Consider the following 56,013-nt stretch of genomic DNA (forward strand, 5'->3'; position numbering starts at 1 on the left):
CCTCACACCTCCGCCCCGCACCACCCCGCGCCCCACACCCCCGCCGCGCCTCCCCGAGCCGCTCCGGCCGTCCCGCCCCGAGGTGGGTGGGCAACCACCGGCCCGGAGGGCGGGGCCGCGGGGGTGGGGGCGCCGCCCGACGGGACCCCCGTACACACCCGCGCCCCGCGCCCCCGCGCCGCCGCAGGCCGCTTCGGTTCAGCCCGCTTCGGGCTTCGGCGCCTTCAGGACCTTGCTGACCCACTCCAGGGAGCCTTCCTTCATGCCCCGGACGTAGTGCCAGCCGTTGTGCTCACCGTTCTGGATGTCGCGGATGGTCGTCTTGATCGGCCCCTTGCCGTACTGCTGCTGGAACTTCGTCATCCGCTCCTTGCCGGACTCCTTGGTGCCGATCTGGAAGTTGATGTAGACCTCGGGGCCCTTGGTGTCGATCAGCTTCTGGGCGAGCTTCTCGGGGTTGTTCGCGTCCATCTCCGCCTGGTGGCCCTTCCACAGCGGGGAGTCGGGGACGATCTCGCCACCGCTGGCGATGACCGCCTTGAACTTGTCCGGGTGCTGGAGGACCGTCTTCATGCCGACGAACGCGCCCGAGGAGGAGCCCATGAAGGCCCAGCCGTCACGGGACTTGTAGGTACGGAAGTTGGCCTTGGCGAAGGCCGGGACGTCCTCGGCGATCCAGGTGCCCATCTTGGCCTGGCCGGGGATGTCGGAGCCGTCGTAGTAGTACTTGGCGTCCGGGTTGAGCACCGGCATGACCACGATGTACGGGAGGCTGGTGCCCGCCTTGACGCCCTCGTTGATGGCCTTCTGCAGGCCGAGGCTGGTGTCGGCCCAGTAGTTGTTCGGGAAGCCGTTGCCGCCCGGGAGCGCGATGAGCACCGGGAAGCCGCTCTTGGCGTACTTCGGGTCGTCGTACTGCTTGGGGGCCCACACCCACACGTCGCCTTCGAAGCCCGACTTCGCGCCCGCGACGCGGGTCTTGGCGATGATCGTGCCGTCGTCGAGCTTGGCGGTCTGCTTGAAGTCCGACTTCGGGCCGGTCGGCATGAGCACGTCCGGGTCGCCGGAGGGCTTGGCCGCGGCCGACGGCGCGCCCGCGTCCGACTTGCCCTCGGCCGGCGGCGGGTTCTTGCCGAAGGTCACGGCCTCGCCGTTGCCCGAGAACCAGTCGAGTTTCCAGGCGGTGAATCCACCGCCGCCGAGGAGCAGCGCGAGGGCGACCACGGCGCCGATCCATATTCGGCGCCGGGACCGCTTGGGCTGCGGGGGCTCGGCATCGTGCGGGTGGCCGGCCGGGGCGGGCGGGTAGCCGTACGGCGCCTCGTACGGCTGGTGCTGCGGCTGCTCCGCGTGCTGCGGGTGCTGGTACTGCTGGTGGCCGCCCTGCCCCTGGGGCGGGTAGTCCTGGTACGACGGCTGGTCGTCAGGCCGCGGGCGCTGCGGGTACTGGTGCACGAACTTCGCTCCGAACGGTCTTGACTGCCCTCGAGGGCAGAACGGCTGGTCTCCCCTAAGTCCTGATGAGCAAACCACCCGCACAGTTCCAAATTCGAGCAAAAAACATACGGTGTACGCGGACGAGCGGGATCTCACCGCTGGGCGTCGAGCACCTCCGCGCACCGCCCGAGCAGTTCGATGAGCAACTCCCGTTCCCCCTCGGTGAATGCGGCGGCGAGCGCCCGTTCCACGCGCACCGCGCCCGCGTCCGCGAGTTCCATGACCGCGCGCCCCTCATCGGTGAGCCGGGTCTCCAGCACGTTGCGGTGCCACTCGTGCGGGGTCCGCTCGATGAGCCCGCGCTCCTGAAGGTTCTTCAGCACGGTGTTCATGGTCGGCGGCGTCACCCCGCACAGGCGCGCGAGCGCGGCGGCCGAGATGCCGGGCTTCTCGGCCAGCCAGAGCAGCGCGGCGTACTGCGGAACCGTTACGGCGGCCGGCTTGCAGGCCGCGTTCTTCGCCGCCAGGAGCGCCTGCTCGGCGCGCTTCACATGAGAGCCGATGCGCTCCTCGGGGGCCATGGAGGTCATGACGGCATCCTATGACCCTTGCATACATTAGAGCTCTAACATAGATTCGCCCTCACTCGGTCAGTAGAGGACGTCCAGTGGGGGATGCGATGACGCTTCAGACGACGCAGGCAGAGATGACGCAGGCAGAGATGCCGCGGGCAGAGACGACGCGGGCACAGATGACACGGGCAGAGATGAAGGCGGCCGCACCGAAGAAGCTGACGGAGGTGAAGAAGCAGAAGAGGGCCGCGAGGCCGTTCCTGGTCGCGGCCGTGGCCGGGGTGCTCGCCCTCGGGGCGGCGGGGCCGGCTCCGGCCGCCACCCGGGCCGCGGGCCCGTCGGGCGACCCCCGGATATCCACCGCCTTCTCGCTGCCCGGGGCGAAGGTCTACCCGGAGGGCATAGCCGCGGACCCGCGCACGCACACGGTCTACGTCGGCTCGTACGCGGACGGCACGGTCTACCGGGCCCGGCCCGGCCGGTCCGAGGCCGAGGTGTTCCTGCCCTCCGGTACCGACGGCCGCCGCACGGCCAACGGCCTGCGGGTCGACGCCCGCGGCCGCCTGTGGGTCACCGACTCGACCACGGGCGTGGCCGTCTACGACACCGCGACCGGGACCCGGCTGGCCCACTTCGAAGTGGCCGCGGAAGCCTCCGCACGCTTCGTGAACGACCTGACCATCACCCCGGACGGCACGGCGTACCTGACGGACAGCATCCGTGGCATGATCTACCGCGTGACCCCGCGGCAACTGGCCGCCGGCAGCGGTGTCCTGACCGAGGCCCACGACCTCACCCCGGCCCTGCGCCCCCGCCCGGCCGGCGGCTTCAGCCTCAACGGGATCACCTCCGACCGCGCGGGCCGTTATCTCCTCACTGTCGACATGCCGACCGGTGACCTCTACCGCGTGGACCTGCGTACGGGGGCCATCAGCCGGGTCGCCCTCACCGGCGGGGACATGAAGGCCGCCGACGGCCTCGACCTGGCCCCCGACGGCACCCTGCGCGTGGCGCACAACACCACCAACACGCTGACCCGCTGGCAGCTCGGCGCGGACGGCACCTGCGCCCGGCTGACGCGTACGATCACGGACCCGTCCCTGCAGATCCCCACGACCCTGGCACGCGTCCCGGGACGCACCCTGGTGGTCCGCTCCCAGTTCGACAAGGGCGGCCCGATGAACCCCGGCTCGGGCACCCCGACCACCTTCACGGTGGCCTCGGTGCGCGGCCTCTGACGGCCCCGACCCGCGCCCGCGCTCCGTACCCGCGCCCGCACCCGTGCCCGCGCCCCGCGCCCGCCCCCGACGTCAGGCCCCGCCGTCGGGGCGGCGTTCCTACGGGCCCGCGCATCGGCGACGGCGTAGGGCAGTCCCGGCAGCAGCAGGAGCGGCGCCGCCCACAGCGGCGCCGTGAACACCGGGGCGTCGCCGGCCAGCCGGCCGGCACTATCTCGTGCCGCAAGGCAATGAGGGGGCGGGGCCGGGGGCCGCCTACCTGGGCGCGGCGACCCGGCGGGTGGCGGAGCGCAGCGCGAGGGCCATCACCACTTCGAACACGCCGAGCAGGACGAGCCACAGCCCCAGCAGCCGGGTCAGGGCGACCGCGGAGTCCACCGGGAAGCAGAGCACGACGATTCCGGCGACGGTGCCGAGCGCCCCCAGGCCGAAGAGCATGCCGCGGTGGACGAGGAGGCGGTCGGCGATGGCGACGTAGGCCGTGAGCAGCCCTGTGATCAGCCAGAACACTCCGACGATCAGGGACAGTGCGCCGATCGTCTGCATCGGATGGCGCAGCACGAGGACGCCGGCCAGGAAGGCCAGGATCGCGATCAGCACGCTCGCCAGCCTGCTGCCGCCGGCGTCGTTGCTGTGCGAGAAGGCCGCAACGAAGCGGAACCCGCCCACCACGAGCAGCTGCAGGCCGATGAGCACGGCCAGGATGTGCAACGTCTCATCGGGCCAGACGAGCACCAGGATGCCCGGGATCAGGGTCGCGAGGGCGATGCCGAGCGCCCAGTGCCACGAGCTACCGAGCCGCTTGAGCGCGTCCTCGGGGTCATGCTGCGCGCGTTGCGGTCCCGCGTCGGGATGTACGGTCATCACGCCTCCCGGGCCGTCGGCCGGTTCCCGGCCTGCCTCAGCCATTTACACCCACTTTATGCCGCTATGCGCCTACTCGCGGCTCCGGCGGGAGGGTGCGCCCGGCCGCGAAGGCGGCCGTACCTCCAGTACCGTCCCCGTCCCGCCGGGCACCGCCGTCTCGTGGAGGGCGATCCGGTCGCCGGGAGCGAGGTGCCGCCACCGCTCGGGGGTCAGCGGAAGCAGCCGTACGACGGCGCGCTCGCCCGGCGCGAGTTCGTGGGCGTACTCGACCCACATGCACGCGACGTGCAGGTCGGGCGCCCCGTCGGGCCGGCGGCTGCCGATGTCCCACAGCGGCCGCATCACCCCGGCGCCGGGCATCGGCGTCCGCCGGAACGAGGACCCGCCGACGGGTTCGAGCGTCAGCTGGGCCCGGACGACCCCCGCCCGGTCCTCGTACTCCCGCCACCGGCACCAGGCCTCGCTCCGCGCCAGTCCCAACATCGCGGCGGCCCGCCCCAGCTCCTCCCAGAACCCGGCCGGCGCCGTCCAGCCCTGCCCCAGCTCCTCCAGCAGACCGAGGGCGACCTCCCACTCGTCGTGTGCCAGGCAGTCCCACACGTCGGCCACGGTCACGTCGCCCTCGCCCGCCGCGCCTTGGGGCACGAGCAGCGCGGCGGCCTCCAGCATCGCGACGACATCCATCCGCCGAGTATGGATCACCCCGCATCTCTGCCGGTGAGTCACTCATGGCCGGACGCCAGGCGTGACCGGTCGTGACGCGGAATGTTGGCGAGAGCCGTCGGACGGGGCTCGTTGGCTCTCCGGCTCGAGCCGCGGGCCACTACCGTGAAGCCATGACCGCACTGCCCGACTGGATGCGCCCGCCGCGCGCGGAAGGCTGGTTCGCGGAGGACCTCGGCCGCCTCCCCGAGGCACCCCGCCACACTGAGCTGATCGACGGCGCCCTCGTCTTCATGATGTCGCCCCAGCGGTCCTGGCACGGCCGGCTCGTCACCGCCCTGACCACCACTCTCATGGCGCAGGCGCCGGCCGGCTTCGAGGTCTAGCGCGAGATGACGATCCGCCTCGATGACCGGAACCGCCCCGAGCCGGACCTCTTGCTGACGAATCTGCCCTATGACCCCGACCGCACCTGGTACGCCCCGGAGGACGTGCAGCTCGTCGTGGAGGCGGTCTCCCCCGAGTCGGCCCATCGCGACCGCACAGTAAAACTCCGCAAGTATGCGGAGGCCGGCATCCCGCACTACTGGTGCATCGAGGACGAGGACGGGGCACCCGTCGTACACGTCTACGAGCTGGACAGACCCACGGGTGCCTACGCGCCCGCCGGGATCTTCCGGGGCACCCTCCAGCGTCCGGTGCCCTTCGAGGTCAGTCTGGACCTCGACAAGCTCACACCGCCCCGCAGCAGCTGAGAAGGCGGCACCAGGGCGGCACGGGAATGCAGAAGGGGGCGGACTCACCGGAGTCCGCCCCCTTCCGGCCTGCACTCTTGACGAAGCCACCTGACGTGCAGTGCCGCAGCGGCTACACGTTGAAGCGGATGCCTGCCAGCCGATCCTGACCTGCGGCGGAGCCGCACGCACCGCCCTGAACAGGCATTTCCCGTTGGCGTGCGTGGGGTCCCGACGGTCCTTAGGGGTGTCGTGCGGACCGTCTGCGGACTGGCTACGGGGTCTCGACAGAGTCGAGGTACCTGCGCAGGTCCGCGGCGATGCCTTCGCGCCACCGTCGGCAGCGGCCACGGGTCCTGGTCGCCATTTGCCACAGCGAGGCTGCTCGCGAGCCAGACGACGAGGTGCCGGCACGAAGGAGGCCCGGAGCATGCATGCTGGCGAAATTGGCCACCCAATCGGCGGCTCATCCCAACGAGTTCCTGCAAACCCAGATTGTGTACACATGGCACACTCGGTACCCTTGATGCATGACTCAGCCGCTGCCCATAGAGTCCATCCGCGACGTACGCGCTCACTTGGCCGAAGTCGTCGAACGGGCCGACCGCGACGACACGCCCACCGTCATCACCCGTCGCGGCAAGCAGGTCGCCGCTGTGGTCTCGATCGAGGTGCTGCGCAAGTATCAGGAGTGGGAAGAGCGCGAGATCAACCGCATCATCGACGAGCGCATGGCGAGCCCGGCCGCCGGCGTCCCGATCGAGGACGTGATGAGGGAGACGCTGGCACGCAGTGAGTGACTACCGCACGGTGTTCCGGCCCGAGGCCCAGGCCGAGCTGCGCAAGATCCCGCGCGACATGGCGCTTCGCATCCTGGCCAAACTGACAGAGCTGGAGAGCGACCCTTTCGGCTTCAACACCACCGCACTCGTATCCCAGCCTGAGCGCCGCCGCCTACGGGTCGGCGACTACCGTGTCGTCTACACGATCGACAACGGGGAGCTGGTGGTGTGGGTCGTGCACGTCGGGCACCGCTCCACGGTCTACAACACGTAGCCGCTCCCGGTTTGCGGACTGTTGCGGACAGCAGAACGGCCTGACCTGCATCCTCCCAGGTCAGGCCGCCTCTCGATACGCGATCAGACGTTGAAGCGGAATGTCTGCGGCCCGATCCTGACCTGCGGCGGAGCCCCGCACAGCGCCCTGACCTGGGTTTTCCTCGTTGGCCTGCGTTGGGTCCCGACGGCCATTTACGGATGTCCTGCGGACTGGCTGCGGACTGGCCGGGCCTGCGGAGGCCGAGAAATCCATGGCGCACCGGCCGGACCTGCAACGAGACTGCGCAGGTGAGCGACCGCTACCCCTGTCCCTGCTGCGGGCACCGCGTGCTCGACGCCATGCCCGGCTCCTACGAGATCTGCCCCGTCTGCTTCTGGGAGGACGACGGGGTCCAGTTCCGCTGGCCGACCATGGACGGCGGAGCGAACAAGGTCTCCCTGATCGAGGCGCAGCGGAACTACCAGGACTTCGGCGCCTGCGACCAGCATGGCCGCCAGTACGTCCGCCCGCCGGCCGCGGACGAGCCGATCGACCCCGCCTGGCGCCCCATCGACCTGACGCGCGACTCCTTCGAGGACTGGGACGCGGACGAACGCGACCCGTGGCCCGACGACCGCTCGGTGCTCTGCTGGTGGCTCCCCACTTTCTGGCGCCGGGAGCATCCATGACCACCCACATCGAGAGACTCATCCAGCAGCTCGATGACTCGACCGGACCGTCGTACGACGCCCGCGCAGAACTGATCGACATCGGCTCCGACGCCATCCCCGCCATCATCGACGGACTGCCCTTCCTTGGCGGCTTCGGTCAGCTGACCGCCATCGAGGTCTTCGAAGAGGTGGCGGACCCACGCTGCGGCCCCGCCCTGATCGCGCTCCTGAGCAGCAACGACCCCACCGTCCGCGAATGGGCGGCGATGGCCCTGGCGAGCCTGAAGATCGACGGCGCGGTCGAGCCCGTGCGCCACGCCTACCGCGCCTGCCTGGAACGGGCGACGCCACCGGACTGGAGCGAGCCGGACGGCATCCGCTGGGCCCTGACGGAACTCGGTGCCCGCAGCCCTGTCGTCCCGCCGCTCACCGTGCGCCTACGCGCCATCGCTGCGGACGACGCCCCTGGCTGGCCCTCGGCCCACTTCACCGAGATCATCAACGACCTGGCCGACCACGCCCAGGTGATCCTCTACTCCCAGTTCTGGCAGGTGGACGCCGGCCGCACGTACGGCGTCTCCGGCCCCAGCCTGGACTGGGAACTCGACTGGACCGCGCCCTGGGAGCACTTGGTCGAAGAGTCCCGCACCTGGTCTCTGCTGGAAGCCTCCGAAGCCCCCGCCGGCGACAACATCTTCGTCGCCCCCACCTGGATCGACCGTACCGACCTGTACCCAGAGAGGTGACCGATGCCGTTCCAGCACCCCGAGGAGATCGGCTACGGCTACGTGATCGAGCGCTACGCGGCGAGGAAGGACTCAGGCCACGCGCGCTACCTCGTCCTGAAAAGTGGTCGATTCCTGCGGCCCGAGTGGCCTCACGCCGAACATTTCGCCCGTCACCTCATCGACGACTCGGCCACGATCACCGATGCCGAGCTGGAGGCCCTTCTCGGCTACGAGTGGCGCTCACGCCTCACCGCCGCCTGGCTGATCGGCGTAGGCCGACGCGCCGCGTTCCGTGAACGCATCGGCGACCTGCTCCTGGCCAGCGAGTTCTGCTTCTCCGGCAGCGCCTACTGCTTCGCCCTGGCCCGCTTCGGCACCCACGCGGACGCCGAGATCCTCACCGCCTACCTCGACCGCTACCTCCCCCGCACCGACCTCCGCTACGACCAACCCGCCGCCCTCGGCGCCCTCCTCCGCCTCGACGCCCACCTCGGCACCCACCATGCGGACCGCTTCACCCAGCCTGACGGTCTCTGGGACCAGTGGGTCAATGCTCTGGCCCACCTCCGCGACCACCCCGCCTACACCCCCGTCGAGCGTCGCCGCTGGACGGACCTCCAATGCGACTTCGCCAACGACTGGACCCAACCACCGACTGCGGCTAAGTGAAGTCCGAGTACGGCATGTACCGGCCACAGGTGCGGCACATGAAGAGCCAGCCGTTGGGCTGATCTCACATGTGACATCTCATCCGATGTACCGAAAGCCGCACCCGCTCCTTCCCTTCGGCCTAGCCTGAGCGGCATGCGAGTCCGTCACACCGGACCCAACCGTGGGGGATGCACATGAGGTTGCTGTCACACGTTGAAGCAAGCCCAGAGCAGATGCGGATCCTGGCCGACACGCGGCCGGGCTTCCATCTCGTCCGTGGCGCCGCCGGGAGCGGCAAGACCACCACTGCCCTGTTGCGTCTGCGGCAGCTGTGCGCCACCAGGCTTAGCCGTCGCGAGCGACTGCAACTCGTTGACCCTGTGCGAGTGCTGGTACTCACCTACAACAAGACCCTTCAGGGATACGTCGCAGAGCTGGCCCGTCAGCAAGTCTCCGGTTCGCCCGGACTGGTCCTTCGCGTTGAAACCTTTAGCAAGTGGGCAGTCGGGATGGTCGGCAACGAGGGCCTCGTCGATCGCGAGCGGACACGGCCGGCCATCGGCAGCTTGGCCGCTTCTGTTCCATTGCCAGTCGACTTCGTCATCGACGAGGTCGAATACCTCATGGGACGCTTCCGCCCTGAAGAGATGGAGGACTACCTCGGCGCCCGTCGAGAAGGACGAGGGCAAGCTCCCCGCGTTGAGCGAGCGCTACGCCAGCGCCTACTGACCGAGGTGGTCCTTCCATATGCCGCACACAAGGAGAAGCAGGGCTGGCGCGACTGGAACGACATCGCCGCAGAAGCTGCCTTGGTAGAAGGGCAGCCGACCTGGGATGTTGTGATCGTAGATGAGGCACAGGACTTCAGCGCCAACCAGGTACGTGCAATCGCTGCACATGTTGGTGCCGAACACACCACGACATTCGTCATGGACGCGACTCAGCGTATCTACCCGCGCTTCTTCACCTGGCCCGAGGCTGGTGTCCAGCTCGCGAACTCTCATGTCTTGCGCAGCAACTACCGGAACACCCGGCAGGTTGCTGCCTTCGCGCGCGGACTCGTTGAAGGGCTACCCCACGAGGATGACGGCTCACTTCCTGACTTTCACGCATCCGATCGCGACGGCCCGCTCCCTACTGTTGCAGTTGGCCGATTCAGCGCTCAAGTGCACTACGCGATCCGACGCCTGCGCAACGACATCGACCTGACGAGCGAGTCTGTCGCATTCCTCCACCCCAAGGGCGGCGGATGGTTCGACCACCTCCGACAGGAGCTGAATCGCGAAGGCGTTGCCTGGTGTGACCTGACTCGTGCATCCGGTTGGCCGTCTGGGCCCGAGTCAGTCGCTCTCTGCACCATCCACTCGGCCAAGGGGCTGGAATTCGACCATGTGTTCATGCTTGGCTTGAACCAGCAGGTCACCCCTCACGGCGACGAGGAAGGCGATGCAACGCTGGACATGCTACGCAGGCTGCTGGCTATGGGCGTAGGTCGATCCCGGAGGACCGTGACGCTGGGGTACAAGGCCGACGATCCGTCAACACTCATCGACCTCTTGGCTGCCGGCACGTACGAGGAGGTGCGCCTGTGACGTCTACTCAGGACGCCGCGGAGACCAAGGACACGGTCGAATCGATCATCGCGAGCCGGAAGATCTCCGAGGCCCTCCACTTCACGACCAATCTGGGCCTGCTGGGAATACTCGGCACATCTGCAGTACTCAGCCGCCGCCAACTCCCATCCGAGAAGTACGTAGAGCACATCTATACACCCAATTGCAGCACGCGGAAAGATCACGCTTGGCTTGACTATGTCAATCTCAGCATTTCCCGCATCAACGATTCCATGTTCGATGCCAGCAAGCGGTGGCATGAGGTCGATAAAGTGTGGTGGGCTGCACTAAGTTTCGAAGCCCAGATCCTCAGCGCCCCTGGCGTCTATTTCACCACCACAAACAACATCTACCCATCCGTACGCCGAGGCACTGGAGCGGACGGATTGAACGCCCTGTTCGCCGAAGTGATCAGCGGACGCTACTCTCAGCCGGTGATGCGAAGAGCCGGGCAGCCGACCTCTTGGACCACTGACCGACAGGCGGAGGTACTTTACCCGAGCCGCCTCCCTCTGGCGCAGCTGCAGCGCATATATGTGCGCGAGGAGCACCACGCAGATGACATCAGCGGCTGGTTTGCCAGCTTCCCATCCACCCCCACTGTTCCTGTCATCTGCGCACCCAAGGTCTTCACATGAGCCCGAATGATGCAAGTATGCACATCCAGCAGCGACTGCGCTCGGCGCTATGGGCAGCCTGGGCAGATGCACTCGGATTCATCAGCGAGTTGACAGACGAGGCGGGGCTCCGCCGACGCCTGGCCGGGGGAACCCTTGAACACCCGGTTGAGTGGCAGCGTCGTATTGGTGGAAAATTTGGGGTAACCGTTCCACTTCCCGCCGGAACTTACAGCGACGACACTCAACTTCGCCTGGCAGTCGGACGGGCGATCCGCCCTAGTGGTTTCGATCCAGAAGTCTTCTCGAAGATCGAGCTCCCCGTCTGGACTAGCTACGCCCTTGGTGGCGGGAGAGCATCCAAGGCAGCCGCATCCCACATCGCCGGCGCTAGCGTTCCCTGGTTCGGCAACTTCTACAAAGGGTGGACCGACGCTGGAGGAAATGGTGCCGCAATGCGCGTTCAGCCCCACGTCTGGGCAGCGCAGGACCCGAGTAGGGTTGGATCGCATCTTCTGGATGTCCTGATCGATGCCGTGATCACCCATGGCCACCCACGGGCCCTTGTTGGCGCTCTCTTCCACGCGATGACTTTGGGGTTCACGCTCGATCGCGGCCGAACTCCCAACCCCGCCGAGTGGGCGACCATTGTTGACGAAATGCATCAATTCCCCACAATGATTCGCCAACACACAGAGCTCTCCCTGTGGTGTTCCGCCTGGGAGCGCAGTGCCGAGAAAACGCTGGACGCCGCCTGGGAATCTACGATTCTCGAGGTGACCGATATGTTTAACGCTGCTGAAGAGTTTACATATTCCGGCGACGCGGCACTACAAAAGGAGGATTTCGAGTCCCTCCGTACCGCCTACGAGCTACTCATCGAAAAGCTTAACTTGCGTTCACCTGCCACGAGAGGGAGCGGGACGAATACGGTCGTAGCCGCCCTAGCCTTGGCAGTTGCAGGTTCAAGCCGCCCCATCCCTACCTTGCAAATCGCAGCTCAGGCCGTGGGGACAGACACAGATACAATCGCCACGATGGCAGCTGCCTTGGCAGGAAGCGTTACCGCCGACGAGCCGCCTAGCAATGTCGCCGATTATGAATACATTGCGACTGAAGCCGTCCGCCTCGCAGCGATTTCCGCGGGAAACCGGGAGCGCGTCGAGAATTTCACCTACCCGGATCTTCTCCATTGGGAGGCTCCCAGAACCCAGGCGGGCGCTGTCGGTCTGGTGGAGGGCAAGCCCGCTTTGGCCGGGCTTGGTCTGTGCGATGGCTTGACGCTGGCTGGGACCTCTCAGTCATTCTCCTGGTCCTGGACGACGCTGAATTTTGGTCAGACCGTCCTGGCCAAGCACCGCACAGTGCTGGACGAGCTGCCAGCCACACAATGCCCTGCGCCCCCGCCGAGGGGTACAGTTCATAAAGAGTCAGGCCCAGCCCGGTCGGAACCCACGCACAGCATGGTCCAGCAGGAAATTGAGCTCCTCATGCCCGTGACAACACCACAAGAGCAACGAACACCCTCAGGCCCTAACCGTCGACGACCCAGCGGGGGTCAAGCCCTTGATGTCGATGCCATGTTGGAATGGCTTCGCGCTCAGGGGCACACTGACCAGGCCATCGGGTATGCCGTTCGACGCATCGCCGAACTCGGCACAACGGAACAAATGATCGCCTTCACTGCAACCATCCAAGCTGAGATCCGGCTGCATGCAGGTCAGAAGCACCGTACTTTCTAGCCCGACCCGTCAGATCGCCTCAGACGGCGGACGGCCGAGAGGAACTCGGACCCTGGTTTGAGTTCAGGGGGCGTGATGTTCACGCTGTTGGCCAACCCATGACGGAGACCGCGGCGCCATTGTGCAGATAGTGACGGAGGGCGCTGTCCGTGGTGTCGACGAAGGCTTCGGGGATGGCGTTAGCGTCAACCCAGCGGACTTGGGAGTGCTTGCGGGGTTCGCGGTTTTCGGGTTCGCCGGTCCAGTCGTGGGCGGCGAAGACCACCGTGAGGAAGCCGTTGGGGGCTTCGACGCCCCAGGCTCCGTGGATGATGTGGGCGACCTTGAGGGACTCGGGCTTCACGGTGAGGCCTGTCTCCTCGTAGAGCTCGCGGACTGCGGTCTCCGTGATGGGCTCGCCCGGTTCGCTCTTGCCGACGGGGAGGTCCCACAGGCCCTGGGCGAACTTGGCGTTCTCGCTGCGCTGGAGGAGGACGACGCGGTTGGTGGCCTTGTCGTGGACGATGACGGCGGCGACCAGCAGGGTCATCGATTCGAGCGCCGGCTTGAGGGCTTGGGAGCGGTCGTCGGTCTGCTGGGCCACGGTGTTCCCTTCGTCGGGCGGGTTGTTGGGCATGTTAGGCGAGGGCCTCGCGGGCGCGGCGGGCGAGATCGGCGGCGCCGGGAACGCGGCGGCGCTGGTAGACCGCGAGCGTGGAGCGGATCGAAGTGATCGCCTTACGGGTGCGGTCGGAGGTCATGCCCTCCCTGAGGACCAGGGCCTGGGTCCAGGCGGCGACAGCCTCGTCAGCGCGGGCCTGGGCGGCGAGGCTGTCGCCGAGGTCGGCGTGGGTGAGGGCGTGGACGCGCTTGTACTTCTCGGGGTCCCAGCGGGTGAGGGCGTCGCGGTGCTGCTGTTCGGTGCCGATGTGGTCGGCGAGGTCGGTCAGGGTGCGGGCGGTGTGGCTGGCCACGGTGCCGGCGGCGGGGCCGCTGACGCGGGAGTAGCTGGGCTGGGGGCCATCGTCCCGTAGCAGGGCGTCTTCGGCGGCGAGGAGGGCACGTGCGGCTGAGGGGCTCGCGTCCGTGGCGGCGTAGGCGCGGGCGTGGGTGATGTGGAGGAGGGCCTCGGTCTGGCCGTCGACGTGGCCGAGGCCGCGTCGCAGGGCGCCTTCAACGAGGTCGACGCAGTGGTGGGGCTGCTTGAGGCTCAGGGCCTGGTGGGCGAGGGCGCGCATCATCCAGGCGGCGTGGCCGTGGGGGTCGGCTTCGCAGGCGAGTTGATAGCCGACCTGGTAATAGCGCTGGGCGGCGCCTTCATGGCCCAGGTCGTGGTGCTTCCATCCTGCGAGGTAAGCGAGTTCGGCGACGGCGCCGAAGGCGGCATGACGTAACGGTTCCGAGGGGAAGCGTCCCCGGAGCATCGGGGCGGCGGTGTCGGCGAGGTACGCGGTGACGGTGGTCAGGCCGTGGCCGCCGCCCAGGCGTTCGTCGGCGGCACTGAAGGCCGCGGTGATCTGGCGTACGACGTCGATGTCCTCGCCTCCGACGAGCGAGCGGCCGGTGCGGGCGCGGAGCATCCGGGAGGTGGCTTCGTGGTCGTGGAGCAGCGGCATGGCGACGCCGGCCGTGGTGAAGGCGGCGATGGCGAGGAAGCGGCGGCGTTCGACGTCGGCACGGCCGAGGTCCGTGACGGTCACGACCGGATCGCCGCTCGAGGTGGCTTCCGCGTCGCCAAGCTGGAGGCCGATCTCGGTCGGGGTGACGACGCGGCCCAGGCGGCGCGAGAGGGCTTCGGCGAGGTACTGACCGGCCTGGCCTGAGGGCACGCGGGTGCCCTTGGCCCAGTGGGAAATCGCGGACTTGTTGGTCTGGAGCAGTTCGCCGTTCTCGGCGGCGATGCGGCGGACGTCCTTGGCGAGGGCTTCGTACGTGCATCCGGCGGCGTGGATCGCCTCACGCAGGCGGAAGTTGGCATCGGTCGGCGCTGGCACATTCCTCCGTCCCGGAGCTGTAAACCGCGTATACCGCTTGGGCTCGGTCACACCGTACCCACTCTGCGTAGCGGGCGGTTCACTTATCGACAGCCGCCCCACTCTCGGGCCGGGCGGCCCCCACGTTCCGTACGCCCTACCAGGCTCGGGCATTCCTATGCCCTGGCCCGGACGATCAGAGACGGAGAAACGGTGACCACCATCGACACCGCGACCATCACGGTCGAGCTGCCCGACGCCTTCGACCCGCGCTGGAGCCGCCTGCCCGGCATCCAGGTGGACGGCCGACGCATCACCATCGACCCGGCCGAGTACTTCTTCCGCTTCGAGTCCAACACCTGGCTCGTCGCTGACTGGGAGCTGGTCAAGACCCAGCTCCTCGACGTGGACGAGACGACCGAGAGCGCGGTCGAGCAGCTGGCGCTCGACTTCATCAAGAACCACGGAGAGTCCACCTCCGACGCCGCCCGCGTCCTGGCCACCGCGTACGAGGTGTACGCGTACCTCTTCCGCGACGAACACCTCGCCGGCCTCGGACTCCCGCAGATCACCGCCGACCACCTGCGGATGCTCCGCGAGGCCGCCACGCTCATGGCGCTCAACAAGGTCGAGCTGGACGGTCACATCTCCAACGTCGGCCCGTGCTGGTTCTTCCCCGCCGCCACCTCCGTCGTCTTCGACCTGAACGACGAAACGGGCGGGATGCTCGACGAGGTCTACCACGGCGGCTGGTTCAACGAGCACCGCCGGATCGAGTCCATCAAGGCCCACGTCGCTCTCGGCGGCCGCCTCGTGCACGGCTGCCAGTCCGTGCCGGACCAGTCGGGCGGCGTCGTCGCGCCCTACGGTGCCTCGATGGCCAACTTCCGTGACGACCTGGCCGCGTTCAAGGCGGGCTGGATCAAGCAGGTCTACGCCCACCGCGTGACCGCGGCCGAGTAGCCCCCACCCCCACTACGGCTTCGGGGCGGGCCGACACGTTCGCCCGCCCTGGAGCCCACCAGCCCCTGGAGACACCCCCATGGACCAGAGCCTGATCGCCGCCCTGCTGGACGACCTGTGCGCCCTCATCCGCAAGCCCCTCCCTGAACGCAATGAGATCCGCGTCTGGGGCATGTCCGGAGTCGAGCGCGTCACCTTCTCCGACGGCACCACGGCCGTCTTCAAGTACGCCAAGGAGCCCTTCGACCGCGAGGCCCAGGCCCTGCGGATCGCCCACCACCGCGGGCTGCCGGTCCCCGAGCTCCACGCCACCGCCATGCAGGACAAGTGGCTCGGGATGCTCATGGACGACCTCGGCACCCCCGTACGGGACGCCGACGACCTCGACGGCGTCGCCGCCGCCGTGATGCTCCACGCCGCCCGCCCGGCCAGCGGTCTGCCCTTCCTCGACGGCACGGGCCTCGCGGCCCTGCCCGGCCGGGCCCTCGACCACCTCCAGCGGCTTCGGAAGGCCGGCCGGTGGACGGACTGCGACGACATCGAGACCACGCTGGGGAAGGTCTCCGCAGCATCCGAGGCCCGCGCCCAGGGGGCGACGCTCGACCCCTTCGGCTGGGTGCACTCCGAGTTCCACCCCACGAGCGTCCACATCGGGGAGGAGGGCTGGCACCTCCTCGACTTCGCCCGCGCCTTCACCGGCCCCGGCCTGATCGACCTCGCCTCCTACCACGGCACCACCGAGACGCCCAGCCCCGTCCGACTGCGGGTGTTCCTGGAGCAGTACGTCGCCGCCGGAGGGCACGAGGACGCCCTCGCCGCCCGGGGCGGCCTGACCGCCGAGGCATGGGCCCTGGGTTGGCACCGCATGTGGGCCGTCGAGTGGTTCATGGAGCAGGCGATCCGCTGGATCAACGACCCGACCAGGGACTTCGCGTACATCCCCGTCGTCCGCCGCCACCTGAACGACGTGGTCCTACTCCTGGAGGTCTAGGTGCTCGCCCAGGTCTCCCCCTGGTACGCCCACGCCGCCCAGCGTCTCGCCACCGCACCGGCCCACGCGCTCGTTCCTCCGGCACGGATGGAGTGGAGTACCCACCCCGGTCTGGGCCCCGGCGCGGAGATCCTCGGCCGGGACCTGCGCGGCAAGCGCCTCCTGGAGCTCGGGTGCGGTCCCGGCCACAACGTGGCTCACCTTGCCCGACACCACCAGGCCCGCGTCACCGGAGTCGACCTGGTGGGCCTCCAGGTGCGGCGAGCACGCTCGCACCACGGCCACATCGAGGGCGCCACCTTTACCGCCGGCCATGCACTGCACCACCTCCAGGCCACCGGCCAGACCTTCGACGCGGTCTACTCGGTATTCGGCGCCGTCGGCCTGGTCGCTCCGGAGCTCCTGCTCGCCGCAATCTCCCGCCACCTCGTGCCCGGCGGCGTACTGGCCTTCTCCGTACCCCACCCGGCACGGGCCGGAAGACATCCTTCGACGGACAACCGTCCCCGCGAGGACTACGTCACCATGCCCGACCGCACCCGGCTGCCCATCGCCCGCTGGGAGTACGACGCCCACCGCTGGGCCGCCCATCTCTCCCGGACCGGCCTGCGGATCACCTCGGCCATCGACCTGCAGCACCCGCGCCTCAACCCGTGGCCCACCACCCTCCTGATCACCGCCCGGAAACGCTGACCGACGGAGGCAACGATGCCCCTGCCCTACCTCCTGCTCGACATCGACGGCGTCCTCATACCGTTCCCGGCGTCCGACGGCAGCACCCCACCCACCCACGTCCGCCACACCGTCCTGCCCACGGGCCGCAACCCCGACGACCCAGTACCGATCTGGCTCGACCCCGCCCACGGCCCGTTGCTCGCCGACTTCCTGGCCAGCGGTCTCGTCGCCCCCGTGTGGTGCACGAGCTGGCGCAAGGACGCCACCACCATCGTCGGGCCACTCCTCGGACTGCCGGAGTTCCCGTACCTCGACCTCCCCCGCCCCCGGATCACCACCAGCCACCCCAACGGCTACCTCTGGAAGCGCGACCACGTCGAACCGTGGCTCGGCGGGTCGGCGGTCGCCTGGGTTGACGACGACTTCACCGACCTCGATCACGTCTGGGCGGCGGAGCGGACCGCCAAGGGAACGCCGACTCTCCTCGTTCAGCCCGACTCACACCACGGGCTGCAACCCGGGCATCTGGCCGAGCTCACGACGTGGGTCTCGCAGTTACCCGCAGCCCGCGCCGCCTGACGACTGATGTCCTCGCTGCCACGAGCAGCGAGGACATCAGAGTGCTGCTCGAGCGTGAGCTGTCTGCGGCCTATGGCAGGCATCGGCGCCCCTGATGTCGGAGTCGGCTGGAACACTGCGGTCGTGATCAACGAGATGACCCCAGACCTTCCTGATGCTCCCGACGGCTGCCTGCCACACAGAGCACAGGCAGAGTTCGCAGGCACCGCCTGGGAGAAGCTGCCGCACGTCTGTACGGGCCTGCACGGTGTCCCTGACACACCGGACGTCCTCGGTGCTGTGCTCGCCGCCGACCCAGCCCACCGAGTACGGGCGGTGGGCGATCTGTATCGGCTGCTCCTCAATCAGGAACAGGTCTTTCCAGCGACCGCTCCGGCGGCCTTGGTCCTCGCCTGTCTTCTCGACGATCCGCGCACCCTCGCCGAAGACCGGTGGGAGCGCAGGGCCGGTGTGCGGTCGCTTCGCGCCGAACTGCTGAACTGGCTGGCTTCGTTCGCCGACATCGCCCGCCTGGACGTCAAGGACGGCGTCGGCACGGCGCGGGATCTGGCCGCCGCCCGTGCGGCACGGCCAATACTCCACGACCGCATCGCGGATTTCTGTGACGCCGACGATCCACTGGTGAGGGAGGCCGCGCTCGCGGCCACCGCCCTGCTCCTGGCCGACCCCGCCCTCACCTCGTCCGTACCCCGGTACGCGCCCGCCGTTCGCGAGGTCCTTGCCGTGAGCGCGGACTCTTACTACCGGTGGATCGCCCGGGAACGGCTGGCTGCCTGGGGTGAGGATGTCACCGGCCTCGTCACTGCGGAGGAGGAGCGCCGCGCGGCCCTGGACCGGGCAGGCGCGCTGGCGGAGGACCCGTTCGGCGGCCAGGAGCAGGAGCAGGCGATCCGCTGGCTGGAAGAGCAACCCGAGGACACTGCAGCTCCGGAACAGCTCGGCCGCCGACGTGAGGACCGGGCCGCGCCCATACCGGCCGCCCCGCACGAGCCGGCACCCGAGCCGCCCGTGGCCGCCCTGGGGAGCGAGGCTGGATACCGCGGCCCGTGGCGGATCGCCCGGAAGGAGGAGCGCGCCGAGTGGACGTTCACGCCGTACGTAGGAGTCGGCCCCCTGCACTTCGGGATGACCGTGGAAGAGATCACCCGCGTCCTCGGCGAAGAACCGGCCGTATCGTCCTATTCCCACCACGGCGAAGACCAGAAGCTCAACTATGCCGACTTCGCTGAGAGCGGGATCAGGGCCCTCTTCCATGACGACCGCCTGGGGTGCGTCGCCGCAGACGCCCTCACGGGCCCCCAGGTGAGACTGGACGCAGCCCCGCTGACGGGCTGCGCGCCCTCCCACGTGGAGGACTGGCTCGTCCACCGCACAACACGGCCCGGCAGCCTGGCGTACAGCGTCGCCGGCGATCCGGTCTTCGCCGACCTCGGCCTGGCGATCCGCTCCCAGCGGGCCGGCGACGTCGTCCTGACCCGCCCCCTCTTCCTGCTCCACGACTGGCTCGACCTATGGCACTCCCTGCCCAGCGAAGAGTGGAACTGCTCCTGAACCGTGGTTCGCCGGCCGGCCCCACCCGAGTGCGAGGGTGACCGGAGCGACACACCTGTCCACTGGAGCGGATGGGGAATCAACGCGAGCAGCATTGTGGCTGGCAAGCAGTCGGCCGAAGAACCGACCGGACGCCCCCCGCCACAACGCGTGGAGGGGACATCGGGCCGTGGCGTCAGCGGTGTCGACTGCGCTCTTCGGTCCTCGTGGCCACCGGTGTGACCGGAGAATGCGGCCTGGCAGACCTGGCCGAGGTGCCGCTGATGGTGCTTTGCCTGCGAGCGGCTTGCGCCCGCCGGTTCGGTTGAGCGGTGATGCGCCAGTTGAGGACCTCGGCGGGGTGCTCGGCGCTGTCGAGCTCTCGTTGGGTGCCCACCTCGGTCAGGAGACGACGGGAGCTGTGGCCGGCGGTCTCGGCGTGGGCGAGGGTTGTGGTCAGGGCGGTCCAAGCGGGGTCGGCGAGGATCCGGTCGGCGTGGTCGGGGAGGGTCGCGCGAACGTCCTGCTCGAAGCGACGGACAGTTGCGGCTCGTGGTGCGCGGCGGGTCAGGTCAGCCAAGACGGGTGCGGCGGCCTGCTGGTAGCCCGCCTGGAGGTGGCGGAGGGCTTCTTCGGCCGCAGCGGCCTGTTGTTCGTGGCCGCGCTGCTCGTGCCACTTGGCTGCGGCGCGGGCCAGGTGCACGGTGGCGAAGAGCAGGGCGATGGCGAGTCCGCCCGGCTCGGTGGAGGCGTAGGCGAGTTCCTTGGCGGCCTTGCGCAGGGCGGTGGCGGCCTGGTGGTCGGCGCGGGTGGCGGAGCGGCGGGCGCGGTTGAACGCCGTCGCCGCCGCCCGTAGTTCCGCCCGGTGTGGGCCGGTCGTGGCGCTTGCGATGTTGTACAGGGCGTCGCCGAAGGCGGCCAGGTGGCCCTGGGCGGCGGCATCGTCGCCGGAGTCGAGGACGGTGCGTGCCCCCTGTATGGCGGTGGTGGTGTGACGCCATGGGTCGGCGGGGTCCGCCGCATACCGCGGGCGGTCGGCTACCTCCTGGTCGAGGAGGCGTTCGCGTAGGCGGTTGATGGAGAGGTCGGGGGCGAGTTTCGAGCCGCCGTACCAGACGGGTTCGCCGGTCGCGTTGGTGTCGCCGGGGGCGGCGAGGCTGTAGCCGATCACGTCGCCGGTCTCGGGGCCGAGGCGTGTTTTGACCTTGATGCCGAGGGACTGCAGCACGGTGAAGTAGTCGGCCTCATTGCGTACGGCGGCGGCGACCGCGTACGCCTGCTCGCGCAGCCACTGCCGTGCCGTGGCCGTCTGGCCCTGGCGCTCGGCCTTGGCACGTTCGGCGCCGGTGGGAGTGCGGGGCGCGGTGAGGTCGCCGGACTTCAGGCGGCGCAGACCGAACTCGGCTTCGATCTTGCGGCACTCGGCTTGGGCCCGCTGTCCGTCGTGGTGGGTGCGCGGGCGGCGTCCGTCGGCGCGGACGGTGGTGGCCATGATGTGGATGTGGTCGTCAGCGTGGCGTACGGCGATCCACCGGCATGCCTTCTCGTCACCTTCGGGGGCGATGCCGGCAGCGTGAACGATGCGGCGGGCGACCTCGGCCCACTCGGCGTCGGTGAGGTAGCGGTCGCCGGGCGCGGTACGGACCGGACAGTGCCAGACGTGCCGAGGCGGCTTCTTACCGCCCAGCTCGCGGGTGCGCAGGTCGACGTGGTGGTCGAGGCGCTTGGCGAGGAGGGTGTAGCTGGCCTCGGGGTCGCGGCCAGGGTCGGGGGCGCCGGCCATGTCCCAGGCGGCGACGATGTGCGGGTCGGTGTGTTCGTCGCGGCGGCCGGGGCCGAAGAGGTAGACGATCAGCCCGCGGGTGTCGGAGCCGGTGGAGACGTCAGGAACCATGTGCGGTGCCTTCCGTCAGGAGCTGGTCGATCAGTCGGTAGCTGCTCTCGGCCGCTTGCTCGACGCGGTCCAGCACCGCCTCGGCACGCTCGGGCACTGTTCCTCGGTGGATGGCTGCGGTGATCTGGTTGAGGTTGCCTCCGATGCGGTTCAGCGCGACCGTGTGTGCCTCGACGGCCTCGATCAGCGGGCGGAGAGGATCGTCCTCCGGGCTGCCGACCAGTCCTGCCTTGCCCAGGGCGACGGCCAGGGCGGCGTCCCCGACGAATCCGGCGAACTTCTGACCGCGCTGATGGGCGGCGGCGCTGATCACGCGGACCGCAGTCCGCGTGAAGCGGATGGTCTTCTCCTGGTCGCGCTTCTCCACCGTGCGCTTGCGGTTCATCAACGCGGGCAGGACGGGGGCATCGAGGTCCCGCCAGGACGGCTGCTCGACGGGCGGTTGGACATCGGTCGGCAGCTGAGTGCTCGGGTCGACGGAGTCGGGTGCGGGCGGACAGCTGGTCTCGGCTATGCCCTCCTCCGGCTCGGGCGCCCCCTGGCGCTCGGCCTTCTCCTCCGCCACCCCTGGGGCGGGGGCAAGCGCGGACGAAGCCTCGTTAGAGGCTCGTTCGCTCCAGCTTGCTGCTGATCGGCGGGTCAGGCCGAAGAACGCCTTACGGCGGCGGGTGGGGGCGTTGGCGGTGGTCGATTCGGGCATGGTGATGCTCCGGTAGTCATGTGGGGTGGGGCTTCGTCACATCCGTTGCATCCGTCCCGTAGCTGGTCAGGACAGGTACGGAGACAGTCGCAGGTACGGACTGATCCGTATCGGCAAGGAACTCCGTCCCCGCGCTGACCTGCGCGGGGACGGATGCGACGGATTGATACGGAGCTGGTGTCAGCGAGTGAGCCTGGGGCCGGCAGGCCCGCCAGGCGGACCGATGGGCAGCGTTCCGGATGGAGGGGCCGGTGGCTTGCCCGAGGCTCGACGTGCGGGCACGGCCTCCTCGGCTGTGGGCACCGGTGGGGCGGGGTCGGGGCAGTACCGGGCCCAGGCGTCGAGGAACTGATTACGGGCGTATGCCTTCGCTGCCTGCCGTTCTCGAAACGGTGGTTGGCCGGACTGATGCCGAAGTCGCGGAGCAGGTTGGCCAGGTGGTAGGCGTTCAGGCCCTTCGTCCCGTACTCGGCCCAGGGCGCCTCCGCGTCCTGGACGAGGGCGGCGAGCAGGTCGTGGCTGCGCAGCGCCTCCTTGTCGCCCTGTTGCTCGAAGACGCGGCGGATGTCCCGGAGCAGCCGGGTCTTCAGTGTCGTCTGCTCGTCCTGGACCACCTCGTTCCGGGTCATCGCCAGGCAGGCGGCACGGGCATGGGCGGGCCAGTGGCCGCCGGCCAGGTCGGCGACGATGACCAAGGGCTCCCAGGTGTCTGCGGCCCGGTCTTCGACCGGCATAGGTGGCACCAGCCGGTGCGCTGCCCCGCGCAGTGGGGTCAGCCACGCGGCCAGCCGGTCGCGCAGGGCGTTCAGTTCCGGGACGGAGTGCCGGGAGCGGAAGGGAGCGACCTTCTCGCCGGGCTTGCGTTTCTGCATGCGGAGCACGACGGCGCGGTCCATGATCGTGTCCGGAAGGTCGCCGATGCCTGCCAGCGCGGCCATGGCGAAAGTCGGGAACGCGGTCGGCTTGTGCTCCGGGCCGGAGATCCGCCACGCGGGGCGGTTGCGCTGATGTCCGGCGTTCAGCAGGCCACGGAGGTCCTCCTTCTCGCCTGCCTTCGGGCCGAAGATGGTGTCGGCCTCATCCACCAGCAGTGTCGGCGGATCCTCGCCGATGATCCGGAAGACGACCGCCGGAGAAGTGTTCACCGTCATCATCGGCCGGGACACGGTCTCGTGGAGCACATCCAGGACACGGGACTTGCCGCACCCCTTGGTCGGTCCCACCACCGCCAGCCGTGGGGCGTGCTGGAGGGCGGGCTGGATGTGGGAGGCCGCCACCCACAGGGTGACCGCGATCAGTGCCTCCTCGCTCGGCAGCACGACGTACCGGCCGATCACGGCGCGCAGCTCGTCCAGCACGGCGGCTCCGTCCCCGTCCGCCGTGAGGCCGGCGCGCTCGCGGTCCCCGGTCCCCGGTCCGGGTTCGGGGACCGTCCCCGCAACACCTCGGTCAACCCGGACCGACGGTCCGGGTTCGACAACCGACTGACCGGAACTCTCCGCCCGGTCCCCAGCGTCCGGTCCGGCCCCATCCGGACCGGACGGGTGGTCCGGGTTGTTGGTCCGGTCCAGCAGGCTGCTGAGCTGCGAATTCTCCGTCGGTCCGGGTTCCTGGTCCGGGTTGGCCAGAACTTCGGTCCGGGTTTCGGTCACGGGTCGGTCCGGTTCCGGACCGACCGGACCAACGGCGTGGTCCGGTCGGACGCCGGTCCCCGAAGAGGTGGACCGGACGTTCGCTCGGTCCGGACCGAGCCACGGGATGCCCTGACCGGGGACCGCGACCGGCGGCCAACCGTCTGTGGCGGACGCGGTCGGCGGGGTGAGGGAGATGGTGTCCTCCATAGGCGTTCCTTTCTGGCGAGGGGCGGAGCGGGGCCTGGTCCGCCTTCTCGTCGGTTGGTCGTTCAGACGTGGGTGGAGGGCCCCGGCAGCTTCGGGTCTGTGGCTACGCGGCCAGACCCCACTCGTCCTGGCCATCGATCAGCGCTCGCTCGTACCGCAGCAGTTCGGCCTCGGGGTACAGCACCCGCTTGCCGACCTTGATGCCGCGCGGCCCCTTCTCGATGTGGCGCCAGTAGCGGACGGTGCTCTCGGCCGTGCGGTAGCGCTCGGCGACCTCGGCGGTGGTCAGGTATCGCATGCATTCCCATTCGACTAGGTGACGTTTCGGATCTGAATAATTTTGTACCCGACGATCCCCGGTTACCCAAATCGGGAAGTCCATGTTTCAATCTGCATAGCGAGAATGGTTGCGATGGAGGTGCGATGGCAGGCGACAGGCCCGAGTCCGGCGAGGTGCCGCTGCTCTACAGCGAGGGGAACGTGGCCGCACGCGTCGCCCTGGAGCGCGAGGTCAGGGGATGGAGCACGACGGAACTGGCGGAACGGGTCACGCGGGCCGGGGTGAAGATGAACCAGACCGCTGTCTGGCGCATCGAGAACGGCACCCCCCGCCGGCGCATCAACCTCGACGAGGCCCTCGCCTTCTCCCGTGTCTTCGAGCTTCCCCTCGAAGAGCTGATGTCCCCGCCCCCGGAAGGGCTCGACATCGACAGTCGGCGGCTCGTCCAAGAAGCCGTCGAAGCGTTCTACGAGACCCGCGACGCACGCGACCGTCTCCATCACGCCGTGGTCGCCATCTCCGACCACATCAAGACCCATCCCGACAGCTCGGGAGCCATCCACGAGCAGTGCCTCCGCCTCATGGGCGACGAGCGGGATGCTCGCACGCTCAGCAGCGACATCGAGGACGGTGGCCACTACTGACAACCGACACGAAGGAGAAGCCGCTTGGCCAACATCCAGAAGCGCCCCAACGGCAAATGGCGAGCCCGCTACCGCGACCTCGACGGCAAGGAGCACGCCCGCCACTTCGACCGCAAGGTCGACGCCCAGCGATGGATCGACGAGGTCACGGCCAGCCTGGTCACCGGCCAGTACGTCGACCCGCGGTCGGCGAAGAAGCCATTCAAGGAGTACGCGGAGGAGTGGCGGGGCATCCAGCCGCACCGGCCTTCCACGGCCAAGGCGGTGGCCCAGCACCTGCGCTGTTACGTCTACCCGGCCTGGGAGAAGCGGGCGCTCGGCGCAATCAAGCCCGTCGATGTACAGAGCTGGATCACCAGCCTGACCACCACGCACGGGCTGGCCGCCAGCACCTCACGGACGGTCTTCAACACGGTCAACGCCGTCTTCCGGGCGGCCGTCCCTGACCGGATGATCCCTCACAACCCGTGTGCCGAGGCGAAGCTGCCCTCAGTGCCCCGGAAGAAGGTCGTGCCGCTGGCCGTCGAGCAGGTACGGACGCTGTCCGAGGAGATTCCCGCCCGCTACGAGGGCCTCGTGCTGCTCGGCGCGGCCACCGGGCTCCGCCCAGGCGAGCTCTTCGGTCTCCAGCTCCGGCACGTGGACCTGCTGCACGCGACCGTCTCGGTCGAGCAGCAGATCCAGCAGACCGCCAAGCACGGCGTGTACGTCTGCCCGCCCAAGACCGCTCGCTCGCACCGCACGGTCCCGCTCCCCCGCATGGCGGTGGATGCGATGAAGGCCCACCTGCGGGACTTCCCCGCCGATGGGCCCGAGGGCTGGATCTTCACGGCGCCGCAGGGCGGCCCCGTGGTCTACACGCACTTCATGGACGGGTCCTGGCGGCCCGCCTGCGCGAAGGCCGGCATAGCGAAGGGCACCGGACCCCACGCCCTCCGGCACCACTACGCCAGCCTACTGATCAAGCACGGCGAGTCCGTGAAGACGGTCTCCGAGCGCCTCGGCCACACCAACGCGGCCATGACGCTGAACATCTACACCCACCTGTGGCCCGACTCCGAGGAGCGGACCCGGGCCGCCGTCGACAAGGCGTACGCGGACCGGTCCGCCGATGCCCGGCCACAGGTCGACGAAGCGGCGTAGCCCCCGCGCGCTGACCTAAGTCAGCACGCTGCGGACTCTGCGCGGACCGCAAAGGCCGCCCAACCCGCTCCGCCGCAGGTCAGACGGCCTTCCGCCGAACGTATTAGACGTTGAAGCGGAACTCCACCACGTCGCCGTCCTGCATGACGTAGTCCTTGCCCTCCATGCGGGCCTTGCCCTTGGCGCGGGCTTCGGCCACCGAACCGCAGTCGACCAGGTCCGCGAAGGAGATGACCTCGGCCTTGATGAAGCCGCGCTGGAAGTCGGTGTGGATCACGCCGGCCGCCTCGGGGGCCGTCGCGCCCTGCTTGATGGTCCAGGCGCGGGTTTCCTTCGGGCCGGCCGTCAGGTAGGTCTGCAGGCCCAGCGTGGCGAAGCCGACGCGGCCGAGGGTGGCGAGACCGGGCTCGTCCTGGCCGACCGACTGCAGGAGCTCCAGGGCCTCCTCGTCGTCCAGCTCGGAGAGGTCCTGCTCCAGCTTGGCGTTGAGGAAGATCGCCTCGGCCGGGGCGACCAGCGCCGACTGCTCCGCCTTGAAGGCGTCGTCCGTCAGCTCGTCCTCGTCCACGTTGAAGACGTAGAGGAAGGGCTTCGTGGTGAGCAGGTGGAGCTCGTGGAGGAGGTCGCCCTGCTCCGTGCCCTTCGTGATGCCCTTCGAGAAGAGGGTGTCGCCGGCTTCGAGGATCTTCTTGGCCTCGACGACGGCCGCGAGGACCGCGACCTTGTCCTTCTGGAGGCGGGACTCCTTCGTCAGGCGCGGCTCGGCCTTCTCGATGGACTGGAGGTCGGCGAGGATCAGCTCGGTGTTGATCGTCTCGATGTCGTCCTTCGGCGAGACCTTGCCGTCGACGTGGACGACGTTCTCGTCCTTGAAGGCACGGATGACCTGGCAGATGGCGTCCGACTCGCGGATGTTCGCGAGGAACTTGTTGCCCAGGCCCTCACCCTCCGAGGCGCCGCGCACGATGCCCGCGATGTCGACGAAGTCGACGGTCGCCGGGAGGACCCGCTGGGAGCCGAAGATGCCCGCGAGGACGGCCAGACGGGGGTCAGGCACGCCGACGACGCCGACGTTCGGCTCGATGGTGGCGAACGGGTAGTTGGCCGCCAGCACGTCGTTCTTGGTCAGGGCGTTGAACAGGGTCGACTTGCCGACATTCGGCAGGCCGACGATTCCGATCGTGAGCGACACGTTGGCGACTTCCCGTAGCTGGAGGGGGCGGCGGCCCGGGAGTGGGCCACCGGACAGTTTACTTTCCGATGAGTGGCGGTCGATGTACGCGTGTCCGGGCCCGGTTCCGGCCGCCCTCCCGCCTAATTTGGTGGGGTGGAGCAATACAGGACGCGACCGGCCCCTCACCCGCAGCGACCCCCGGCCCAGCGCCGGGGCCCGCGGCCCACGGGCGTGCCCGCCCAGCACGGCGGCGCCCCCCGGCCGGCGCCCGTACGCCGTGGGCGCATGCCCCGCCCCCGGCTGACCGGCCTCGGCGGCGGGCTCTTCGCGTGCGCCTCCATGGTGCTCGTCGCCGGGATCTGTGCGCTGCTGTTCGGCTCCTCGCTCTTCGTCTACGGGCTGCTCTTCCCGCCCGTCGCGGCCGTCACCGCGCTCTGGGTGCGGCCCGCCGACCTGATCACCGCGCCGATCGGCGTCCCCATCGCCTTCGCCGCCGGAGTGTGGCCCATCTCGGGCGGCTCCGGCGGCTTCGGCGGCCAGCTGATGGGGCTGGTCTCCGCGCTGTCCCTGCACGCCGGCTGGCTGTACGCGGGGACGCTCGTGGCCGCTCTCATCGCGCTGGTGCGCAAGGCGGTGCTCATCGGCCGGCGCCGCCTCCCCCGTCGCGCCGCCTGACGGAGGGCACGGCCAGGACCCGCCTCCCCCGTCAGGCGGCGCGACGGAGGACACGGCCAGGACCCGCCTCCCCCGTCGCGCCGCCCGACGGAGGGCACGGCCAGGACCCGCCTACCTCTTCGCCGCCATCGCCGCTCCGACGATGCCCGCGTTGTTCTGCAGTGCCGCCGGGACGATCTCGGCCCGCACGCCCTCGATCAGGGGCAGGAACTTCTCCGGCTTGCGGCTGACGCCGCCGCCGATGATGAAGAGGTCCGGGGAGAAGAGCATCTCCACGTGCTGCATGTACTTGCTCAGCCGGTGCGCCCAGCGCTCCCAGGTGAGGTCCCCCTCCTCCTTGGCCTTCACCGAGGCCCGCGTCTCCGCGTCGTGCCCCTTCAGCTCCAGGTGGCCCAGCTCCGTGTTCGGGACCAGCCGTCCGTCCGTGAAGAGCGCGCTCCCGATGCCCGTGCCGAGGGTGAGCAGGAGTACCGTGCCGCCGCGCCCGCGTCCGGCCCCGTACGTCATCTCCGCGACGCCCGCCGCGTCGGCGTCGTTCAGCACCGTGACCGGCTGCCCGCCGAGTTCGCGCGAGAGCAGCGCCGCCGTGTCGACGCCGATCCAGGACTTGTCCATGTTGGCCGCCGTGCGGGTGACCCCGCCCGTGACCACGCCGGGGAACGTCACCCCGACCGGGCCGTCCCAGCCGAAGTGGCGCACCACCTCGACGACGCAGCCGGCCACCCCGTCGGGGGTGGCCGGCTGTGGTGTGAGCACTTTGTGGCGCTCCTGCGCCAGGTCGCCTCGCTCCAGGTCCACGGGAGCGCCCTTGATCCCGGATCCGCCGATGTCCACGCCGAAGATCTGCATGGACATACCGTACGAAAGGAGTTACTTGTCGGCGACCAGTTCCGCGGCTTCGGCGCGCAGGTCACGGCGGAGTTCCTTGGGCAGGGAGAAGGTGATGTGCTCCTCCGCCGTCTTGACGATCTCCACGTCGGCGTAGCCGCGCGCGGCCAGCCATTCCAGGACCTCCTCGACCAGGACCTCCGGCACCGAGGCGCCCGAGGTGAGGCCGACGGTGGCGACGCCCTCCAGCCAGGCCTCGTCGATCTCGCTCGCGAAGTCGACGAGGTACGCGGCCTTCGCACCGGCGTCCTTGGCGACCTCGACCAGCCGGATCGAGTTCGAGGAGTTCTTCGAGCCGACGACGATGACCAGGTCGGAGTCCGCGCCCATCACCTTGACGGCGGCCTGCCGGTTCGAGGTGGCGTAGCAGATGTCGTCGCTCGGCGGCGAAACGAGCAGCGGGAACTTGGTCTTCAGCGCGTCGACGGTCTCCATGGTCTCGTCGACCGACAGCGTGGTCTGCGAGAGCCAGACGACCTTCGACTCGTCACGGACGGTGACCTTCTCCACGTCGTGCGGGCCGTCGACGATGGTGATGTGGTCCGGGGCCTCGCCGGAGGTGCCGATGACCTCCTCGTGGCCCTCGTGGCCGATGAGGAGGATGTCGAAGTCCTCGTTCGCGTACCGGATGGCTTCCTTGTGCACCTTGGTGACCAGCGGACAGGTCGCGTCGATCGTCGCGAGCCTGCCGCGCGCCGCCTCCTCGTGCACGACCGGGGCGACGCCGTGGGCGGAGAACATCACGATGTTGCCCTCGGGCACCTCCTCCGTCCGCTCGACGAAGATGGCGCCCTTCCGCTCCAGGGTCTGGACGACGTACTTGTTGTGCACGATCTCGTGACGGACGTACACCGGCGCCCCGTACTGCTCAAGGGCTTTCTCGACGGCGATCACGGCTCGGTCGACGCCCGCGCAGTAGCCGCGGGGCGCGGCGAGCAGGACACGGCGGGAAGCGGGAGCAGGGGCGGGAGCAGTCATGTGCTCCATCGTACGGGGGTCTCCAGCAGGCCGAACGTCGCCCGTTCGGCACAGACTGACCGGGGGGCTCCGCAAGAACGTCCCACCCATCACCCGGAGGACTGATGGCGTCCGCCACGGATTCCAGCAGCGCCCCGGCGTCCGCGGCGCTGCGGCGGAGTCTCGGCTTCCGGGACCTGGTCGTCTACGGGCTGCTGTTCATCGCCCCGATGGCGCCGGTCGGAGTCTTCGGCACGCTCGACGCCGCGTCGCACGGTGCCGTCGCGCTCGTCTACCTCGTCGCGACGGTCGCGATGGCCTTCACGGCGTTCTCCTACGCGCAGATGGTGCGGGTCGCCCCCCAGGCCGGGTCGGTCTTCACCTACGCCCGCAAGGGCCTGGGCGAGGGGCCGGGGCTGATCGCGGGGTGGATGGCGATGCTGGACTACCTGCTGATCCCCGCGGTCGCGTACCTGTTCTCGGGGATCGCGATGAACGCGCTGGTCCCGGAGGTCTCCCGGTGGGTGTGGACGGCCCTGGCCGTGGTGGTGACCACCGGGCTCAACCTGTGGGGCGTACGGGTGGCCGCGCGGGTGGGGTTGGCCGTGCTGGTCCTGGAGGTGCTGGTCCTGCTGGTGTTCGTGGTGGCGGCGGTGGCCGTGCTGGTCCAGGACGGCCCCCGGCGCGGCTGGCTCTCGCCGCTGACCGGTGACGGCTCGCTCGGCTTCAGCACGGGGGCGGTGCTGGGTGCGGTCTCCATCGCGGTCCTGTCCTACCTGGGCTTCGACGCCATCGCCTCCTTCGCCGAGGAGGCGACGGGGGGATCGGAGCGGGTGGCGCGGGCGCTGCTGTGCTGTCTGGCGCTGGCCGGAACGCTGTTCGTCGTGCAGAGCGGTCTGGCGGCGCTGCTGATGCCGGTCTCCTCGGCGGAGCTGCGGGCGGATCCGGTGCAGCAGGGCCCGGCCTTCTACACGGCGGCGGAGTCCTCGGTCGGCTTCTGGCTGCACGACCTGGTGGCGGTGAGCAAGGCGGTCGGGGCCGCGTTCGCCGCCCTGGCGGGGCAGGCGGCGGCCGGCCGGCTGGTGTTCGCGATGGCCCGGGAGCGGCGGCTGCCGCGGGCGCTGGCGCGGACCTCGGACGGCACCCCGCGGGCCGCCCTGCTGGTGGCGGCGACGGTGACGCTGGTCGCCGCGGTGTGGGCGGCGCGGCGCGACGACGGGCTGGACCACCTGGTGTCCGTCGTGGACGTCGGGGCGCTGGTGGCCTTCACCCTGCTGCACGCCTCGGTGGTGGGCTGGTTCGTGGTCCGGCGGCGGGAGGGGCGGCCGAACTGGTGGAAGCACCTGGTGGTGCCGGCGCTCGGGGCGGTGGTGACGGTGGCGGTGATCGTCGGGGCGTCCCGCGCGGCGCAGGTGGTGGGCGCGGTCTGGCTGGCGGCAGGCCTGGCCCTGCTCCTCGCCCAACGCGGCCGTCGCCCCACCGTGGCCGCGGCCGCGGCCGCGGGAACGACCGGGGAGGGCGAGTAGGGCGGGACCCCGAGGGACGTGCCGGAGCCGCGGAGGGCGCCCGGGACGGCACGACCCTGACGACAGGAGCACCTGGGGCCGCGGGGACGTCCGGACCCTCGGGAGGGCACCGACCCGTCGGCCCGAGGGCAGCGGGAGCCGAGGCCGGCGGAAGCCCAGAGCTGCGGCAACGCCCAGGGCCGTAGGAGGCCCGGACCGCGCCGACGCCCGGGAACGCAGGAGGCCCGGACCGCGCCGACGCCCAGGGCGGCACGAGACCCGGACCGCAGGGCGCTCGTGGCCGGGCCCAGGGCGCAGGGTGCCTGAGGGGCTGGGGCGCAGGGTGCCTTAGGTCTGGGGCGCAGGGTGCCTTAGGTCTGGGGCGAAGGGTGCCTGAGGGGCTGGGGCGCAGGGTGCCTGAGGGGCTGGGGTTCGGGAGGTGCGGGGGGTTCGGGTTCCGACACTGGTGCGGGAGCCTGACGTGCTGTCGGCGGGGCCGGATAGCCTGCGCACATGGGTCTGAATACGTCGGCCGAGGCGCCGTTGCCGGTGGGCCAGGTGTCCCGGCTCATCGGGGGCTGGATCGAGCGGCTCGGCCAGGTGTGGGTGGAGGGGCAGATCACGCAGCTCTCGCGGCGGCCGGGGGCGGGGGTGGTCTTCCTGACGCTGCGCGACCCGTCGCACGACATCTCGGTGAGCGTGACCTGCTTCCGCCAGGTCTACGACGAGGTCGCGGACGTCGTCTCCGAGGGCGCGCGGGTCGTCCTGCTGGCCAAGCCCGAGTGGTACGCCCCGCGCGGGCAGCTGTCCTTGCGGGCGACGGAGATACGGCCGGTCGGCATCGGTGAGTTGCTGGCCCGGCTGGAGCGGCTCAAGCGGTCCCTGGCGGCCGAGGGGCTCTTCGCCCTGGAGCGCAAGAAGCCGCTGCCCTTCCTGCCGCAGCTGGTCGGGCTGGTGGTCGGGCGGGCGTCGGCGGCCGAGCGGGACGTCCTGGAGAACGCCCGGCGCCGCTGGCCGGCGGTCCGCTTCGAGGTCCGCAACGTCGCCGTGCAGGGCGTGCACGCCGTGCCGCAGGTGGTCCGGGCGGTCAAGGAGCTCGACGCCATGGACGAGGTCGACGTGATCATCGTGGCGCGCGGCGGCGGCAGCGTCGAGGACCTGCTGCCCTTCTCCGACGAGGAGGTCGTACGGGCCGTCGCCGCGGCCCGTACCCCGGTGGTGTCGGCGATCGGCCACGAGCCGGACTCGCCGCTGCTGGACCTGGTCGCGGACCTGCGGGCGTCCACGCCCACGGACGCGGCGAAGAAGGTGGTCCCGGACGTCGGCGAGGAGCTGGAGCGCGTACGCCAGTTGCAGGGGCGGGGGCTGCGCGCGGTGAGTTCCCTGCTCGACCGGGAGGAGCGGGGGCTCGCGCACGCGCTGGCCCGGCCGGTGTTCGTCCATCCGCAGCGCATGGTGGAGCTGCGGGAGGACGAGCTGGACGCGCTGCTGGCACGCAGCAGGCGCACGCTGGGGCACCTGCTGGACCGGGCCGACTCCGAACTCGCCCACACGCTGGCCCGGGTGGTGGCGCTGTCGCCGGCCGCGACGCTGGAGCGCGGGTACGCCGTACTGCAGCGGGCGGACGGCCACGTGGTGCGCTCGCCGCAGGAGGTGTCGGCGCGGGAGGTGCTGCGCGCACGGGTGGCGGAGGGCACGTTCTCCGTGGAGGTCTGCCCGACGGCCGCGCCGGAGGCGCCGGACACCGCAGACGTGGCCGAGGCGGCCGAGGCGGGCGAACCTTCGCAGTAACGCCACACGGCCGCGATCACGTGGTCGCACAACACACAGAGGATGGACAAGGGAATGGCAGAGGCCGATACGGCGCTGGGGTACGAGCAGGCCCGCGACGAGCTCATCGAGGTGGTCCGCAAGCTGGAGGCCGGGGGGACCTCGCTGGAGGAGTCCCTCGCGCTCTGGGAGCGCGGCGAGGAGCTGGCGAAGGTGTGCCGGCACTGGCTGGAGGGGGCCCGGGCCCGGCTGGACTCGGCGCTGGCGGCGCGCGAGGCCGCCGGGGAGGAGTGAGCCCGGTCACGACCCCACGGGTTTAGTTGAAAGTTAATCTACTTCCGCCGTAGAGTCGTGGACATCGCTCCACCTCTGCATGGAAGAAGGCTTTCCCGATGTCTCTCGTACTTGACTCCGCCGCGCAGGACCTGCTGTTCCGGGAGGCCCGCACCGCCAACTCGTTCTCCGACGAGCCGGTGACCGAGGAGCAGGTCCAGGCGATCTACGACTTGGTGAAGTTCGGCCCGACCGCCTTCAACCAGACCCCCCTGCGCATCACCCTGGTCCGCTCCCCCGAGGCCCGCGAGCGCCTCGTCAAGCACATGGCCCCGGGCAACGACGCCAAGACCGCGACCGCCCCGCTGGTCGCGATCCTCTCGGCGGACAACGAGTTCCACGAGGAGCTCCCGCAGCTGCTGCCGCACTTCCCGCAGGCCAAGGACGCGTTCTTCTCCGAGCGCCCGGTCCGCGAGCAGTCCGCACTGCTGAACTCCGCACTGCAGGCCGCGTACTTCATCATCGGCATCCGCGCCGCCGGCCTGGCCGCGGGCCCGATGACCGGTGCCGACTTCGCCGGCATCCAGAAGGAGTTCCTGGACGCCGACCACACCCCGATCATGGTCGTCAACATCGGCAAGCCGGCCGCCGAGGGTGCCTGGTTCGACCGCTCCCCGCGCCTGGCCTTCGACGAGGTCATCACCACCGTCTGATCGCCTCCGCGGCTACGCGAGGTACGCGAGGTACGCGAGGTACGCGAGGTACGCGACAAGGGCCGTGGCCCCCGGATCACCGGGAGCCACGGCCCTTCGTGCACGTCCGCCTCGTCCGCCCCGCCCGCCCCGCCCGTCTGGGCCGTACCGGCGGATCCGGGGCGGCCACGGGCGTGGGACGGGCCCGGCCGACGGGATTGCTGCCACCCTCGTCATCCATGGACGTCAGCACCTTCTACGCCCTGTTCTCCGCCACCTGCTTCACACTGGTCGGCCTCTGGTGGAACGTCGTCCAGAGCCACCACGACTGGATGCGCGAACCCGCCCTGCGGCGCGTCGTGGGCGGGATCTACCTGTCGTTCCTGCTGCCCGCGCTGATGGGCCTGTTCGCCCAGATCGGCGGCACCGAGCAGCCGCAGGTCTGGCGGGCGGCCTTCATCGTCCTCGCGGTGGTCGGCTGCGTCTGCACGCTGCGGCTGCTGGCCCGGGCGCGCGGTGACCGCTTCCTGATCTGGCAGCAGGCCGCGGCCGCGCTCCTCTACGCCCTGATCGCGGTGGTCGGCGCCTTCCCGGAGCTCGCCGAGCCCTTCGGGCTGCGGCCCATCCAGGCCGAGGCGCTGATGCTGATCGGCCTGATCGTGCTGGGGCACGCCCTGGTCTGGCGGTTCATGGCCGGTGAGGGCCGCGCCGCCGAGGACGCGCCCTGAACCGCCCCGCGGACCGCCCCCGGACCCTTCCGAGGCCGCTCGGAGGCCGCCTCCCAGGCCACCTCCGGGCCCCCTAGCGGCCCTGCTTGAACTCCAGTGCCGACGCCAGCTTGCCGAGCTGCTCGAAGGAGGCCGTGCCGGTCACCACCGTGACGTAGCCCTGCTCCCGCCGCACGAGGGCGTCGTACTTCTCGCCTTCCCAGCGCTCCCAGGACGTGTCGCCGACCTGCTGCGTCCGGCCGGAGGCCGTGGCGCTCCGGGTGACCCGCTCCAGGTACTTCACGGAGGTGTCGGTGGACTGCTCCACCGCCGCGTACTGCCGCTCCGGGTCGAGGAAGCCCAGGTGCCAGGCGTCGGCCTTCTTGCGCTCGTACGTCACCGAGGTCGCCCGCCACTGCTCCGGGAGGCCCACGGGGGCGGCCACCGGGTACGGGGCGGCGCGCCGGGCCGTGATGGTCTCCACCCGGTAGTCGACCGTGCGCGTGGGATCGGCCTTGTCGTCATGCGGGACGAAGAGGTAGATCCCGGCGACGACGACACCGATCACCGCCAGCGACCGGACCATGTCCCAGATCGTCTGCTTGCCTTTCATACCTGCCACGGCACCATCGTCCCGTATCGCCGGGGGGCGATCACCGCCGGGGTCGCGCGGGCGCGCCGCGCGGCGCACTCTTGAGTCGGCCGCCGAGTACGGGCCGGGGACCCGCCGGGGATCCGCGCCTACCCGCCGAGCGCCCCGCCCCGCGCGCTGCCGGGCTCCCCCGCCCGGTCGCCGCACCCGTCGCAAGGCGTCCGCTCAGGACAATCGAATGACCGATATTCCGCTCATACGTGACCCGCCCTGCTCAATATGTCGACGTACCGATAGAGTTCCAGCACCCTCACTTCCGGCCGTCGCCGTACAGAAAGGTGCGCTCCGATGACCGAGCACAACCTGCCGCCCCAGCTCGAAGTCTCCCCGGAGGCCCCCGACCGCAACCTCGCGCTCGAACTCGTACGGGTCACCGAGGCGGCCGCCATGGCCGCCGGCCGGTGGGTCGGCCGCGGTGACAAGATCGGCGCGGACGGCGCCGCGGTCAACGCGATGAGGACCCTGATCTCCACCGTCTCGATGAACGGCGTCGTCGTCATCGGCGAGGGCGAGAAGGACGAAGCCCCGATGCTCTTCAACGGGGAGCAGGTCGGCGACGGCACGGGCGCCGAGGTCGACATCGCCGTCGACCCGATCGACGGCACCACCCTGAACGCCAAGGGCATGCCGAACGCCATCGCCGTCCTGGCGGCCGCCGACCGCGGCACGATGTTCGACCCGTCCGCCGTGTTCTACATGGACAAGCTGGTCACCGGCCCCGAGGCGGCCGACTTCGTCGACATCAACGCCCCGGTCTCGGTCAACATCCGCCGGGTCGCCAAGGCCAAGGGCATGCACGCCGAGGACGTCACGGTCGTCATCCTGGACCGCCCCCGCCACGAGGGCATCGTCCGGGAGATCCGCGAGACCGGTGCGCGCATCAAGTTCATCTCCGACGGAGACGTGGCCGGCTCCATCATGGCCGCCCGCGAGGGCACCGGCGTGGACCTGCTCCTGGGCATCGGCGGCACCCCCGAGGGCATCATCTCGGCCTGTGCCATCAAGTGCCTGGGCGGCGTGATCCAGGGCAAGCTGTGGCCCAAGGACGACGCCGAGCGCCAGAAGGCCATCGACGCCGGGCACGACCTGGACCGGGTGCTCACCACCACCGACCTGGTCTCGGGCGACAACGTCTTCTTCGTCGCCACCGGCATCACCGACGGCGAGCTGCTGCGCGGCGTCCACTACCGCTCCCAGACCGCGACGACGTCCTCGCTGGTCATGCGCTCCAAGTCCGGCACCATCCGGAAGATCGACTCCACGCACCGCCTGTCGAAGCTGCGCGCCTACAGCGCGATCGACTTCGACCGCGCGCAGTAGGAGGCGGGGGCACAACGCGAGAGGGGCGGTCACCGTGTGCGGGGGTGACCGCCCCTCTCGCGTGTCCGCGTGCGAGGTGCGGGGGACGCACGGGGCGCCCGTGAGGTACGTACGCACGTACCTCAGACGCGGACCACGGCCGCCCGGCCACGGCGGTGGCGGGCTCAGCCCGCCGCGGCTATCGACCCCGCGCCGGGGGCCTGCCGCAGCTCGGCGGACCTGCGGCGCATCCGCGCCAGCACCACCCGGCGCTCGGCCGCGGTGAGCCCGCCCCAGACCCCGTACGGCTCGGGCTGAAGCAGCGCGTGCTCGCGGCAGGCGACCATCACCGGGCAGCGGGCGCAGACGCGCTTGGCGGCCTCCTCGCGGGACAGCCGGGCGGCCGTCGGCTCCTTGGACGGGGCGAAGAACAGTCCCGCCTCGTCCCGGCGGCACACCGCCTCCGCGTGCCATGGGCCGTCCTCCGCCGCCCTGGCCGGCACCCGCGGCTTCGGCACGGCCGACGGGCTCGCCCCAGGACCCTGAAGGCTCTTCACGGCGGCTACCTGCAGGGACTGATGCGGCGGATGCGGCACGGTCTACTCCTGACGACGTATACGTGAGCGAGAGACGACGCACCTGTCCCTACCCGCTGTACGCCCCCCTATGCACTGTGTGCCACGGGGCGCCCGGGGTTCGTCCGAAACGAGACCCTCCGCATCCGGATGCGGCGCACCACCGCCCGTACCGGCCGCCGGGGCGGCAACGCGCCGGCGGCCGCGCCGGCCGTCACGTCAGCCCTCGCACCGGCCCTCGCGTCAGCCGTCGAGGTGCTTGCGCGGCTTGTTCGCCAGGTCGACCAGGCGGGCGCCCATCCTGGGCCGGGCCTCGATGTTGCCGAGGAGGGAGAAGCCGCGGACGATCACCACGGGCGCCTGCGGGTCGGTCTCCCCGCGGCTCTCGCCGCGCACGTCGAAGTTGCCGAGGACCCCGCTGCCGTAGCCGCGCAGGGTGACGTTCTCCGGGACCAGGATCTCCACGTTGCCGAGGACGGAGGTCACGTTGATCTCGGTGACCTGCTGCTCGAAGACCGCCTGGGTGAGGTCGATGGTGATGTCGCCCATGACCGAGACCGCGCGGGTGTGCGCGCCCGGCCGCCAGCGGCCCTTGCGGCTGGAACTGCTGCACACGGCGACGATGGTCTCGGCGGCCGGGCCGACGGCCCCTGGGTACGTGGATGCGGACGCCGGCTGTGGCGCGGCATGGGCACCGCCGGGTGCGGGCAGATCCCCTACGAGAACTTCCAGCTCGCCGACCGTCTTGACGGCGTACAGCGTGTCCAGGCGCTCGGAGTGCTCCTCGGCGGTCAGCCTGCCCTCGGCGAGGGCGTCGCCGAGGATCTGTGCGATCCGGTCCCGGTCGGCGTCGGAGGCGCGCAGCCCGGCGGGGGCCGGCGCGGGGGCGGAGGGGTGCTTTTCCAGGTCCACGACGCCAGCATAGCGAGACACGATAGATCGCGATACTACCGAGCGACCCCGAGTGGACCCGGAGCCGACCCGGAGCCGACCCGGACCTGACCCCGAGCGGGCCCCGGTGGACCCCGAGTGAGCCTTACCTCACAAACACAGGCCGGGCGAGAGGTTCTACGCTGGTGGACTGCGCTGCCAATGTGGTCGTCAGTGCTGTCTGCCGAGTGAGGAATGGCCCCAATGCCGGAGTTCGCGTACACCGACCTGCTGCCCCTGGGCGAGGACACCACCCCCTACCGGCTGGTGACCGCCGAGGGCGTCTCCACCTTCGAGGCGGACGGCCGTACGTTCCTCAAGGTCGAGCCTGAGGCGCTGCGCAAGCTCGCCGAAGAGGCCATCCACGACATCCAGCACTTCCTGCGCCCCGCGCACCTCGCGCAGCTGCGCCGCATCATCGACGACCCCGAGGCCTCCTCGAACGACAAGTTCGTCGCCCTGGACCTGCTGAAGAACGCCAACATCGCGGCGGCCGGCGTCCTGCCGATGTGCCAGGACACGGGCACGGCGATCGTCATGGGCAAGCGCGGCCAGAACGTCCTGACCGAGGGCGGCGACGAGGCGGCCCTCTCGCGCGGCATCTACGACGCCTACACCCGCCTGAACCTGCGCTACTCGCAGATGGCGCCCCTCACCATGTGGGAGGAGAAGAACACCGGCTCGAACCTGCCCGCGCAGATCGAGCTGTACGCGACCGACGGCGGCGCGTACAAGTTCCTCTTCATGGCCAAGGGCGGCGGCTCCGCCAACAAGTCCTTCCTCTACCAGGAGACCAAGGCGGTCCTCAACGAGGCCTCCATGATGAAGTTCCTGGAGGAGAAGATCCGCTCGCTCGGCACGGCGGCCTGCCCGCCGTACCACCTGGCGATCGTGGTCGGCGGCACCTCCGCCGAGCACGCGCTGAAGACCGCGAAGTACGCCTCCGCTCACTACCTGGACGAGCTGCCGCGCGAGGGCTCGCCGCTGGGCCACGGCTTCCGCGACGAGGCCCTGGAGCAGCAGGTCTTCGAGCTCACCCAGAAGATCGGCATCGGCGCGCAGTTCGGCGGCAAGTACTTCTGCCACGACGTCCGCGTCGTGCGCCTGCCCCGCCACGGCGCCTCGCTGCCCGTCGCGATCGCCGTCTCCTGCTCGGCGGACCGCCAGGCCACCGCGAAGATCACCGCCGAGGGCGTCTTCCTGGAGCAGCTGGAGCGCGACCCGGCCCGTTTCCTGCCCGACACCACGGACGAGCACCTCTCCGAGTCCTCGGACGTCGTCTCCATCGACCTGAACCAGCCGATGGACGAGATCCTCGCGACTCTGACCGAGCACCCGGTCAAGACCCGCCTGTCGCTGACCGGCCCGCTGGTCGTGGCGCGCGACATCGCGCACGCCAAGATCAAGGAACTGCTGGACTCGGGCGCGGACATGCCGCAGTACCTGAAGGACCACCCGGTCTACTACGCCGGCCCCGCGAAGACCCCCGAGGGCTACGCCTCGGGCTCCTTCGGCCCGACCACGGCCGGCCGCATGGACTCCTACGTCGAGCAGTTCCAGGCGGCGGGCGGCTCCAAGGTCATGCTGGCCAAGGGCAACCGCTCCCAGCAGGTGACGGACGCGTGCGCCGCGCACGGCGGCTTCTACCTGGGCTCGATCGGCGGCCCCGCGGCGCGCCTGGCCCAGGACTGCATCAAGAAGGTCGAGGTCCTGGAGTACGAGGAGCTCGGCATGGAGGCCGTCTGGAAGATCGAGGTCGAGGACTTCCCGGCCTTCATCGTGGTCGACGACAAGGGCAACGACTTCTTCCAGAACCCGGCTCCCGAGCCGACGTTCACCCACATCCCGGTCCGCGGTCCCGGGCTGTAGTACCGCGCCGGCCGTGAGGGGCCCTCTGCCGTTCGGCAGAGGGCCCCTCGGCTGTTTCCGCCGATCGGCAGATGGAGCCGGGGGGCGTGGGCGGCGAGGCTCTTCCCGTAACCGACATGCTTGTGGAACACGGGAGTTGACGATGAAGAACCGTACGCGCGCCCTGGCCGTCGCCGGATCCGCCGCACTGCTGGGCACCTTGATGGCGGCCGCGCCCGCCCCGGCGGCGCCGGCCGCGCCGAAGGTCGCCTCGGTGCACGGGGGCGGCACGGTGCACTACCCGTACGTGCCCGCCTCGCACGACATCCGCTTCACGGTCGACGCCGAGTCGGTGCCCTGGAGCAGGCCCCGGAAGGCCGAGAACATGGAGCAGGGCCTGCCGACGGACGCACGGGGCCGGGTGACCGTCCACCACGCGATGCCGGACCAGGGCTTCACGGCCGTCGCCGAGGCCGAGGTGGACTGCATGGTGACGGGCGGCAGGACCGCCACGCTCACCGCGGTGGTCACGAGCTCGAACGTCGGCTGGGAGGGCAGGCGGATCGGCCTGAGCGTCCAGGACGGCGAGCGCGGCGCGCCCGACCGCGTCGGCTTCTCGTGGGGGATCGTGAACGTCGACGTGAAGCCCGACGGATCGGTCGCCGAGCCGACGGTCGGCACCTGCATGGCCCCGGCGCCCTTCACCGAGGTCACCAAGGGCGGCTTCAAGGTCACCCCGGCCCCGCTCGCCCCGCGGCCGGAGCCCCGGCCGCGGCCGTAGTCACGTCGTCGGCGCCCCCAGGTACCGGGCCTCGACGGGGGTGGCCCGGTACCCGTGCTCCCGCGCGGCCACGACCTCTGCGATGCTCAGCCCGTACACCCGGCGCAGCAGCGCGATCGGCACCCCGCCGGGCCCGCCGACCGGCAGGTGGACGGCGCCCTCCCGGGCGAGGATGCGCTCCCGGATCCACGGCGGGGGTACGCCCGCGCCCCGGTCGCACGCCAGGAAGGGGTAGCGCGTGCAGGACTCGTACGCCTCCCAGCGCAGCTCGCCGCCCTGGACGGACTGCCCTTCCTCCCGGACGCACTCCTCGCAGGGCTCGCAGTGCGCGACCCCGTACCTCTGCTGTTCCGCCATCGGGGCAGCATGCGGTACGGGGGCGCCCCGCGCATGCGGATAACGTCGGGGGCATGACGCACACGCAGCTCCGTACCGACCGCGCCGTCCGGGTCGTCGCCCATCGCGGGGCCTCCCACGAGCACCCCGAGCACACCCTCGCCGCCTACCGGCAGGCCATCACCGACGGTGCCGACGCGCTCGAATGCGACGTACGGCTCACCGCCGACCACAAGCTGGTCTGCGTGCACGACCGGCGCGTGGAGCGGACCTCCGACGGGCGCGGGGTGGTCTCGGAGATGACGTACGAGGAGCTGTCCGCCCTCGACTTCGGCGGCTGGAAGGGCCCGGAGCACCGCGGGGCGCAGGTGCTGCTCTTCGAGGACCTGCTGAAGGAGGCGCTGGCCGCCGACCGGCCCGTCGGGCTCGCCGTGGAGACCAAGCACCCCACCCGTGCGGGCGGCAGGCTGGAGGCCGAGCTGGTGCGGGTCCTGAGGGAGCACGGGCTGGCCGACGGCCGGGCGGGGCTGGTCGAGGTGATGAGTTTCTCGCGCAACGCCCTGACCAGGCTGAACCGGCTCGCGCCGGGCCTGCCGGCCGTCTACCTGATCGAGCGCCGGCTGCGGCCGGTCCGGCCGCCGTTCGCGGGGCATGCCGGCCCGGGCATCGACCTGGTGCGCAGGGACCCGGGGCTGGTGGGGCGGCTGAAGGCGAAGGGGCTGGCGGTACGCGTGTGGACGGTGGACGAGCCGGCGGACGTGGAGCTGTGCGTGCGGCTCGGGGTGGACACCCTGATCACCAACCGGCCGCGCGAGGTGCGCGAGCAGCTGGAGGCGGCCCGCTGAGGCGGGCCTCGGCCCCTGCGCAGGGGCCCTTGTGCCGGGCGTGGGTGCGGCCCAGGACGCGCGACAGCCGCAGGATCGTGGCTGCGGGGGGCTGAAGCCGCGCTGGAAGACACCCGGCCGGGGTGCGCCGGCCGGGCGTGGGGGGTCCGGGTGGGAGAGGGGCGGTCAGTGCGGAGCGCCGGTCATGCGAAGCGCTGGTTCGCGGATCCGTTGCAGGGCTGGAGGCGCAGCGGTTCGTGGGCGGCGGCCACGGTCAGGCACATGCCCGGGGCGGCGGCGGGCCGCAGGGTGGCGCCGTCGCGGAGGAACTGCTGGTTGGCTCCGCCGTGGCAGTTCCAGATGACCAGGCCGGTGCCGGAGCCGTAGTTCGCGCCGGGGGCGTCGAGGCAGCGGTCCTGGGTCAGCTCGATGTGGACGGACTTGCGGGCGGTGTCGTACCACCAGCCCTGGTTGCGGCCGCCGTGACAGTCCCAGCCGACGGTCCTGGTCCCGTTGGCGCTGGAGCCGCCGGAGGAGTCGAGGCAGTTGCCGGTGGCCTCGTTCCTGAGCGGTGCGAACCTGTCGTCCCAGGCCCCGGCCTGGAGGACGGGCCTGCCGGTGCTCGCGGGGTCGGCGCAGGAGGCCTCGCGCAGGCCCGAGTCGTAGAGCTGGGTCAGGCAGGACGCGAAGGCGCCGTGTCCGCGGTAGTTGGGGTGGAAGGACTGGCGGGCGGTGTTCTCGTCCCAGGGGAAGTGGTCCCCGAGGTCCAGGTAGAGGCCGCGGGCCCAGGTGTCCTCCATGCACACCTCGTGGCCGTGGAAGAGGCGGGAGTTGTCGAGGTAGATCGCGCCGGAGGCCAGGGCCGCCGCGCGCATGCCCTTCTCGAAGGTGGGTACCGCGTAGTTGCGGCCCCAGGTGGCGTCCGAGTCGTAGCCGGCGCAGCCGCCTGGCAGCTTCCCGGGGAAGTCCGGGTTGTCGTAGAAGTCGGGGCCGATGGGGCTGGGGTAGCCCATCACGACGAGTTTGTAGTCGGCGTCGGCGTAGCCGGCGTCGCGCATGACCGTCCTGAGGTCGGCGACCGTGGCTTCCACCTTGGGCCTGAGGCCGTCGACGCGGGCCTGCCAGCCGGGTGCGTACTTGGGCTCGCAGGTGCCCTGGATGAGCACCCAGCGGGTCACGCAGTCGGTCATGACCGGGCCGAACTGCAGGTCGTCGTTGGCGCCGGCGACCAGCAGGACCATCTTGATCCTGGTGTTGCGGGCCTTGATGGCGAGGCTGTCGCTCTGCACCAGCTCGTCGGCGTACTGCTTGCTGCCGCCGATCCTGATGTTGCCGGTGTAGCCGCCGGAGCAGGCGACGTTGAAGGTCAGGTCGGCCGGGATGCCGGTGCGGTGGATCGCCGCGTCGGGCGAGCGGTGGCACTGGTTGTTCGGGGTGTTGGTCGCCGGGTCGTAGGTGCCGACGCCCTCGCCGGATATCTCGCTGTCGCCCAGCGAGATCAGGCCGGTCCTGCGGTCGGCCTGGGGGCGCACGGCCGGGTCGCCGTAGATCTTGACGGCTTCGGCCGCGCGGATCGCCTCCAGCTCGGGCGGGAGGGGTTTGACGACCCCGGTGGTGGTGGCCGCCTGGGCCATGGGGGTGACGGCGGTGACGCCCCCCAGGGCGGCCGCGAACGCCGCGACGGCGGCGAAGGTAGATCTGAGCGTGGATCTCGTGCGGGAACGTGCCATGGACGCCTCCCCTGATATCGGTGTTACCCCCGGTATTTACTGGCCAGTAGGGGAGTTGGGAACACTTCCAACAAGAGAATTGCTCACCTTTTTTGAGGAGGCAGCAGACATGACAGACGATCAGCAGGCCGGAGAGTTCCGGACGGAGCACGACTCCATGGGCGACGTACGGGTGCCCCTGCACGCCAAGTGGCGGGCGCAGACCCAGCGCGCCGTGGAGAACTTCCCCGTCTCGGGGCAGCGGCTGGAGCGGGCCCACATCGCGGCCCTCGCCCGGATCAAGGCCGCGGCGGCGCTCGTGAACGCCCGCCTCGGCGTGGTGGACCAGGACGTGGCCGACGCGATCCGGTCCGCGGCCGCCGAGGTGGCGGAGGGCCGCTGGGACGACCACTTCCCCGTGGACGTCTTCCAGACCGGCTCCGGGACCTCGTCCAACATGAACACCAACGAGGTGATCGCCACCCTGGCCACCGAGCGCCTCGGCCGGGACGTGCACCCCAACGACCACGTCAACGCCTCGCAGAGCTCGAACGACGTCTTCCCGTCGTCCATCCACATCGCCGCGACCGCCGCCGTCGCGAACGACCTGGTCCCGGCCCTGGAACACCTCGCCGCCGCGCTGGAGCGCAAGGCGGCCGAGTTCGACCGCGTGGTCAAGGCGGGCCGGACCCACCTGATGGACGCCACCCCGGTCACCCTCGGCCAGGAGTTCGGCGGCTACGCGGCCCAGATCCGCTACGGCGTCGAGCGGCTGCGCTCGTCCCTGCCCCGTCTGGCCGAACTCCCCCTGGGCGGAACCGCGGTGGGCACCGGCATCAACACCCCGCCCGGCTTCTCCTCCGCCGTGATCGCCGAGGTGGCGGTCGCGACGGGACTGCCGCTGACCGAGGCCCGCGACCACTTCGAGGCCCAGGGAGCGCGGGACGCACTGGTGGAGACCTCGGGCATGCTCCGTACGGTCGCCGTCTCGCTCACCAAGATCTGCAACGACCTGCGCTGGATGGCCTCGGGCCCTCGGACCGGATTGGCCGAAATCAGCCTCCCGGACCTCCAGCCCGGCTCCTCGATCATGCCCGGGAAGGTCAATCCGGTGGTCCCGGAGGCCGTCCTGATGGTCGCCGCACAGGTCATGGGGAACGACGCCACCGTCGCGGTGGCGGGTGCCGCCGGCAACTTCGAGCTCAACGTGATGCTCCCGGTGATGGCCAGGAACCTCCTCGAATCGATCCGGCTGCTGGCCGCCGCGAGCCGCCTGCTGGCCGACCGCACGGTCGACGGGATCACCGCCGACGAGGCCCGGGCCAGGGAGTACGCCGAGTCCTCGCCCTCCGTGGTGACCCCGCTCAACCGCTACATCGGCTACGAGGAGGCCGCGAAGGTGGCCAAGCGGTCCCTCGCCGAGCGCAGGACGATCAGGGAGGTCGTGCTGGAGTCCGGCTACGTGGAGCGCGGTGCCCTCACCCTGGAACAGCTCGACGAGGCCCTGGACGTCCTGCGCATGACGCGTCCCTGACCGGCCGTCCGCACCCCCCGGGGCGGGGGCCGGATCCGATCGTTCACCGTCCCCGAACCGCTCGGTGACCTGCACCGCAGCGGGCGCAGGGGCCCCCGCCCTAAGATCTGCGCATGACAGGTACCTTCGAGTCCGGGGGCGGCCGGACGCCGGGCGCGCCGACCGGCGCCGCGCGGGGCACGCGCTGGGCGCCCGGGGACCGGATCCTCTGGCGCTACCGTGACCACACCCCGGGGCGGACGGGCGCGGTGCACATCTGCCGCCCGGTGACCGTGGTGCAGGACACCGACGAGATGCTCGCCGTCTGGATGGCCCCGGGCACCGAATGCGTCAAGCCGGTCCTCGCCGACGGCACCCCCGTCCACGAGGAACCGCTCGCCACCCGCTACACCGCGCCGCGCACCACCGTGCGCTCGCGCTGGTTCGGCGGCGGTGTCCTGAAACTGGCCCGCCCCGGGGACCCCTGGTCGGTCTGGCTGTTCTGGGGACCGGGCTGGCAGTTCAAGAACTGGTACGTGAACCTCGAGGAGCCGCGGTCCAGATGGGCCGGAGGAGTGGATTCCGTGGACCACTTCCTCGACATCGCCGTCTATCCCGACCGCAGCTGGAAGTGGCTGGACGAGGACGAGTTCGCCCAGGCCCAGCGGTCCGGCCTGATGGGCCGTGAGCAGGCGCTGCGGGTACGGGAAGCCGGTCGCGCGGCGGTCGCGGCGATCGAGGAATGGGCCGCTCCGTTCTCGGCCGGCTGGGAGGACTGGCGGCCGGATCCGGCCTGGCGGATTCCGGCCCTGCCGGAGGACTGGGACCTCACCCCGGCGCATATGACCTCATGAGACCCTTGATGCGCCCCCGGGGTTCAAACGTAGGATCGTCCTCCGCGAGGTCACGCGCTCGAGGCGGTGCGGTCGGGCCGCACATCAGCAAGTGTCTTTCCGTACACGGGATCTGACCGGAGGTCGACACACGACGAGAGGCGACGACGGGGCGGGGGTCCGCCCGGGGCGCTCCCGGCCGTGCGGCCGGGGGAGAAGTTCGAGCGAGGAACCTCTGGGCGATGGTGCCCGGGCCGCTGAGCGGGTATACCGCGACTGACCGAGTTGAGTGCAGCGCACATCGAGCGCAAACGGACGGAATTCCACGCGTGACGGAGTACCCCACCTCCCAGGAGGGCCCGCAGCCCGTCGCCTCCGGCGGAGGTACGGACGAGGCCGGCCACGGCAAGGCGCCCATCGCCGCCACCGAGGCCGTACGCACGCATGCCACGGGCGCCGGAGCCGGCCCCGCGGCCGAGCCGGGCGCGGCGGCCGCCGCGGCGGCTTCCGACGTGCGGGCCGCGCGCTCGGCGGCGGGCCCGGCCGCGGGGCTCCCCCGGCCTCGCGGAGCGGCGTCGGCGGAGGTCCCCGCCGCTGCGGGCTCCGGCCCGGGCCAGAGCCACGACAACGCCCGTCCCCGGAACACCGCGGACGCCGCCGAGCCCCACGACGGCGCCGTGCGCGCCGCGGGGCCCGGTCCGGCCCCGGCGGGCGCCGGGGGCGGCACTGCGGGCCTCCAGGGGGCCGGCGGGGCCGGAACACCGGCAGGGGGCGCCCCGGACGCGACCGCGGCGCGCCGCGAGGGGGACCGGCTGCGTTTCGTCGGCGCCGCCACCCGGCGGATCGCCCGCGGCATCGACCTCGACGAGATCGTCCTCGGCCTGTGCCGGGCCACCGTCCCGACCTTCTCCGACGCCATCCTCGTCTACCTGCGCGACCCGCTCCCGGTCGGCGACGAACGGCCCGTCGGCCCGGTCGTTTTAAGGCTGCGCCGCACCGACCGGCTGCGGCCGATCGACGACCTCACCGACATCAGCAGCACCATCGGCGCGGGGATGGACCTCGCCGGGGCCGCGGGGGCCACCGGCGAGCTCGACTTCAGCCAGCTGCCGCTGGTCGGCCCCCAGGGTGACCTGCCCGCGGCGGAGCTGTGCGAGATCCGGCCCGGTGGCGCGCTCGCCGAGGTGCTGCGCGGCGTCCGGCCCGTCTTCGGGTCCTCCGCCGCCGCCCGCACGGCGCTGCCCGAGCTGCTCGGGCTGGACCATCCGCTGCCGCGCGGCAACCGGGCGGTCCTGGCGCCCCTGCGCGGCCGCCGCCGGGTGATCGGCGCCGCGGTCTTCCTGCGCAGCCCCGAGCGTCCGGCCTTCGAGCAGAACGACCTGCTGGTCGCCGCCCAGCTGGCCACCCACACCGCGCTCGGCATCGACAAGGCGGTCCTCTACGGCCGCGAGGCGTACATCGCCGACGAACTGCAGCGCACCATGCTGCCCGACAGCCTGCCGCAGCCCACCGGGGTGCGGCTGGCCTCCCGCTACCTGCCCGCGGCCGAGACGGCCCGGGTCGGCGGCGACTGGTACGACGCCATACCGCTGCCCGGCAGCCGGGTGGCGCTCGTCGTCGGCGACGTCATGGGGCACTCCATGACCTCCGCCGCGATCATGGGCCAGCTCCGCACGACCGCCCAGACCCTCGCGCAACTGGACCTGCCTCCCGCCGAGGTGCTGCACCACCTGGACGAGCAGGCGCAGCGCCTGGGCACGGACCGCATGGCCACCTGCATGTACGCCGTCTACGACCCGGTCGCGCACCGGATCACCATCGCCAACGCGGGCCACCCGCCGCCGGTGCTGCTGCACCTGGGCGGCCGGGCCGAGGTGCTGCGCGTACCGCCCGGCGCCCCCATCGGCGTCGGCGGCGTGGACTTCGAGGCCGTGGAGCTGGACGCGCCCGCCGGAGCCACGCTGCTGCTCTACACGGACGGTCTGGTGGAGTCGCGGCTGCGGGACGTGTGGACCGGCATCGAGCAGCTGCGCGAACGCCTGGCCACCACCGCCCAGCTGACCGGCCTGGACCACCCGCCGCCGCTGGAGGCCCTCTGCGACGACGTCCTGGACATGCTGGGCCCGGGCGACCGGGACGACGACATCGCGCTGCTCGCGGCCCGCTTCGACGGCATCGCGCCCAGTGACGTCGCGTACTGGTTCCTGGACCCGGAGGAGACCGCTCCGGGCCGGGCCCGGCGGTTCGCCCGCCGCGCCCTGACCCGGTGGGGTCTGGAGGAGCTGAGCGACTCGCTGGAGCTGTTGGTGAGCGAGGTGGTCACCAATGCCGTCCGGTACGCGGAGCGGCCCGTGACGCTGCGTCTGCTGCGGACGGACGTGCTGCGCTGCGAGGTCGGCGACGACTCCCCGCAGCTGCCGCGCCAGCGCCGGGCGCGGGACACCGACGAGGGCGGCCGCGGCCTGTTCCTGGTCAACCGGCTGGCCCGCCGCTGGGGCGCGACCCGGCTCAGCAGCGGCAAGGTCGTCTGGTTCGAGCTGCCGCTGCCGGCTGCGGGCGAACGGCGCTGACCGTACGCGGGTGAACGAAAGAGCGCCGCCCCGCAGCCTGCTCGGCTGCGGGGCGGCGCCGTGTCAGTTGCCGCTGCTCTGGTGCTCACCCAGGACCGGCGGGTCCGGCGGCTTGGGGCCGTTGGTCTTGGTGGCCGTGGCCGTCGGGGACGTCGTCCCGCTGGGCGTCGGTCCCGTCTTGGTCGCGGTGGGAGTCGGCGACGTCTGGGTCGGGGACTGCGTCGGGCTGGTGGTAGCGGTCGTCGGGCTGGAGGACGGGGTCGTCGAGGCGGTCGGCGAGGTGCTGCGGGACGGCGTCTGCACGGCGCCCATCTCGGCCTCGGTCAGCTGGAACTTGCCCGTGTTGGCGCCCTTGAGGGCGGCGAGGGTGTACGCCTTCCAGATCGAGGCGGGGAAGCTGGAACCGCCCGCGCGCCCCAGGCCGGCGGTACCGGTCAGGGTGACCTGGCTGTGGCTGTTGGGGTCCTCGCCGAACATGGCGACGACGGTGACCAGCTCCGGCGTGTAGCCGGTGAACCAGGCCGCGACGTTGGACTCGGTGGTGCCGGTCTTGCCGCCCGCCTCGTAGGCGCTGCTGCGGACCTTGTTGCCGGAACCGCCCTCGTCCTCCACGACGCCCTGGAGCACCTTGGTGACGGTGTCGGCGGTCTTGCGGCTGATGGCCTGGCTGCCCACCGCCTGCTGGGGGGTGAACTCGCGGTCCTTGTGCTCGGCCTGCTTGATGATGGTCGGCGTGACCTTCTTGCCGTGGTTGTCGAAGGTGGCGTAGACGCCGGCCATTTCGACGGTGTTCGCGCTCATGGTGCCCAGGGCCATGGCCGGCTTGTCCTCGGGCCAGCCCTCGCGGTCCTGCATGCCCAGTTCCAGAGCCGTCTTCTTCACGTTCGGCGGCTTGACGTCCACGATCATCTGCGCGTAGACGGAGTTCACCGAGAAATTGGTCGCCTCCTGGACCGTCATCATCGGGTTGCCGTAGTTCGTGTTGTCCTGGTTCTGCGGGTTGAACGGGATCTTGCTGCCGACGACCGGGCGCTTGCTCGTGCCGTCGTAGAGCGCGTTCGGAGTGATCGGCTTGCCGTCCTGGGTGTTGGAGGCGTTCTCCAGGGCGGAGGCGAGCACGATCGGCTTGAAGGTCGAGCCCGGCTGGTAGTCGGTGCGCAGGGCGTTGCTCGCGGACTTCTCCTCCAGGCCCACGCCGCCGTACATGGCGACGATGGCACCGGTCTTCGGGTCCACGGAGGTGGCGCCGGCCTGGACGCTCTGGTCCTGCGGGCGGTTCTTGGTGTCCTTGCGGTCGAGCTTGGACTCCAACTCGTCGTGGACCGCCTTCTCCAGCGCGCCCTGCTTGTTCTTGTCGACGTTGAGCGTGATGTTCCAGCCGCCGGCCGTGATCATGGCGTCGGTGACGCCCTGCTTGTTCAGCTCGTCGTTGGCGGCCTGGACCAGGTAGCCCTTCTGCCCCTCCATGCCCGGGCGGGGCTTGGGCTTGATGGGCGGCGGGAGGGTCATCGTCTTGCGCTTGGCCGGGTCGAGCTCGCCCATCTCGACCATGTTGTCGAGGACGGCGTTGAAGCGGATGTTGACGAGCTTGGTGCCGTTCGGTCCGGCGGTCGCCAGGTCGTACTGGCTCGGCGCCTGGATGACGGCGGCCAGGTAGGCGCCCTGCTCCAGGGTGAGCTGTCCGGCGTCGACGCCGTAGAAGGCCTGGGCGGCCGCCTGGATGCCGTAGGCGTTGCGGCCGTAGAAGTTGGTGTTCAGGTAGCCGGCGAGGATGTCGTCCTTCTCCATACGCCGGTCGACCTTGAGGGAGATGACGAGTTCCCTGAGCTTGCGGGTCGCCGACTGATCCTGCGTCAGGTAGTAGTTCTTGACGTACTGCTGAGTGATCGTCGAGCCGCCGGCCGTGCCCTTGCCCCGGACGGTGTTGAACAGACCTCGGGCCACGCCCATCAGGTCGACGCCCTGGTCCTGGTAGAAGGACTTGTTCTCGATGGCGATGAAGGCCGTGCGGACCTCCGGCGGGATCTTGTCGAGGGTGACGATCTCGCGGTTCATCTTGCCGGTGTTGGCCATGATCGAGCCGTCGGACCACCGGTAGGTGTTGCTCTGGAGCGTCGCCTGCTTGTTCGGGTCGGTGGGTTCGTTCACCGAGAAGTAGAGGACGAAGGCCGCGGCCATGAGGAGCAGGATCATCCCCAGGAAGGCCCCGAGCATCTTCTTCCAGGTGAAGAAGCGGCGTATGCCCGTGCGCTTCCCGGCGCCCCCGCCTCCCTTGGCGCCCTTCGCGCGTCCGCTCGGCGCCCGCCGCGCACCGCGCTGCTGCTGCGCCTTACGCGCTTCTGCTCGGCCCATCGCTCCCGCTCCGCTCGATTACCCCCCGACGTCAACTCAGAAAGCTAACACCGCAGGCTGTGACAAAGTTTGGCCAATCCGGACTAATTCCGGTCATTTCGGACGTGAGAATCAGCACCCACATCACAGGAACCGACGCTCAGATAAGCGGATGGGTTGCCATTGCGCAAAAAAGTGATATCACTTTGCTAACCGGCCCGACCGGCCGTGCGCACAGAAACGGGGCGAACCATGACGAACCACATAGTCGATCCTGACGGAGTACGGGAGTTCACCGCGCGCAGCGTCGGCGGCGCACTCGCGCTGCTGCTCGGACTGGCCGGCCTGCTCGCGGGCGCGGGTCTGGTGGTGGGCGGTGCAGTGGCGACGGCGACCGGGGCCAAGGTGGCCCTGATCGTGACCGGCGTGGTCCTGGGCCTCGCGTCCGTGATCGCGATGAGCGGTCTCAACACGGTGGCGCCGGGCGAGGCCCGGGTCGTCCAGCTCTTCGGCCGCTACCGCGGCACCATCCGCGCCGACGGTCTGCGCTGGGTCAATCCGCTGACCTCGCGCGAGAAGATCTCCACCCGGGTGCGCAACCACGAGACGGCCGTCCTGAAGGTCAACGACGCCTACGGCAACCCGATCGAGCTGGCGGCGGTCGTGGTGTGGCGGGTCGAGGACACCGCGCGGGCCGTGTTCGAGGTGGAGGACTTCACCGAGTTCGTCGAGACGCAGACGGAGGCCGCGGTCCGGCACATCGCGATCGAGTACCCGTACGACGCCCACGAGGAGGGCGGCCTGTCGCTGCGCGGCAACGCCGAGGAGATCACCGAGAAGCTCGCGGCCGAACTGCACGCCCGGGTGGAGGCCGCCGGTGTGCAGATCATCGAGTCGCGGTTCACGCATCTCGCGTACGCTCCTGAGATCGCCTCCGCGATGCTCCAGCGCCAGCAGGCGGGCGCCGTCGTGGCGGCCCGCAAGCAGATCGTGGAGGGCGCGGTGGGCATGGTCGAGCTCGCCCTGACCCGGCTGGCGGAGGAGGAGATCGTGGACCTCGACTCGGAGCGCAAGGCGGCCATGGTCTCGAACCTGATGGTCGTCCTGTGCGGCGACCGCGCCGCACAGCCGGTGCTCAACACGGGCACCCTCTACCAGTGACCCCCTCCGGCGAGGAGAAGCCCGCAGGCCGGCAGACGCGCAAGCAGGTGCTCCTGCGACTCGACCCGCAGGTGTACGACGCGCTGGCCCGCTGGGCGGGCGAGGAGCTGCGCAGTGCCAACGCGCAGATCGAGTTCCTGCTCCGCCGGGCCCTCGCCGAGGCCGGCCGGCTCCCCTCGGCCCCAGGCCCCATCCCCCGCCGGGGCAGGCCGCCGAAGCCCACGAACTGACCGCGGCCGAAAGCCGCTTCCGCGCCGTGCACGGGAGCGGCTTTCGCGTTCCCGCAGGCCAGAGGTCTATACACTCAACGTATACACGCGATGTATAGTCGGCTCCATGTCCATCGGTCACACCCTCCTGGGCCTCCTTGAGGCCGGCCCGCGCCACGGCTACGACCTGAAGCGGGCCTTCGACGAGAAGTTCGGCCACGACCGCCCCCTCGCCTACGGGCAGGTCTACTCGACCATGTCCCGGCTGCTGAAGAACGGCCTCGTCGAGGTCGACGGCATAGAGAGCGGCGGCGGCCCCGACCGCAAGCGGTACGCCATCACCGACGCCGGCATCACCGACGTCGAGGCCTGGCTCTCCCAGCCCGAGAAGCCGGACCCGTACCTCCATTCGACCCTCTACACGAAGGTCGTCCTCGCCCTGCTCACCGGCCGCCGCGCCGACGAACTGCTGGACACCCAGCGGGCCGAGCACCTGCGCCTGATGCGCGTGCTGACGACCCGCAAGCGCAAGGGGGACCTCGCAGACCAGCTGGTCTGCGACCACGCCCTGTTCCACCTCGAAGCGGACCTGCGGTGGCTGGAGCTCACCGCCGCCCGCCTCGGCCGGCTCGCCGAGGAGGTACGCCGATGACGGCCGCCCCGGCGGGCTCCCTGCTCGCCGCCACCGGCCTGCGCAAGGCGTACGGGAGCACCAACGCCCTCGACGGCGCCGAGTTCTCCATCCACGCCGGCGAGGTCGTCGCCGTCATGGGCCCCTCCGGCTCCGGCAAGTCCACCCTGCTGCACTGCCTCGCCGGGATCGTCCCGCCCGACTCCGGCTCCATCGTCTACGCCGGCCGCGAGCTCACCTCCATGGACGACGCCGAGCGCAGCGCCCTGCGCCGCACCGAGTTCGGCTTCGTCTTCCAGTTCGGCCAGCTCGTACCGGAACTGACCTGCGTGGAGAACGTCGCCCTCCCGCTGCGCCTGACCGGAGTCAAGCGCAAGGAGGCCGAGCGCACCGCCCTGCACTGGATGGAACAGCTCCAGGTGGAGGACCTCGGCGCCAAGCGGCCCGGCGAGATATCCGGCGGCCAGGGGCAGCGGGTGGCCGTCGCCCGCGCCCTCGTCACCGGCCCCCGGGTGATCTTCGCCGACGAGCCCACCGGGGCCCTCGACTCCCTCAACGGCGAACTCGTCATGCAACTGCTCACGGAGGCCGCCCGGTCCGCGAACGCCGCCGTCGTGCTGGTCACGCACGAGACGCGCGTGGCCGCGTACTCCGACCGCGAGATCGTCGTGCGCGACGGCAGGTCCCGCGACATGGAGCGGATCGTATGAGCCGGCTGCAGGTATGGACCCGCGACCTCGGCATGGGCGCCCGCTTCGCCTTCGGCGGCGGCCGCGAGGGGTGGATCCGCACCCTGCTCACCGGGGTCGGCGTCGGTCTCGGCGTCGCACTGCTGCTGATCAGCACCGCCATCCCCGGGGCCCTCACCGCCCGGTACGAGCGGGGCGACGCACGGTCGACGATGCACTCCGACACGGCCGACGCCCCGGGACCCGACACCCTGCTGTACGCCCGGATCGGACAGACGTACCACCGCAAGGACATCGAGGGGCACGTGCTGCGGGCGGAGGGCCCGGACGCTCCGCTGCCGCCGGGCCTGAAGAAGGTCCCGGGCCCGGGCGAGTTGGCCCTCTCCCCCGCCCTGGACCAGCTGCTGAAGTCCTCCGAAGGCGCCCTGCTGCGCGAACGGCTCGACGGACCGGTCAGCGAGATCGTCGGGGACCAGGGCCTGGTCGGCCCCGGCGAACTGCTCTTCTACCTGGGCAGCGACACCCTCACCAAGAACGGCCCCGAGGACCACCGCGTCGAGCGCATCACCAGCTTCGGCTACGAGGCGGACCGCGACACCCTCGACCCCGTCCTCATGCTGATGGTCGTCCTGACCTTCGTCGCCCTCCTGATGCCGGTCGCCGTGTTCATCGCGACCGCCGTCCGCTTCGGCGGGGAACGGCGCGACCGCAGGCTCGCCGCGCTGCGGCTGGTCGGCGCGGACAGCAGGATGGTGCGCCGCATCGCGGCCGGCGAGGCACTGGCCGGCTCCCTGGTGGGACTGGTGCTGGGCACCGGCTTCTTCGCCGTCGGCCGCTCCCTGGTCGCAAGCGTCAGCCTCCAGCAGCGCAGCGTCTTCCCCGCCGACCTCGACCCCGCGCCCTGGCTGGCCGTCCTGGTCGCCGTCGCGGTGCCCGCGGCGGCGGTGGCCGTGACCCTGTTCGCGCTGCGCGGTGTGGTCATCGAGCCGCTCGGGGTCGTCCGCACGGCCAAGCCCTCCCGGCGCCGCATCTGGTGGCGGCTGCTGCTCCCGCTGGTCGGGCTCGGTCTGCTCGTGCCCATGGACGGCCGCGGCAACGACCACGGCAGGTTCAACCAGTGGCAGGTCAGCGGCGGCGTGGTGCTCCTGCTGGTCGGGATCACGGTGCTGCTGCCCTGGCTGCTGGAGCGTTCCGTCGGGAGGATGTCCGGGGGCCCGGTCTCCTGGCAGCTGGCCGTACGCCGGCTCCAGGTCAGCAGCGGCAGCGCCGCCCGCCTGGTCAACGGCATCGCGGTGGCCGTCGCCGGGGCCATCGCCCTCCAGATGCTCTTCGCGGGTGTCGAGGGCGACTACACCAGGTCGACCGGCCAGGACCCCTCCAGGGCCGCCGTCGCCGTCATGGTCAACCGCGCGTCGGACGCGACGATCGACGAGCTCGCGCAGCGGATCGCCTCCGTACGGGGCGTCACCCGCGCGGTCCCGCTGACCTCCGCGCAGGCCGCCCACCGGATGCCCGCGGAGGAGGACACCCTGCAGGTGACCGTCGGCACCTGCGACGCGCTCGGGGAGGTCGCCACGCTCGACTCCTGCACGGAGGGCGACGCCTTCGTCCTGACCGGCCCGTCCTCCACGGGGATCTACGGGGGCACGGCGAAGCCCGGCGACGAGCTGTTCGTCGGCAACGTCCATCGCTACGCGTCCGAGCCGGACGACCGGCCCGGTCCGGTGAAATGGCAGGTCCCGGCGGGCGCCCGTACGGTCCCCGCCCGGGAGGACCCCTCCGGACAGCTGCGCACCGGCCTGCTGGTGACCCCGTCGGCCGCGCCGAAGCAGCTGGGCGACTTCCCGGACGCCCGGATCTTCGTGCAGGTCGACGAGTCCGGTCCGGACGCCCTGGACCGGGCGCGCAACGCCGTCTTCAAGGCGGACCCGTTCGTCACGGCGATGACGCTGCGCCAGACCGAGCAGGCGGCCGGCTTCTCCTCGATCCGCACGGGGCTGTTCTTCGGCGCCGCCGCCGTGCTGGTCCTGATCGGCGCCAGCCTGTTCGTCTCGCAGCTGGAGCAGCTGCGCGAGCGACGGCGGCTGCTGTCCTCGCTGGTCGCCTTCGGCACCAAGCGCTCGACGCTGAGCCTGTCGGTGCTGTGGCAGACGGCCGTGCCGATCGTGCTGGGCCTGGTGCTGGCGGCCGCGGTGGGCACCGCCCTGGGTGCCGTCCTGATGGGGATGGCCGCCCAGCCGGTCCGGATCGACTGGCCGTCGGTGCTCGGGATGACCGGGGTCGGCGCGGGCGTGGTGGCCGCCGTGACCCTGCTCAGCCTGCCGCCGCTGCTGCGGATGATGCGCCCGGACGGCCTGCGCACGGAGTGACCCCCGTGCGCCCCTGACCCCGTACGCCCGTTCCCGGCGGCCCGACGACTCCCCCTAGTCGGTGGGCCAGACCGGGAGCGGGCGTACGGCTTCGCGCAGGGCGGCGGCGATCGCGGCGAACTCCTCCTGACGGGCGGTCCCCGTGCGCATGGCCAGGGCGATCCGCCGGGAGGGCGCGGGCTCGGCGAAGGAGCCGGTCGACAGGTACTCGTTGCGGGCGGTCTCCAGCCGCAGCGCGGTCCGGGGCAACAGCGTCACCCCCAGTCCCCCGGCGACCAGTTGTACGAGCGTGGACAGTCCGGCGGCGGTCGTGGTGACATCGGCCCCGGTGGTCCGCCCGGCCTCGCGG

General features: G+C 70.6%; 53 protein-coding genes and 2 pseudogenes (1 of these 55 only partly in view). 35 read left to right on the forward strand and 20 right to left on the reverse strand.

The annotated features are described in order from the left end of the window. Positions 1 to 198: 198 nt before the first annotated feature. Both IH80_RS0123760 and IH80_RS0123765 read right to left on the reverse strand, forming a co-directional pair. Complete coding sequence (locus tag IH80_RS0123760) at positions 199 to 1,455, reverse strand: alpha/beta hydrolase (protein WP_420708842.1); 1,257 nt, start codon at positions 1,453 to 1,455, stop codon at positions 199 to 201. A 134-nt stretch (positions 1,456 to 1,589) separates the two neighbouring features. Then, a complete protein-coding gene (locus IH80_RS0123765; protein WP_199819301.1) occupies positions 1,590 to 2,027 on the reverse strand; it encodes a MarR family winged helix-turn-helix transcriptional regulator in 438 nt (145 codons plus the stop codon). Between the two features lie 161 nt (positions 2,028 to 2,188). Here IH80_RS0123765 and IH80_RS0123770 point away from each other — a divergent pair, with 161 nt between their 5' ends. Beyond that, positions 2,189 to 3,247 (forward strand): SMP-30/gluconolactonase/LRE family protein, encoded by a 1,059-nt coding sequence (locus IH80_RS0123770; protein WP_234432366.1) that lies wholly within the window; start codon positions 2,189 to 2,191, stop codon positions 3,245 to 3,247. Between the two features lie 255 nt (positions 3,248 to 3,502). Here the strand turns inward: IH80_RS0123770 and IH80_RS0123775 are convergent, their stop codons facing one another. Both IH80_RS0123775 and IH80_RS0123780 read right to left on the reverse strand, forming a co-directional pair. Continuing rightward, a complete protein-coding gene (locus IH80_RS0123775) occupies positions 3,503 to 4,111 on the reverse strand; it encodes an HdeD family acid-resistance protein (RefSeq protein WP_037880931.1) in 609 nt (202 codons plus the stop codon). A 72-nt stretch (positions 4,112 to 4,183) separates the two neighbouring features. Then, positions 4,184 to 4,798 carry a hypothetical protein gene (locus IH80_RS0123780; RefSeq protein WP_030963158.1) on the reverse strand — a complete coding sequence of 205 codons (615 nt, stop codon included), beginning with the start codon at positions 4,796 to 4,798 and terminating at the stop codon, positions 4,184 to 4,186. A 152-nt stretch (positions 4,799 to 4,950) separates the two neighbouring features. On the opposite strand from IH80_RS0123780, the pseudogene IH80_RS39650 reads away from it, so the two are divergent. The 9 genes and pseudogenes from IH80_RS39650 (at position 4,951) to IH80_RS42630 (ending at position 12,571) form a co-directional block, all read left to right on the forward strand. Further along, positions 4,951 to 5,532 (forward strand): annotated as a pseudogene (locus IH80_RS39650) (Uma2 family endonuclease). Positions 5,533 to 6,041: 509 nt separating this feature from the next. After that, a complete protein-coding gene (locus IH80_RS0123790; protein ID WP_030963159.1) occupies positions 6,042 to 6,311 on the forward strand; it encodes a type II toxin-antitoxin system Phd/YefM family antitoxin in 270 nt (89 codons plus the stop codon). Further along, positions 6,304 to 6,567, forward strand: a complete 264-nt coding sequence (locus tag IH80_RS0123795; RefSeq protein ID WP_030963160.1) for a type II toxin-antitoxin system RelE family toxin — start codon at positions 6,304 to 6,306, stop codon at positions 6,565 to 6,567. The genes IH80_RS0123790 and IH80_RS0123795 overlap by 8 nt, the downstream gene beginning before the upstream one ends. Before the next feature lie 290 nt (positions 6,568 to 6,857). After that, positions 6,858 to 7,238 carry a CPCC family cysteine-rich protein gene (locus IH80_RS0123800; RefSeq protein ID WP_030963162.1) on the forward strand — a complete coding sequence of 127 codons (381 nt, stop codon included), beginning with the start codon at positions 6,858 to 6,860 and terminating at the stop codon, positions 7,236 to 7,238. Next, the gene (locus tag IH80_RS0123805; protein ID WP_030963163.1) at positions 7,235 to 7,966 is read left to right on the forward strand and encodes a HEAT repeat domain-containing protein; all 732 of its coding nucleotides are present in this window, start codon (positions 7,235 to 7,237) and stop codon (positions 7,964 to 7,966) included. Before IH80_RS0123800 ends, IH80_RS0123805 begins: the two co-directional genes overlap by 4 nt. 3 nt (positions 7,967 to 7,969) lie before the next feature. After that, positions 7,970 to 8,617 (forward strand): DUF6000 family protein, encoded by a 648-nt coding sequence (locus IH80_RS46200; RefSeq protein ID WP_030963164.1) that lies wholly within the window; start codon positions 7,970 to 7,972, stop codon positions 8,615 to 8,617. A gap of 215 nt (positions 8,618 to 8,832) precedes the next feature. Then, the gene (locus IH80_RS0123815) at positions 8,833 to 10,191 is read left to right on the forward strand and encodes a 3'-5' exonuclease (protein ID WP_199819302.1); all 1,359 of its coding nucleotides are present in this window, start codon (positions 8,833 to 8,835) and stop codon (positions 10,189 to 10,191) included. After that, positions 10,188 to 10,850, forward strand: a complete 663-nt coding sequence (locus IH80_RS0123820; protein ID WP_051809850.1) for a DarT ssDNA thymidine ADP-ribosyltransferase family protein — start codon at positions 10,188 to 10,190, stop codon at positions 10,848 to 10,850. Before IH80_RS0123815 ends, IH80_RS0123820 begins: the two co-directional genes overlap by 4 nt. Positions 10,851 to 10,867: 17 nt before the next feature. Next, entirely contained in the window at positions 10,868 to 12,571 is a 1,704-nt protein-coding gene (locus tag IH80_RS42630) for an ADP-ribosylglycohydrolase family protein (protein WP_158943597.1), read from the forward strand. A 79-nt stretch (positions 12,572 to 12,650) separates the two neighbouring features. Here IH80_RS42630 and IH80_RS0123825 read toward each other — a convergent pair whose 3' ends face one another. Continuing rightward, the gene (locus IH80_RS0123825) at positions 12,651 to 13,187 is read right to left on the reverse strand and encodes an NUDIX domain-containing protein (protein ID WP_030963168.1); all 537 of its coding nucleotides are present in this window, start codon (positions 13,185 to 13,187) and stop codon (positions 12,651 to 12,653) included. A 1-nt stretch (position 13,188) separates the two neighbouring features. Then, complete coding sequence (locus IH80_RS0123830; protein ID WP_030963169.1) at positions 13,189 to 14,544, reverse strand: helix-turn-helix transcriptional regulator; 1,356 nt, start codon at positions 14,542 to 14,544, stop codon at positions 13,189 to 13,191. A 192-nt stretch (positions 14,545 to 14,736) separates the two neighbouring features. On the opposite strand from IH80_RS0123830, the gene IH80_RS0123835 reads away from it, so the two are divergent. The 5 genes from IH80_RS0123835 to IH80_RS0123855 all read left to right on the forward strand — a co-directional run bounded on the left by IH80_RS0123835 (position 14,737) and on the right by IH80_RS0123855 (position 19,282). Continuing rightward, positions 14,737 to 15,486, forward strand: coding sequence for a hypothetical protein (locus IH80_RS0123835; RefSeq protein WP_030963170.1), 750 nt, complete (start codon positions 14,737 to 14,739; stop codon positions 15,484 to 15,486). Between the two features lie 79 nt (positions 15,487 to 15,565). Further along, positions 15,566 to 16,477 carry a phosphotransferase gene (locus IH80_RS0123840; RefSeq protein WP_030963171.1) on the forward strand — a complete coding sequence of 304 codons (912 nt, stop codon included), beginning with the start codon at positions 15,566 to 15,568 and terminating at the stop codon, positions 16,475 to 16,477. Then, on the forward strand, positions 16,478 to 17,170 hold the full coding sequence (locus IH80_RS0123845; protein WP_030963173.1) for a class I SAM-dependent methyltransferase: 693 nt from the start codon (positions 16,478 to 16,480) through the stop codon (positions 17,168 to 17,170). A gap of 15 nt (positions 17,171 to 17,185) precedes the next feature. After that, positions 17,186 to 17,731 (forward strand): HAD domain-containing protein, encoded by a 546-nt coding sequence (locus IH80_RS0123850; protein WP_030963174.1) that lies wholly within the window; start codon positions 17,186 to 17,188, stop codon positions 17,729 to 17,731. Positions 17,732 to 18,046: 315 nt separating this feature from the next. After that, positions 18,047 to 19,282 carry a hypothetical protein gene (locus tag IH80_RS0123855; protein ID WP_234432367.1) on the forward strand — a complete coding sequence of 412 codons (1,236 nt, stop codon included), beginning with the start codon at positions 18,047 to 18,049 and terminating at the stop codon, positions 19,280 to 19,282. Positions 19,283 to 19,457: 175 nt separating this feature from the next. Here IH80_RS0123855 and IH80_RS0123860 read toward each other — a convergent pair whose 3' ends face one another. The 4 genes and pseudogenes from IH80_RS0123860 to IH80_RS0123875 form a co-directional block, all read right to left on the reverse strand. Continuing rightward, positions 19,458 to 21,155 carry a relaxase/mobilization nuclease domain-containing protein gene (locus IH80_RS0123860; RefSeq protein WP_030963177.1) on the reverse strand — a complete coding sequence of 566 codons (1,698 nt, stop codon included), beginning with the start codon at positions 21,153 to 21,155 and terminating at the stop codon, positions 19,458 to 19,460. After that, positions 21,145 to 21,720 carry a hypothetical protein gene (locus tag IH80_RS0123865; protein ID WP_030963178.1) on the reverse strand — a complete coding sequence of 192 codons (576 nt, stop codon included), beginning with the start codon at positions 21,718 to 21,720 and terminating at the stop codon, positions 21,145 to 21,147. The genes IH80_RS0123860 and IH80_RS0123865 overlap by 11 nt, the downstream gene beginning before the upstream one ends. Before the next feature lie 315 nt (positions 21,721 to 22,035). Further along, a pseudogene (locus IH80_RS39660) lies at positions 22,036 to 23,201 on the reverse strand (DUF3631 domain-containing protein). A 598-nt stretch (positions 23,202 to 23,799) separates the two neighbouring features. Next, positions 23,800 to 23,994 carry a helix-turn-helix transcriptional regulator gene (locus IH80_RS0123875; protein ID WP_030963180.1) on the reverse strand — a complete coding sequence of 65 codons (195 nt, stop codon included), beginning with the start codon at positions 23,992 to 23,994 and terminating at the stop codon, positions 23,800 to 23,802. A gap of 125 nt (positions 23,995 to 24,119) precedes the next feature. Here IH80_RS0123875 and IH80_RS0123880 point away from each other — a divergent pair, with 125 nt between their 5' ends. Further along, positions 24,120 to 24,620, forward strand: coding sequence for a helix-turn-helix transcriptional regulator (locus IH80_RS0123880; protein ID WP_030963181.1), 501 nt, complete (start codon positions 24,120 to 24,122; stop codon positions 24,618 to 24,620). Between the two features lie 24 nt (positions 24,621 to 24,644). Beyond that, positions 24,645 to 25,763 carry a tyrosine-type recombinase/integrase gene (locus tag IH80_RS0123885; RefSeq protein WP_030963182.1) on the forward strand — a complete coding sequence of 373 codons (1,119 nt, stop codon included), beginning with the start codon at positions 24,645 to 24,647 and terminating at the stop codon, positions 25,761 to 25,763. A 103-nt stretch (positions 25,764 to 25,866) separates the two neighbouring features. Here the strand turns inward: IH80_RS0123885 and ychF are convergent, their stop codons facing one another. Continuing rightward, on the reverse strand, positions 25,867 to 26,955 hold the full coding sequence (gene ychF, locus IH80_RS0123890; protein ID WP_030963183.1) for a redox-regulated ATPase YchF: 1,089 nt from the start codon (positions 26,953 to 26,955) through the stop codon (positions 25,867 to 25,869). Positions 26,956 to 27,222: 267 nt separating this feature from the next. On the opposite strand from ychF, the gene IH80_RS0123895 reads away from it, so the two are divergent. After that, positions 27,223 to 27,612 (forward strand): DUF6542 domain-containing protein, encoded by a 390-nt coding sequence (locus IH80_RS0123895; RefSeq protein WP_051809852.1) that lies wholly within the window; start codon positions 27,223 to 27,225, stop codon positions 27,610 to 27,612. A gap of 111 nt (positions 27,613 to 27,723) precedes the next feature. Here IH80_RS0123895 and ppgK read toward each other — a convergent pair whose 3' ends face one another. After that, positions 27,724 to 28,461, reverse strand: coding sequence for a polyphosphate--glucose phosphotransferase (gene ppgK, locus IH80_RS0123900; protein ID WP_030963185.1), 738 nt, complete (start codon positions 28,459 to 28,461; stop codon positions 27,724 to 27,726). Positions 28,462 to 28,482: 21 nt separating this feature from the next. Beyond that, entirely contained in the window at positions 28,483 to 29,487 is a 1,005-nt protein-coding gene (locus tag IH80_RS0123905) for a 4-hydroxy-3-methylbut-2-enyl diphosphate reductase (protein WP_030963186.1), read from the reverse strand. A 95-nt stretch (positions 29,488 to 29,582) separates the two neighbouring features. Between IH80_RS0123905 and IH80_RS0123910 the strand changes: the two genes are divergently transcribed. The 5 genes from IH80_RS0123910 (at position 29,583) to IH80_RS0123930 (ending at position 34,425) form a co-directional block, all read left to right on the forward strand. Beyond that, positions 29,583 to 30,983, forward strand: a complete 1,401-nt coding sequence (locus tag IH80_RS0123910) for an APC family permease (protein ID WP_051809854.1) — start codon at positions 29,583 to 29,585, stop codon at positions 30,981 to 30,983. Positions 30,984 to 31,475: 492 nt separating this feature from the next. After that, entirely contained in the window at positions 31,476 to 32,753 is a 1,278-nt protein-coding gene (gene xseA / locus IH80_RS0123915) for an exodeoxyribonuclease VII large subunit (RefSeq protein ID WP_030963188.1), read from the forward strand. A gap of 54 nt (positions 32,754 to 32,807) precedes the next feature. Beyond that, positions 32,808 to 33,026 carry an exodeoxyribonuclease VII small subunit gene (locus tag IH80_RS0123920; protein WP_199819303.1) on the forward strand — a complete coding sequence of 73 codons (219 nt, stop codon included), beginning with the start codon at positions 32,808 to 32,810 and terminating at the stop codon, positions 33,024 to 33,026. 98 nt (positions 33,027 to 33,124) lie between these two features. Next, positions 33,125 to 33,718 (forward strand): malonic semialdehyde reductase, encoded by a 594-nt coding sequence (locus tag IH80_RS0123925; protein WP_030963191.1) that lies wholly within the window; start codon positions 33,125 to 33,127, stop codon positions 33,716 to 33,718. Positions 33,719 to 33,936: 218 nt separating this feature from the next. Next, positions 33,937 to 34,425 carry a hypothetical protein gene (locus IH80_RS0123930; RefSeq protein ID WP_030963192.1) on the forward strand — a complete coding sequence of 163 codons (489 nt, stop codon included), beginning with the start codon at positions 33,937 to 33,939 and terminating at the stop codon, positions 34,423 to 34,425. A 73-nt stretch (positions 34,426 to 34,498) separates the two neighbouring features. Here the strand turns inward: IH80_RS0123930 and IH80_RS0123935 are convergent, their stop codons facing one another. Continuing rightward, a complete protein-coding gene (locus IH80_RS0123935) occupies positions 34,499 to 35,017 on the reverse strand; it encodes a DUF4245 domain-containing protein (RefSeq protein ID WP_030963193.1) in 519 nt (172 codons plus the stop codon). Between the two features lie 327 nt (positions 35,018 to 35,344). Here IH80_RS0123935 and glpX point away from each other — a divergent pair, with 327 nt between their 5' ends. Then, positions 35,345 to 36,376 carry a class II fructose-bisphosphatase gene (glpX, locus tag IH80_RS0123940; RefSeq protein ID WP_030658724.1) on the forward strand — a complete coding sequence of 344 codons (1,032 nt, stop codon included), beginning with the start codon at positions 35,345 to 35,347 and terminating at the stop codon, positions 36,374 to 36,376. A gap of 164 nt (positions 36,377 to 36,540) precedes the next feature. Here the strand turns inward: glpX and IH80_RS0123945 are convergent, their stop codons facing one another. Together IH80_RS0123945 and IH80_RS0123950 are read right to left on the reverse strand one after the other, a co-directional pair. After that, positions 36,541 to 36,951, reverse strand: a complete 411-nt coding sequence (locus tag IH80_RS0123945; protein WP_030963194.1) for a WhiB family transcriptional regulator — start codon at positions 36,949 to 36,951, stop codon at positions 36,541 to 36,543. A 222-nt stretch (positions 36,952 to 37,173) separates the two neighbouring features. Then, complete coding sequence (locus tag IH80_RS0123950) at positions 37,174 to 37,842, reverse strand: DUF1707 SHOCT-like domain-containing protein (protein ID WP_030963195.1); 669 nt, start codon at positions 37,840 to 37,842, stop codon at positions 37,174 to 37,176. Between the two features lie 222 nt (positions 37,843 to 38,064). On the opposite strand from IH80_RS0123950, the gene IH80_RS0123955 reads away from it, so the two are divergent. Continuing rightward, positions 38,065 to 39,729: a fumarate hydratase gene (locus IH80_RS0123955; protein WP_030963196.1), complete on the forward strand. Its 1,665-nt coding sequence runs from the start codon at positions 38,065 to 38,067 to the stop codon at positions 39,727 to 39,729. Positions 39,730 to 39,871: 142 nt separating this feature from the next. After that, entirely contained in the window at positions 39,872 to 40,489 is a 618-nt protein-coding gene (locus IH80_RS0123960; RefSeq protein WP_030963197.1) for a hypothetical protein, read from the forward strand. On the opposite strand, the gene IH80_RS0123965 is transcribed toward IH80_RS0123960, so the two are convergent. Further along, positions 40,490 to 40,846 (reverse strand): hypothetical protein, encoded by a 357-nt coding sequence (locus tag IH80_RS0123965; protein WP_030963198.1) that lies wholly within the window; start codon positions 40,844 to 40,846, stop codon positions 40,490 to 40,492. Between the two features lie 53 nt (positions 40,847 to 40,899). Between IH80_RS0123965 and IH80_RS0123970 the strand changes: the two genes are divergently transcribed. Then, on the forward strand, positions 40,900 to 41,670 hold the full coding sequence (locus IH80_RS0123970) for a glycerophosphodiester phosphodiesterase (RefSeq protein ID WP_030963199.1): 771 nt from the start codon (positions 40,900 to 40,902) through the stop codon (positions 41,668 to 41,670). A 182-nt stretch (positions 41,671 to 41,852) separates the two neighbouring features. Here the strand turns inward: IH80_RS0123970 and IH80_RS0123975 are convergent, their stop codons facing one another. Beyond that, complete coding sequence (locus IH80_RS0123975; protein WP_030963202.1) at positions 41,853 to 43,379, reverse strand: ricin-type beta-trefoil lectin domain protein; 1,527 nt, start codon at positions 43,377 to 43,379, stop codon at positions 41,853 to 41,855. 109 nt (positions 43,380 to 43,488) lie between these two features. Here IH80_RS0123975 and IH80_RS0123980 point away from each other — a divergent pair, with 109 nt between their 5' ends. The 3 genes from IH80_RS0123980 (at position 43,489) to IH80_RS0123990 (ending at position 48,274) form a co-directional block, all read left to right on the forward strand. Next, positions 43,489 to 44,892: a class II fumarate hydratase gene (locus tag IH80_RS0123980; protein ID WP_030963204.1), complete on the forward strand. Its 1,404-nt coding sequence runs from the start codon at positions 43,489 to 43,491 to the stop codon at positions 44,890 to 44,892. 113 nt (positions 44,893 to 45,005) lie between these two features. Continuing rightward, the gene (locus IH80_RS0123985; RefSeq protein ID WP_030963205.1) at positions 45,006 to 45,725 is read left to right on the forward strand and encodes a DUF402 domain-containing protein; all 720 of its coding nucleotides are present in this window, start codon (positions 45,006 to 45,008) and stop codon (positions 45,723 to 45,725) included. Positions 45,726 to 46,033: 308 nt separating this feature from the next. After that, on the forward strand, positions 46,034 to 48,274 hold the full coding sequence (locus IH80_RS0123990) for an ATP-binding SpoIIE family protein phosphatase (RefSeq protein ID WP_030963207.1): 2,241 nt from the start codon (positions 46,034 to 46,036) through the stop codon (positions 48,272 to 48,274). 63 nt (positions 48,275 to 48,337) lie between these two features. Here the strand turns inward: IH80_RS0123990 and IH80_RS0123995 are convergent, their stop codons facing one another. Continuing rightward, positions 48,338 to 50,626, reverse strand: a complete 2,289-nt coding sequence (locus IH80_RS0123995; RefSeq protein WP_030963208.1) for a transglycosylase domain-containing protein — start codon at positions 50,624 to 50,626, stop codon at positions 48,338 to 48,340. A 231-nt stretch (positions 50,627 to 50,857) separates the two neighbouring features. Here IH80_RS0123995 and IH80_RS0124000 point away from each other — a divergent pair, with 231 nt between their 5' ends. From IH80_RS0124000 to IH80_RS0124020, 5 genes are all read left to right on the forward strand, one after another. Continuing rightward, the gene (locus IH80_RS0124000) at positions 50,858 to 51,766 is read left to right on the forward strand and encodes an SPFH domain-containing protein (RefSeq protein ID WP_030963210.1); all 909 of its coding nucleotides are present in this window, start codon (positions 50,858 to 50,860) and stop codon (positions 51,764 to 51,766) included. Further along, complete coding sequence (locus tag IH80_RS0124005) at positions 51,763 to 51,996, forward strand: hypothetical protein (RefSeq protein ID WP_030963211.1); 234 nt, start codon at positions 51,763 to 51,765, stop codon at positions 51,994 to 51,996. Before IH80_RS0124000 ends, IH80_RS0124005 begins: the two co-directional genes overlap by 4 nt. 106 nt (positions 51,997 to 52,102) lie before the next feature. Beyond that, entirely contained in the window at positions 52,103 to 52,627 is a 525-nt protein-coding gene (locus IH80_RS0124010) for a PadR family transcriptional regulator (RefSeq protein WP_030963213.1), read from the forward strand. Further along, positions 52,624 to 53,316 (forward strand): ABC transporter ATP-binding protein, encoded by a 693-nt coding sequence (locus IH80_RS0124015; RefSeq protein ID WP_030963214.1) that lies wholly within the window; start codon positions 52,624 to 52,626, stop codon positions 53,314 to 53,316. The genes IH80_RS0124010 and IH80_RS0124015 overlap by 4 nt, the downstream gene beginning before the upstream one ends. Further along, on the forward strand, positions 53,313 to 55,664 hold the full coding sequence (locus IH80_RS0124020; RefSeq protein ID WP_030963215.1) for an ABC transporter permease: 2,352 nt from the start codon (positions 53,313 to 53,315) through the stop codon (positions 55,662 to 55,664). The genes IH80_RS0124015 and IH80_RS0124020 overlap by 4 nt, the downstream gene beginning before the upstream one ends. A 54-nt stretch (positions 55,665 to 55,718) precedes the next feature. Here IH80_RS0124020 and IH80_RS0124025 read toward each other — a convergent pair whose 3' ends face one another. After that, positions 55,719 to 56,013, reverse strand: partial view of a hydrogen peroxide-inducible genes activator gene (locus IH80_RS0124025; RefSeq protein ID WP_386399397.1) — the final stretch only. Its footprint extends 698 nt past the window's final position; the window shows 295 of its 993 coding nt (coding positions 699–993); its start codon lies beyond the right edge, outside the window; it ends in the stop codon at positions 55,719 to 55,721.

The sequence above is a fragment of the Streptomyces sp. NRRL S-378 genome, from assembly GCF_000720645.1.
GTDB lineage: Bacteria > Actinomycetota > Actinomycetes > Streptomycetales > Streptomycetaceae > Streptomyces.

Coding starts and splice junctions, on each gene's coding strand:
- IH80_RS0123925 (WP_030963191.1), top strand. CDS start 33,125: ATGTCTCTCGTACTTGACTCCGCCGCGCAGGACCTGCTGTTCCGGGAG.
- IH80_RS0123825 (WP_030963168.1), bottom strand. CDS start 13,187: ATGCCCAACAACCCGCCCGACGAAGGGAACACCGTGGCCCAGCAGACC.
- IH80_RS0123815 (WP_199819302.1), top strand. CDS start 8,833: ATGCGGATCCTGGCCGACACGCGGCCGGGCTTCCATCTCGTCCGTGGC.
- IH80_RS0123910 (WP_051809854.1), top strand. CDS start 29,583: ATGGCGTCCGCCACGGATTCCAGCAGCGCCCCGGCGTCCGCGGCGCTG.
- IH80_RS46200 (WP_030963164.1), top strand. CDS start 7,970: ATGCCGTTCCAGCACCCCGAGGAGATCGGCTACGGCTACGTGATCGAG.
- IH80_RS0123860 (WP_030963177.1), bottom strand. CDS start 21,155: ATGGTTCCTGACGTCTCCACCGGCTCCGACACCCGCGGGCTGATCGTC.
- IH80_RS0123965 (WP_030963198.1), bottom strand. CDS start 40,846: ATGGCGGAACAGCAGAGGTACGGGGTCGCGCACTGCGAGCCCTGCGAG.
- IH80_RS0124020 (WP_030963215.1), top strand. CDS start 53,313: ATGAGCCGGCTGCAGGTATGGACCCGCGACCTCGGCATGGGCGCCCGC.
- IH80_RS0124015 (WP_030963214.1), top strand. CDS start 52,624: ATGACGGCCGCCCCGGCGGGCTCCCTGCTCGCCGCCACCGGCCTGCGC.
- IH80_RS0123995 (WP_030963208.1), bottom strand. CDS start 50,626: ATGGGCCGAGCAGAAGCGCGTAAGGCGCAGCAGCAGCGCGGTGCGCGG.
- glpX (WP_030658724.1), top strand. CDS start 35,345: ATGACCGAGCACAACCTGCCGCCCCAGCTCGAAGTCTCCCCGGAGGCC.
- IH80_RS0123905 (WP_030963186.1), bottom strand. CDS start 29,487: ATGGAGCACATGACTGCTCCCGCCCCTGCTCCCGCTTCCCGCCGTGTC.
- IH80_RS0123985 (WP_030963205.1), top strand. CDS start 45,006: ATGACAGGTACCTTCGAGTCCGGGGGCGGCCGGACGCCGGGCGCGCCG.
- IH80_RS0123780 (WP_030963158.1), bottom strand. CDS start 4,798: ATGGATGTCGTCGCGATGCTGGAGGCCGCCGCGCTGCTCGTGCCCCAA.
- IH80_RS0123840 (WP_030963171.1), top strand. CDS start 15,566: ATGGACCAGAGCCTGATCGCCGCCCTGCTGGACGACCTGTGCGCCCTC.
- IH80_RS0123970 (WP_030963199.1), top strand. CDS start 40,900: ATGACGCACACGCAGCTCCGTACCGACCGCGCCGTCCGGGTCGTCGCC.
- IH80_RS0124010 (WP_030963213.1), top strand. CDS start 52,103: ATGTCCATCGGTCACACCCTCCTGGGCCTCCTTGAGGCCGGCCCGCGC.
- IH80_RS0123895 (WP_051809852.1), top strand. CDS start 27,223: ATGCCCCGCCCCCGGCTGACCGGCCTCGGCGGCGGGCTCTTCGCGTGC.
- IH80_RS0123765 (WP_199819301.1), bottom strand. CDS start 2,027: ATGACCTCCATGGCCCCCGAGGAGCGCATCGGCTCTCATGTGAAGCGC.
- IH80_RS0123930 (WP_030963192.1), top strand. CDS start 33,937: ATGGACGTCAGCACCTTCTACGCCCTGTTCTCCGCCACCTGCTTCACA.
- IH80_RS0123875 (WP_030963180.1), bottom strand. CDS start 23,994: ATGCGATACCTGACCACCGCCGAGGTCGCCGAGCGCTACCGCACGGCC.
- IH80_RS42630 (WP_158943597.1), top strand. CDS start 10,868: ATGCACATCCAGCAGCGACTGCGCTCGGCGCTATGGGCAGCCTGGGCA.
- IH80_RS0123975 (WP_030963202.1), bottom strand. CDS start 43,379: ATGGCACGTTCCCGCACGAGATCCACGCTCAGATCTACCTTCGCCGCC.
- IH80_RS0123805 (WP_030963163.1), top strand. CDS start 7,235: ATGACCACCCACATCGAGAGACTCATCCAGCAGCTCGATGACTCGACC.
- IH80_RS0123850 (WP_030963174.1), top strand. CDS start 17,186: ATGCCCCTGCCCTACCTCCTGCTCGACATCGACGGCGTCCTCATACCG.
- IH80_RS0124000 (WP_030963210.1), top strand. CDS start 50,858: ATGACGAACCACATAGTCGATCCTGACGGAGTACGGGAGTTCACCGCG.
- IH80_RS0123960 (WP_030963197.1), top strand. CDS start 39,872: ATGAAGAACCGTACGCGCGCCCTGGCCGTCGCCGGATCCGCCGCACTG.
- IH80_RS0123920 (WP_199819303.1), top strand. CDS start 32,808: ATGGCAGAGGCCGATACGGCGCTGGGGTACGAGCAGGCCCGCGACGAG.
- IH80_RS0123955 (WP_030963196.1), top strand. CDS start 38,065: ATGCCGGAGTTCGCGTACACCGACCTGCTGCCCCTGGGCGAGGACACC.
- IH80_RS0123775 (WP_037880931.1), bottom strand. CDS start 4,111: ATGACCGTACATCCCGACGCGGGACCGCAACGCGCGCAGCATGACCCC.
- IH80_RS0123935 (WP_030963193.1), bottom strand. CDS start 35,017: ATGAAAGGCAAGCAGACGATCTGGGACATGGTCCGGTCGCTGGCGGTG.
- ppgK (WP_030963185.1), bottom strand. CDS start 28,461: ATGCAGATCTTCGGCGTGGACATCGGCGGATCCGGGATCAAGGGCGCT.
- IH80_RS0123770 (WP_234432366.1), top strand. CDS start 2,189: ATGACACGGGCAGAGATGAAGGCGGCCGCACCGAAGAAGCTGACGGAG.
- IH80_RS0123980 (WP_030963204.1), top strand. CDS start 43,489: ATGACAGACGATCAGCAGGCCGGAGAGTTCCGGACGGAGCACGACTCC.
- xseA (WP_030963188.1), top strand. CDS start 31,476: ATGGGTCTGAATACGTCGGCCGAGGCGCCGTTGCCGGTGGGCCAGGTG.
- IH80_RS0123880 (WP_030963181.1), top strand. CDS start 24,120: ATGGCAGGCGACAGGCCCGAGTCCGGCGAGGTGCCGCTGCTCTACAGC.
- IH80_RS0123790 (WP_030963159.1), top strand. CDS start 6,042: ATGACTCAGCCGCTGCCCATAGAGTCCATCCGCGACGTACGCGCTCAC.